Origin of the sequence: Erwinia sp. S43, from assembly GCF_016624745.1 — a bacterium.
GTDB classification, from domain to species: Bacteria; Pseudomonadota; Gammaproteobacteria; order Enterobacterales; family Enterobacteriaceae; genus Erwinia; species Erwinia coffeiphila.
In genome coordinates, this window is the sequence record NZ_JACVTX010000003.1 from 285,945 (window position 1) to 343,083 (window position 57,139).

The window sequence follows — 57,139 nt, forward strand, 5'->3', positions numbered from 1 at the left end:
AGCGCCACGATCTGATCGTTTGTTCAGATGAAATCCACTGCGATCTGCTGCTGGAACCCGGCGTGAAACACATTCCCTTTGCCAGCCTGAGTGAAGATGCCGCACAGCGATCCATCACCCTGATGTCGCCGTCAAAAACATTTAATATCGCCGGGTTGGGTGCGTCGGTGGCGATAATTCCCAATCGCGAACTGCGCGAGCGTTTTTCCCGCGAGCGTAAAGGCATGGTGCCGGATGTTGACGTGCTGGCCTACGTCGCTGCTACCGCCGCCTGGCGCGACGGACAGCCGTGGCTTGACGAACTGCTGGCTTATCTGAAGCGTAACCGCGATACGCTGGTCAACCACATTAACACTCTGCCGTCGCTGAGTATGGTATCGCCGGAAGGCAGCTATCTCGGCTGGATCGATACCGGAAAGCTGAACATCGCCAACCCGCAGCAGTTCTTTGAACGCCACGGGCTGGGATTCTCAGCAGGAAGTGATTTTGGTGACGATCGTTTTGTTCGCATCAATTTCGGCTGCCATCGTCTGCTGCTTGACGAGGCACTGCGCCGCATCACGCTGGCGGTGTCTTCGCACAGCCAGGCGGACTGGTAAAACAGAGAGGCGGGCTGATGAACCGGAAACGTCACCGCCTCAGGTTAATTAATGCTGCCCGCGATTGACTGCATCATGTACCCGGTCGGTTAACCCGATCGGTTTCAACTGATTTCACTGGCGACGATCTCTTTCAGGCTCCACGGATGGAACTTGATGGTTACCTGGCCGTCTGTCACCGCCAGCGTCGGATTCGGCAGGCGTTCACCTTCCCCTTTCGGCGCGCTGCTTTTCACTGAAATACCCTGCTGGATGAGCCCTTCATCCGCCATCAGCGCCAGCGCACGTGAACCCAGCTGAGCCTCATCACCGCGCAGCACGATCTCAACGTGCTCCCAGCCTTCGTGACGATACAGTTTCGCCCCCGGCCACGGCAGTTCAACAACGTCGATCTGCCACGGTCCTACGTTCAGCGGCGTATGCAGTTCGAACAGGGCAATCGGTCTGCCGGCAATTTCCTTTTCGGAAAACAGCGCCCCGCACTGCAAAAGTCCCTGCTTCCAACGCTCGGCGGTGGTGTTCTGATGGCAGCGAACGGCAATATGATCGGCCTCCAGCGCGGTCAGATCCAGGCCAAGGCGATCAGCCAGATGGCTAAGAGCGTTAACGAAACGCGCCAAATCCGCGCTTAAATCCTGCAGTTCGGGCTGAGTAGTGATATCGGTCATCTGAAAAATTCCTGGTTACGGCTCCGGCCACGCCGTAAAGGCATCTGGCGCGGAGTGCGCTTTCTGTCGTTGCGGCGTATGTTACCCGAAAAGACAGCAAAAACTCACCCCGTCATCGCGTTAAGGTTCCTGGAAAAACAGGCGCTAAATGCAGTATACTTCCCCCCTTGTTTTTTTAACGACGCAAGCGGCGGGTGCATTTTACCTCGCTGGCGGCGTTACGATCGCGGCGCGCACCCTTTGCGTGCGGGCATCTTCAGCATAATTAAGGTAACTCGGTGAATATTCAGGCCCTTCTCTCAGAAAAAGTCAGTCAGGCGATGATCGCAGTGGGTGCTCCAGCGGACTGCGAGCCTCAGGTGCGTCAGTCAGCCAAAGTGCAGTTTGGTGATTATCAGGCAAACGGCATGATGGCCGTGGCGAAATCACTGGGCATGCCGCCGCGACAACTGGCAGAAAAGGTTCTGGAACAGCTGGATCTGAACGGCATTGCCCGTAAGGTTGAAATTGCCGGTCCCGGCTTTATCAATATTTTCCTAGAACCCGCCTGGCTGGCACAGCAGGTGGACAGCGTGCTGGCCGCGCCGAAGCTGGGTGTGGCTGACGTTAAGCCACAGACCATCGTTATCGACTATTCCGCGCCAAACGTGGCGAAAGAGATGCACGTCGGCCACGTGCGTTCCACCATCATTGGTGATGCCGCGGTGCGTACGCTGGAGTTCCTCGGCCACAATGTGATCCGCGCTAACCACGTGGGTGACTGGGGTACGCAGTTCGGCATGCTGATCGCCTTCCTGGAAAAACAGCAGAACGAACATCATGAAGACATCGCGCTGGCCGATCTTGAAGCCTTCTACCGCGAAGCGAAACGTACCTATGACGAAGATCCGGCCTTTGCCGAGCGCGCGCGTGGCTACGTGGTAAAACTGCAGGGCGGCGACGAGTACTGCCGGACCATGTGGAAAAAACTGGTCGACATCACCATGTCGCAGAACCAGCTGATTTATGACCGCATGAACGTGACTCTGACGCGTAAAGATGTGATGGGTGAAAGCCTGTACAACGACATGCTGCCGAGCATTGTGGCCGATCTGAAGGCCAAAGGCATGGCGGTAGAGAGTGAAGGTGCCACCGTCGTATTCCTTGATGAGTATAAAAACAAGGAAGGCGAACCGATGGGCGTGATCATCCAGAAAAAGGATGGCGGCTATCTGTACACCACCACCGACATCGCCTGCGCCAAATACCGTTATGAAACCCTGCATGCCGACCGTGTGCTGTACTACATCGACTCCCGTCAGCATCAGCACCTGATGCAAGCCTGGACCATCGTGCGCAAAGCGGGCTACGTGCCGAATTCCGTACCGCTGGAACACCATATGTTCGGCATGATGCTGGGCAAAGACGGCAAGCCGTTTAAAACCCGTGCGGGCGGCACCATCAAGCTTTCCGATCTGCTGGATGAAGCAGTGGATCGCGCCACTAAACTGGTTGCGGAAAAGAACCCGGACATGCCGGCCGATGAGCTGAACAAGCTGGCGAACATCGTCGGTATCGGCGCGGTAAAATACGCGGATCTGTCGAAAAGCCGCACCACCGACTACATCTTCGACTGGGACAACATGCTGGCGTTCGAGGGTAATACTGCGCCGTACATGCAGTATGCCTACACCCGCGTGCTGTCGGTGTTCCGCAAAGCAGGGATTGATGAAAACGGCATCAGCGGCTCAACGCTAATCGCTGAAGATCGCGAAGCCGCGCTGGCCGTTCGCCTGCTACAGTTCGAAGAGACCATTACCCAGGTTGCCCGCGATGGTACGCCACATGTGATGTGCGCCTATCTGTACGATCTGGCCGGTCTGTTCTCGGGCTTCTACGAACACTGCCCGATCCTCAGCGCGGAAGATGAAGCCACTAAGCAGAGTCGTCTGCGCCTGGCGCTGCTGACGGCGAAAACGCTGAAGCAGGGTCTGGATACGCTGGGTATTGAAACCGTAGAACGTATGTAATTCGTGTACGGAGGCAGGTTCGTTACACCTGCCGCCCTGCAGTAAAAACCCCAGCCGGGTATGAATCCGGCTGGGGTTTTTTATGGCTTATCGATCAGGCGAGACGGGTGAAGCTCACCACCTTCTTTTCTTCGTTCTCCTGCTCGCTGCGCGGTTTCAACGCCTGGAGATCCTGTAGATAGCTTTTACGCCAGTGGGCAATATCATTTTGCCGCAGTACCGCCATCATGTCGTTGTAGCGCGAAATGCGTTCGGTGCGCGACATCGTTAACGCACGATCCAGCGCTGCTGCCACTTCATCACGATCGTACGGGTTAACGATCAGCGCCGACGTCAGCTCGTTGGCCGCACCGGCAAAACGCGACAGCACCAGCACACCGGGGTCGTCCGGGTCCTGTGCGGCAACATACTCTTTTGCCACCAGATTCATGCCGTCACGCAGTGGCGTTACCAGCCCGATATCGGTCAGGCGGAAAATTTTCATCAGTAAACGACGGTCGAAATGCTGATTGAGATAGTACAGCGGCGTCCAGCCGAGAGTGCCATATTTACCGTTAATCCGCCCCGCTTCGGTCTCCAACTGGTGGCGAATATCCTGATAGGCCTGCACGTCGCCGCGCGAAGTAGGCGCTATCTGCGAGTAACGGATTTTCCCACGGTGCTGCGGGAAGTTTTCCAGCAGCGCTTCATAGGCGAGGAAACGCTCCGGCAGCCCTTTGGAATAATCCAGACGTTCGCAGGCAATGATGTTCTGTGCATCGCCCAGATCCCTCTTCATCGCCACCATCTTCGGCGGCAGCGGGCCTTCAGCCATCTCTTTAATACTGTCCGGCTCGATCCCGATAGGATACACCTCGGTAGCAAAGCGATTGCCGAAGGCACGATGCTGTTTCCCCTCGGTTTGTAGCGATGTCAGCAGAGAGACACACTCCAGAAACGCAATACGGTCGCTTTCAGTCTGGAAGCCCAGCAGATCGTAGTCGCACATCATCTCCAGCAGTTCGGCATGGGGCGGCAGCGCGTTGAAAATCTCCGGTGTCGGGAAGGGAATGTGCAGGAAGAAGCCAATACGGTTAGTCACGCCCAGTTCACGGAGTTCGGCGGCAAACGGCAGCAGATGATAGTCGTGAATCCACAGTACGTCATCCGGCTTCAACAGCGGCAGCAGGCGCTGTGCCAGCAGCTTATTCACCCGGCTGTAGCCTTCCCATGCTTCACGCTGAAAATTAACCAGATCCAGACGATAGTGAAAGGCAGGCCACAGCACCGCGTTGGAAAATTGCAGATAGTAGAGATCGTAATCATTTTGATTCAGGCCAAAGGAGGCGTAGGTGATGCCGTCCTGCTCCAGCATCGACAGCTCGTCATCATCTTCACCGATCTCGTTAATATTACCGTTCCATCCGTACCACACGCCGCCGGTGGTTTTCAGTGCATCAACAATACCCACCGTTAAGCCACCGGCGCTGACCTTACTGCCATCGGGAACAGCAATTCGATTCGATACGACCACTAAACGACTCATAACGTTTCACTCCTTACCGACGCCTGCGCGCCCTGATCTAATTTTAATCTGGTGAGTTCCAGCCAGTGCCAGACCGCGTTAACATCCGGCAAATAGCCGCGTGCTTCGCTGGTGCCAGCACCCACCTTCACGGAAACGCCCTCCATTGCGTTAACAACCTTAAATCCGGCCTCATCGGTTAAATCATCCCCGACAAAAACCGGGATGCGCCCTGAGAACGGGGGCTGTTTCATAAAGTATTTAATCGCCGCGCCTTTGCTGACGCCGTCCGGTTTCAGCTCAATCACGCATTTTCCCGGCTGCTGAACCAGTTCGGGAAAGCGGGCAACCAGCTCATCCGCCAGCTGTTGAATCGCCTGCTGATGCTGCGGTGCACGCCGGTAGTGCAGTGCAAACGCCATGCCTTTGCTTTCCAACTGGGTGCCGGGCAGCGCGGCGATTGCCGGTTCCAGTTCGGCGGTCAGCGTACGCACCGTTTCAGGGGATAAGGCAATACGGTCAATATTTCCCTGTCCGTCGCGCCGTTCGGCACCGTGCACGCCCGCCAATGCCAGCGACAGAGGCTCCACCAGCTCATCAAGTTCACGCATGGGCCGCCCGGAAACCAGCGCCAGCGCCCCATCGCTGTAAGCGGCAAGGCGCGCCAGATTGTCGCGCACAGCAGGCGGGATACTGACTTCCTCGGGGCGTGACTTAATCGCCGCCAGCGTACCGTCGACATCGAAAAAAAACGCATAACGTGCCGGTTCCAGCGGGGGAACGAATTCTGTTTTGCTCACACATTCCTCCTGATTAGACATAGGCAAACTTTCCGCGCAAAAAGGGGAAAACTCAGTGAAATCGCGATCGTCGGGCAGGATAAAAAAGGGCTGAATGGGGGTAATTCTCGACTACGATGTTGCTCTCCCTGATGAAAACCAGACTCTGTGCGATGGAGTACTACCCTCATCCCCGACGCCCCTCAATGCGCATAACATCAGCATTCAGTATAGTCAGGGATCGGGGGGCTGCCAGGTTTAGTGAAAAATCAGAGGGTTCACGACATAAGTGCCCTGAGTGCGATCGGCAGGACTCATCCCGCTAATCCGACCTCGTGCGCAACGGGTATACTTGCCCTGTTCAGATATAACTTATTACCTAAACCAGAGGATTTCCCGGTGATTAAATTCAGCGTGCTTTACCCCAACCGCAGCGATGCCCACTTCGACCACGACTACTACCGCGATGTGCATCTGCCGCTGATCAAAACGCGGATGGGTGACGCCTGCCTCTCTTATGAGATTGATAAACCCTTAGGTGAAGATGCGCCGTTTATCGCCGCCTGCCACATTTACTGCGCCAGCCTTGAGGCGTTCCAGCAGGTGATGGCCCCGCACGCGGAAGAATTTACCGCCGACGTGGCGAATTTTACCAACGTGACGTCGGTTAAATTTATCTCAGATGTGGTGGTTAAGGGCTAACCGCGTTTGCGGGCAGGAGCAGGAGCAGGAGCAGGAAGCTGAACATTTATCAGACGACAATTTTCAGCCCGTAAAATAAACAGGCGGACCAGAAAGGCCCGCCTGACACGTCAACGACTGTGATAACAGCCGTTACAGCAGTTTTCTTTCCGCCAGATCCAGCGCGAAGTAGCTGAAAATAATATCCGCACCGGCACGCTTAATTGCGCCCAGGCTCTCCAGCACCACGTCGGTTTCATTGATAGCGCCAGCCTGCGCGGCAAACTTAATCATCGCGTACTCACCGCTCACCTGATAGGCGGCCAGCGGCAGACGGCTGTGCTCGCGCACGTCGCGCAGGATATCCAGATAGGCCCCCGCCGGTTTCACCATCAGCGCGTCGGCACCTTCCGCTTCATCGATCAGCGACTCGCGAATGGCTTCGCGACGGTTCATCGGGTTCATCTGATAAGTTTTACGATCGCCCTTCAGCGAGGTCCCGGCTGCTTCACGGAACGGGCCATAGAAGGATGACGCGAACTTGGTGGAGTAGGACATGATCGCCGTGTCGGTGAAACCGGCTGCATCCAGCGCAGCGCGGATCGCCGCAACCTGGCCGTCCATCGCCGCAGAAGGTGCGATAAAGTCGGCTCCGGCCTGGGCGGCAACCACCGCCTGCTTGCCGAGGTTAATCAGCGTTGCATCGTTATCCACACCGTGATCGTGCAGCACGCCGCAGTGACCGTGGCTGGTGTATTCACAGAAGCAGGTATCGGACATCACAATCATCTCCGGCACCGTGTCTTTGCAGATGCGCGACATACGCGCCACCAGGCCATTCTCGTTCCAGGTATCACTGCCGGTGGCGTCGGTATGATGTGAAATACCAAAGGTCATCACCGACCGCACGCCGGCTTTGGCAATTCGTTCGATCTCATAGGCCAGGCGCTTTTCAGGGATGCGCATCACGCCCGGCATGGCGGCGATCGGCTTATAGTCATCCAGCTCTTCTTCAACGAAGATTGGCAGCGCCAGATCGTTCAGACTCAGGCTGGATTCCTGGAACAGGGAGCGAAGAGAAGCGGACTGGCGTAAGCGTCTTGGACGCTGGATGAGAGAATTCGTAGACAAAACAACCTCGGTTTAACGACTCAGTCACCGGCAAAATCACGCGGCGGTGATGATAAAAGTGAATAGTGCGCTAACACTATACCTCCGGGCGGCAAATGACAATATTTGTGGAAATTACCTGCGCCTTAACGGCACAGAGTGCTTTGTTAGCTACAGAAAATTCACATTTTTTCCCCCTTCCCTTCACAGAGGCTGGTATTCTGCTTCGGCTCCTGCCGTTTTGACTTTCATTCTGAACATCAAAGGGAATCAACTATGTCTGACGTACGTCCGCTTAAATTCGTTACCCTGCTTGGCAGCCTGCGTAAAGCTTCGCTGAACGCCATTGTTGCTAACAGCCTGCCTGAACTGGCGCCTTCTGGCGTGGAAATCAGTCCGCTTGGCTCCGTGGCCGACTTCCCCCACTACGATGCCGATATTCAGGCGGAAGGTTTCCCGGAAGCCGTGCTGGCCATGGGTGCTGCGATTGCCGCCGCTGACGGGGTGATTGTTGTTACGCCGGAATATAACTACTCGGTTCCCGGCGCGCTGAAAAACGCCATCGACTGGCTGTCGCGCCTGCCGGACAGTCCGCTTTCGGGTAAGCCACTGGCGATTCAGACCGTCTCTCCTGGTGCTATCGGCGGCGCGCGCGCGCAGTATCATCTTCGCCAGAGTCTGGTGTTCCTTAACGCCAACGTGATTAATAAACCAGAAATCATGATCGGCCAGGCGGGCAGCCGCATCGACGCGGAAAAAGGCACGGTCAGCGATGAGAGCACCCGCCATCATCTGACGGCACAGCTGGACGCGCTGGCAGCGCTGGCTCGCCGCGCGGGTTAACCCCACACCGGCATCATCTCCTGCGGAGCGTCGTGGCGCTGGCTTAGCGCACGGGCTGGCCCCTACCGCAATAGCGGCTGCATTGCTTTATTATGGCGATCTCGCAGCCAGCACAGCGGTCCGTCGGTCAGACAGGCGTTTTTAAGCCACAAAAAAAGCCGGGAGAATCCCGGCTTTAAAAACGCAGACGATCAGAAGAAGCCGAGCGGCTGCACGCTGTAGCTGACCAGCAGGTTTTTGGTCTGCTGATAGTGATCGAGCATCATTTTGTGGGTTTCGCGGCCAATACCGGATTTTTTATAGCCACCAAACGCCGCATGTGCCGGATAGAGGTGGTAACAGTTGGTCCACACGCGTCCGGCCTTGATCGCCCGGCCAACGCGGTAGGCACGGTTGATATCACGGGTCCAGACACCTGCCCCCAGGCCATAAATCGAGTCATTGGCAATGGCAATCGCCTCGGCTTCATCTTTAAAGGTGGTAATGCCCACCACCGGCCCGAAGATCTCCTCCTGGAAGACGCGCATACTGTTGTTGCCCTTCAGCAACGTCGGCTGGATGTAATAGCCGCTGTTAAGATCGCCTTCCAGTTTTTCCACCCCGCCGCCGGTCAGCACTTCCGCACCCTCTTTCTGCGCGATGTCCAGATAGGAGAGAATTTTGTCGAACTGCTGCTGCGACGCCTGCGCACCAACCATGGTATCGGTATCCATCGGGTCGCCGCGCCGGATGGTTTTCACCCGTTTCATCACTGCTGCCATAAACGGCTCATAGATAGACTCCTGCACCAGTGCGCGGGAAGGACAGGTACACACCTCGCCCTGGTTCAGGAAGCCGAGCACCACGCCCTCCGCCGCTTTTTCAATAAACGACTCTTCGGCCTGCATGATGTCTTCGAAGAAGATATTCGGTGATTTGCCGCCCAGCTCAACGGTGGACGGGATCAGGTTTTTCGCCGCCAGTTCCAGAATATGGCCGCCGGTAGCGGTTGAACCGGTAAAGGCCACCTTGGCGATACGCGGATTAGAGGCCAGCGCTTCCCCCGCCTCCTTGCCGTAGCCGTGGATCACGTTAAGCACGCCTTTCGGCAGCAGGTCGGCAATGACCTCCACAAACAGCGTGATGGAAAGCGGCGTCTGTTCAGCCGGTTTCAGTACCACGCAGTTGCCCGCCGCCAGCGCCGGGGCCAGCTTCCAGGCCGCCATCAGCAGCGGGAAGTTCCAGGGAATAATCTGCGCCACCACGCCCAGCGGCTCGTGGAAGTGATAGGCGGCGGTGAATTCATCAATTTCAGCGGCGGTGCCCTCCTGCGCGCGCAGGCAGCCGGCAAAGTAGCGGAAGTGGTCCACCGCCAGCGGCATATCGGCGGCCAGCGTTTCACGCACCGGCTTGCCGTTATCCCAGGTTTCATTCACGGCAAGGTATTCCAGCTTCTCTTCCAGTCGATCAGCGATTTTCAGGAGGGTCAGAGAACGCGCCTGCACCGAGGTTTTACCCCAGGCATCGGCAGCGGCGTGGGCTGCATCCAGCGCTTTTTCCACATCGTCTTTATCGGAGCGCGGAAACTGGCCGATGTCCGAACCGTTGACCGGTGAGGTATTGGTAAAATACTGGCCGTTGACCGGTGGCACAAACTCACCGTTGATGAAGTTGCCATACTGCGGTTTAAGCACGATCAGGGAATCTTTACTGCCCGGATAAGCGTAGCGCATCATCGTTCTCCTGTTGAAATACACATCGTTCGGCGGCATCAATTTAACAATGAAATAACTAATTATTAACATTGTTGATAAAGATGAGAATGTCAGGTCGCACCAGCGCAAACTGTGACGAAGCCAGAAGGAAATGTGGATTTTACGGATCGGATGTGAGGTGGCTCACGAAGAGCCACCCGATGAATCGTCGCTAAACTAGGCGCGTTTTGCCGCAGGCTGTAACTGCTGCCAGAAATCCTGCAGCAGCTGGCGTGGCCATTCCGGCTCCGGCTGGTTGTGCATCAGTTTTTTAGCCTGCTCATCGCCAAGACTGTTATGCAGGCAGGCCGTCATAATTTCTGCGGTAAACTCAGGATGGAACTGCACCGACAGCGCCTGTGGGGAATAGCGGATAATCTGGCAGGGTTCCAGGGCAGAGCGGGCAAGTACCTGCGCGCCCGACGGCGGTGCCAGCACCGACTGACGATGGGATAGCCAGGCCGAAAAATGCTGCGGCAGCGAGGCCAGCAGCGGGTCCTGATGCCTTGTCGCGCTGGATTCCAGCTGCTGTAATCCGCGCTCCCAGCCGTTGGGGTTATCACCGACTTTACCCCCCAGCGCGTAAGCCATCAGTTGATGACCGTAGCAGACACCGAGCAGCGGCAGCTTTTCCGCCACCAGATGGCGCACCCACGCGGCGGTCCGCTCGCTCCAGTCGGCATGATCGGTCACCATCGCCCAGGAGCCGCTGAGAATGGCGGCGGAAATAGTTGCCGGGTCGGGCAACGTCTCGCCGAGGTCCGGGCGTACAACAATATACTCACCGGCCGACAGGCCAAGCGCCTGCACAAACCACAGCTGCTGATCGCCCACCAGCTCACTGACCGGCAGCGGCGGCGTTTCAAGTTGGATAATGGCTAACGGTAGCTTCACGCTTATCTCTCCTGGCTGAGTACAATTCCCAGTCTCTTATCCTGACACTTTGCTTGCTAACTGTCTTATAACTTTTCTGGCAAATTGTAAACAAAGCATCAGCTTAAGCCGCTGCGTTTTTCGCGCTTTTAGCGCGATGGCATGCTGAAAAAAAGTGGCACTTTAGCGCTTCATTTGTTGCATTTCATGCCATGATAATCAGGAGTGAAACGTTATTTTAAGGATTGTGCGGTGGCGCTGCGGCATTTTTTTCTGATACTTCTGGTGGTATCAATCTGGGCATTTAACAATATCGCCATTAAATGGGGGCTGTTAGATCTTCCTCCTCTGATGCTCACTACCCTGCGATTCGTGGTGGTGGCGTTGATTCTGGTGCCGTTTACCCGCGTAAATCTTCACCAGCTGCGCTATCTTGCCGTACTTGCTTTCACCTTTGGTTTTATGCATTTCTCGCTGATGTTTATCAGTCTTAACAATACCGATGCGGGAACGGCGGCGGTGATCGTCCAGCTGGGTACGCCGATCGCGATGCTGTTAGCGATGGTCATCCTGAAAGAGAAACTGCGCCTGGTACAGCTACTGGGAATTGCCATTTCGCTCAGCGGGGTGGTGGTGCTGTCCGGCAGCCCGACTATCCCAAACTGGTGGGTGCTGGTTCTGATGCTGCTGAGCGCCTTCGGCTGGGCAATCAGCAATATGATCGTGAAAAAATCACCGCCAATCAGCCCGCTGACGATGACCGGCTGGCTGTCATTTTTAGCCATCCCGATTGTCGGCTGTGCTTCATGGCTGACCGAGTCCGATCAGATAACGCTACTGGTAAACGCCTCGTGGCGCGGCTGGTTTGCCATTCTGTTTAGCGCAATAGGCTCCTCGATTGTCGCTTACTCGCTGTGGTACAGCCTGCTTAAGCACTACAACGTCAATCTGATCATGCCCTACTCTCTGCTGACACCGGTGCTGGCGGTGATTATGGGCGTCCTGGTGCTCGGCGACAGTATGAACGGCTTTAAAGTCGCGGGATCGCTGCTGGTCATCCTCGGAACGGCAATAGCGGTGATCAACCTGCGCAATCTGCGTATGCATGCAAAACTGGCGCGGTTCCGCTATGCGGGGCGCAGTAAAGGGCATTAAACATTTCTGGAGGGCGTGATGAACGATCGGATAACCACTGAACTCTGGCAGCAGCTTTGGCAGGGGTTACGCAATGCATTATCGCCCCCGCCTCCGCTTATCCTCTCCGGTCGCCAGGCCCTGGTGTCCGCTTATCCGGTCAGTGAACTGGCCACCAGCAGCGTTGCGCTGGCCGCACAGGCCGTAGCCAGCCTGATAGACAGTTCCCAACCGCTGCACGTTGACTGTGCCCTTGCTTCCCGCTGGTTCCAGCACGCTATTCGTCCGATTAATCGTCAGCCAGCCGCTCTGTGGGACCCGTTTGCCGGGGATTACGCCTGCGCTGACGGCTGGCTCCGCCTGCATACCAATGCGCCGCATCACCGTGAAGCGATGGAGCGCGTGCTGGGCAGGCACGATAACCGTCAGGCGCTGGCCGCCACGGTGACGGGATGGGACCGTTTCACGCTCGAACAGGCCGTGGTGGATGCCGGTGGCTGCGCGGCCGCGCTACGCAGCCGCGAGGAGTGGCAGCAGCATCCGCAGGGGCAAAGCGTCAGTCGTGAAGCGCTGATTGAGCAAAGCCTGCAACCCTGCGGACCACCTCCTGAATGGTCGCTCCCCCCTGCTCGCCCGCTGCACGGCGTACGGGTACTGGACCTGACGCGAATTATTGCCGGGCCGGTCGCCACACGCTTCCTGGCCGGGCTGGGCGCAGAGGTGCTGCGCATCGATCCGCCAGGCTGGCAGGAACCGTCTTTAGAAGAAGAGATTACTCTGGGAAAACGCTGCGCGCGGCTGGACCTGAAATCAGCCGAAGGGCGGCGTCAGTTCGAAATCCTGCTGAGTCAGAGCGATGTGCTGGTCCACGGCTACCGAGCCGATGCGCTGATTAATCTCGGCTACGACCAGGAGATGCTGCAAAAGCTGAAGCCCGGCCTGATCGACGTCAGCCTGAACGCATGGGGATGGACAGGGCCGTGGCGAAACCGGCGCGGTTTTGACAGCCTGGTGCAAATGGCCTGCGGCATTGCCGATCGCGGGCGTCAATGGCAGGGAGGCGATGCGCCGGTGCCGCTGCCGGTCCAGGCGCTGGATCACGCAACCGGCTATCTGATGGCGGCGGCGGTGCTGGAAGGAATGCGCCAGCGGCGACTGCACAGTACCGGGTTTGCCGCCCGCCTGTCGCTGGCACGTACCGCCAGCCTGCTGTCAGACTCCCCTTACTCTGCCGATGAACAGCCTGCCGGACTGGGGGCCAGACAGCCACAGGATGAAGAACAGGAAACGGTGATTTCCCACTGGGGGATTGCGGCCCAGCTTCGCGCGCCGTTCCGGCTGCCGGGAACACCGCTGCTGTGGTCACGATCGCCATCGCCTCTGGGTTCAGCCACAGCAGAATGGCTGGCGGTGAGTGAACAGCGTTAACCCGTAAGCGATTAGAAAATCACGGCAGGATCGTGCCTGAAACAAACACACAACCAGCCACAACACGACAGCAACTGAAGAAAAACACGCCGCAGCCACAGTAAGACAGCAACTGAAGACTCACGCGCAGCCAGCAACAGGGAAGATGACGCCCAGGCAGGCTGCGCTGCAACATGGTGCTTACTCGGCTTCGCCGCCCTGCTGCTCTTCCAGCTCGGCCAGCTCATCGCGCATCGTCTGCACGGCTTCACGGCTGATTGCCGCCAGCGTGCGGTAAAACGCCGTTGAGGCGTGAGCCTCTACCTTGCCGAGAAACGCGCCGCACCACGGCATCAGGAACTCATCAAACAGAGTGACCTGTGCCAGAAACTCATCAGCCTCGGACTGATCTTCCAGCCAGGAAGAAGCCAACAGCAGTGCGCCAAAATGATCCGCCGGTCCTTCGCCCAGCGGCATACCGCGACTGGTCAGAAAAGCGCGAACCTCCACTTCCTGCGGCCCCTGCGGCCACTGCGAACCGTACGGCGGCACCTTACACTCGCTGCCAACAAACAGCGCGTTATAGTCAGCTGCCAGCAGCTGCGGATCGCTGTTTTCCTGCAGGCGGGTCAGCAGCTCATCCTGCTCCAGCGGCCAGTGCTGCTGCAGCTTACCTGACTGAAGCAGCGTAAACAGCGGCACCAGCAGCGGGTCCTGCGGCTGGCGGTTATACAGCGAGCCAAGGATGCGGCAGATGATAGAAAACTCATTCATTAGTTCGATTCCAAAAGTATGTCAGGGCTGAATCATACTATAGATCCGGCGGCGACTGGGTGGAAGCATCGCTGAGGCTAACCCTGAGCGACCTTTTCATTCATCAACGAAATCCTGTTAGCTAAATCCGAAATGAACAACGGAATAGTAACCAAATATGCGCGTAGTAAAGACAGATCGGGAAATTGACGTATATCAGACAAATTACTGATACACCAGCAATGGCAGACATATAACCACACTAACACTCAGTAAACTCTTCAAGCGTTTTTTCCGGCACAAAGCATGAGGAAGTTGCCAATCAATCCTTAGTAATACTCTCAGCATCAACATTATAAGACCACTTAATATCCCCACTTTTTTGGTCCATGCCAAATATATGCATCCCACTACGCTTATCTGAATAAAACTTTATTGCCACACCGGTATTTTTGCATCTTCCCGAAGCCGTCCCATCACAATCTTCATCTATGAATGTTTGAAGCATGAACGGCCGCCCTTGATTATCTATTTGATCATCGTGCGTGCTGTAAGGCTTGAGTCTCAATGGTTTTTCCTCAACACCCACTATCACAGCCTTTTTGAAATCATCGCTTATCGTCATACGTTTATTCGTATCAATGTTGATATAATAAGCTGCGTCAGCAGTAAAACACACCATGAGGCAGCAAAAGGCCACACTGCAAAGTCTCATCTAACCACCTGAATAAAATAAAACTTATGTCTTACGCCGTGTAAAAAAACGTCCATACGTAGTAAATTACAACGCATATTTATTTATAAGTAACATCACTCTTTTTAAATTCAATTGTTGAATGTGCCGCTTTCTTTAATAAATCATAATAGATAACATACCCGCCGCCCTTAGCATCAGTGAACAGACCTAGCATCAGCAATGGATAAGAACATTGTTTGTTTTTCTTGCACCGCTCATCCATATACACGTCAATGGTGTATTCTCTGCCCGACATCGTGTCTATATTGTTATATGTACTTGTGATGTATTCATAGTTCATCGGCTCTGATGCATTTAACGTGATCTTCTTTCCTTCGTTAAGAAGAAGAATATCGGCTCCACCATTCAAATGAATCCTGGGTTCTGCATAGGCAGTACTGGCCAGTAGCATTAACCCCAGTAGGGTCTTTCTCATCATCGTTATCCGTTCAGAAAGTTCGCCTGTAAAAAATATCACGGGCCACCCCAGGCGGCGATACTTTTGTAAGTTTTAGATAAATAAAAGTGCAATCAGGTTAATGACCAGTACACTCAATTTCTGCATAAAATATGATCTATGATCACCAATTAGACACAGAAAGAGGATATTCAACGATCGGCAGGCATTCAGAACAGCAGGTGTAGAGCCGCTCTCTATACCTGCTAAGCGCCTGCGATTGCTGAAGCACCAGCAATCGCAGCCATACGCCCCAAAACCAAACTAAAACTCAGCAAACTCTTCTATCGTTTTGCCGGTGCGCAGCGACAGGAAGTCGAGCAGGCGGCGCGGCGTAACGTTCAGCACGCGATCTTCCGGGAAATCCACCTCACGCATGATGCGCAGGCAGTGCTCGAAATTACCAAGGGTAAAAGCGGTATGGGAATCTGAGCCCAGCGCCAGCCAGCCGCCTGCCTCTTTTACCGCTGCGGCAACGGCGCGGCAGTTCGGTTCACTGCCCTTACGGGAGGTGGTAAAGGAAGAGTTGTTCAGCTCCAGCGCCACGTTATATTTCGCCGCCGCTTCGGCTACCGCCTGAATGTCGATGGGATACTTCGGGTTGCCGGGATGGCTGATGATATGCACCAGCCCGTTGGCCATAGTGGCAATCATCGCTTTGGTATTATGTTCTTTATCCTGCGGTTGCAGCACCGGCTCGTGGAAGCCTGCAACAATAATGTCGATCGCTTCCAGCATCGGTCCGCTGCAATCAATCTCACCCTCGTTGTTTTTTATGTTCGCTTCAATGCCGCGCAAAATACCCACGCCGTCAATCACCCGCGGCCAGACTCTCATATTCACGAAGTGCCAGTAGTGCGGCGCATCGGCCATATCCGGTCCGTGGTCGGTGATCGCCAACAGCTTAACGCCGCAGGTTTGTGCCTGAAGTACGTAGTCACGCAGCGTACTGTAGGCATGAGTGCTGGCAACGGTGTGCATATGAAGGTCAACGGGATACATGATTTACTCCTTAATGTTCAGGGCCGCACCGCTCACTGGGCGGCCCTTATCGTTTAGTAACCGCGTTCTAAATCAACGCGGCCTTCCGGCATCTGATTATTTTCACACTGGACAATCGCCCCTGCGATATAGTCCATAGCTTCCTCGGGTAAGGTTACAGCCGCATTATGCGGTGTGATGGCGATATCAGGATGTGACCAGAAAGGATGATCGGCAGGCAGAGGCTCAACATTGAAGACGTCCAGCGCGGCAGCTTTAACTTCCCCCGCCGCCAGCGCGGCCAGCAGATCGTCGTCAACCACATGCGGCCCACGAGCCAGGTTAATCAGGAATGCGCCGGGCTTGAGCTGGCTCAGCAGCTGGCGATTAATAATGCCGACGGTCTGCGGCGTATTAGGCAGCAGATTAATCAGCACCCGAGTGCCGGAAAGAAACTCACCCAGCTGCTCCTGACCGTGGAAACTGGTAACACCCTCGATCTGCTTCGGCGATCGGCTCCAGCAGCGCACCGGGAAGCCCCAGTCCAGCAGACTTTTTGCCACGCTGCCACCCAGCACGCCCGCGCCTAACAGCCCGATAGAGAACGCTTCCCGCTGGTTGTTTTCCAGATGCTTCCAGCTAGCTTCACGCTTCAGCTGTTGATATTCGTTAAAACGGCGGAACCAGCCGAGTACGTGATAGACAGCGTACTCCTGCATCTGGCGGCTCATGCCGGTATCTTCCAGGCGGAACAACGGCACCCCGGGTGCCAGCATCTCAGGATGCCGCTTTAACTGGCCGAGAATATCATCCACCCCGGCCCCCAGCGCGAACACCCCTTTCAGCTGGCGTCCCTGCAGCATAGCGACGGGCGGTTCACGCACCAACGCATAATCGGCAGGAAGATCGTCGCCCGGCTGCCACAGTCGGACCCGCGCACCCGGCAGGCGGCGCTGAACCCCGTCAATCCAGACCTGAGCGTTAAAAGAGGGATGGTAATAGATGATGTCCACGTTTTTTCTCCTGTTTTTCTTTAAGGCTCGGGTAAAACGCCACAGCTGGCAAGAAAAAAATGGTCGCGAATTCGTATTTTTAGGCTGGTTTGGCCTCTCTCCTGCCGTTTTTATCGGCAAAGTGATTTAAAACTGATTAAACGCACGCAAAAGCGTTGAAAGTCAGTTGACCGCAGCGAGGCTTTTCCCTACATTAGCGCCCGTCGACAACGCAGTTGCGATAACAATATGGTGAGGTGTCCGAGTGGCTGAAGGAGCACGCCTGGAAAGTGTGTATACGGCAACGTATCGAGGGTTCGAATCCCTCCCTCACCACCATATTTAAAGAGAGAGCCTGAACGAAAGTTCAGGCTTTTTTTTGCATATTTCGCGGCCAGGGAGGGTGAGAACCCTCGACTGGGTTCGACAAAACGGCAGGAATGACGTTTTGCACAGCCGCAGGCTGCCGGACGTTGCTCATTTTTGCACGCACATCAACGCAGGCGAATACACGCCCTGCAAAACAAATGCATTACCCAATTCATTTATCTTGATATAGCGACCGTGATTGAGATCGGGGCTGATCAACACCTTGCTCATCACTTCATCGACGGCGTTATCCGCACTGCGCTTCGACATCGTGATATCGGTAAGATGATAAATCCCATTTCTTTGCCGCTGGTAGCTAAAGCCATAAGAGCGTTCAACCTGGTAGGTAACCGCATTCGACTTCACCGTACCCGACATATTGAAGTAGCCTTTGTTGTCATTGCCCATCAGCAGATAGGAGTTGAGCCCGGCAGAGAAGTTGAAAGCATCAGAATCCACGATCAGGTAGCCGGTGCAGTCGAAACCGTTCTTGTTAGCCGGAGAGTATACCCTGTACCCTAAAATTAATATGGCCACGACCACCGCAGTGGAAAGCATGTAAATTAATTTCCCCTGGAGTTTAGCGCGTAATTTCATAATCAGCTCTGTAATAATTTTCACACGATGAGAATTTCTTGCGTTTGTCGTCAACATAGTTGCAGCGGGAGATAAAAACCCGACCTTTTTTATCGGTCAATACGGGGTCAGAGACGCGAACGAAGAAAATACTGTTACCGGAACACAACATGCCCTTCGTTGCGATAACATTTTGCAGAACCGCAAGAGACTTTTCTGATTCGTGTGGATTAAAGCTTCTTACCGGGCAATTATCTATATTACCTAAAGACCAGGTCATTTCTTCCTGCCTGCCGCTATCCCCCATGATATACAAAGCAAGAATAAGCGCGACTAATACAGTCAAAGTGACAGAAAGCAGCGCGACCTTTAATTTCATGAAAGAAGGTTTAACCAGAACAGACTCTTCTGCACGGACTTTCTCTTCTACGGTATTTTCGCGATGTTTATTTTCGTGGTATTGAGATTCAGTTGAATTACTTTTGAAAACGTCAGATTCTGCAGCAGCATCTTCAGCACGATTGTTGCCTTCATACTGCGCCAAATCAGGCTCTGATGTTGCGCGGGTATTGAGCTCAACCGGCAGCTCAATGTCGGGTTCAATTACTGTTCCCCCCGAGCGTTCGTCGCCATCAACCCACTCCACGCGAACGGCTTTAGAAATCATAAAACCCAATTTGGGTACGGTTACGATGATTTCATCCGTACAGCCAAGCTTTTTAAACACCGCTCTTAAATCTGAGATGTACTTGTAAAGGCTATTGCTTGACGTTGATAAACCATAAGCATCCCATACATTTTCAAGCAGTTCATCTTTCGATATCACATTACCTTTGTGCTGCAAAAGATACGCCAGCAATCTGCCCGTCGTAGCAGTCAAAATTACGTGGATATCGTCATCTGTCCACACTCGCCCGTCATCATTCCTGAAAAAAATCGACTCCTGAATCCTGTAAATCATGCCTCAGCCTTTGATTTATTTAAGTGCCAGATCTCAAAAGTAAAAATACACCATAACGCAGCAGTTATTTTGACTAAAAAAACTTATAATTTAACAAACTGTCAGCATAAAAATCCAAATAAGTGAAAATTACAAATACAAATAACCACTTTGGATTCACGGTGATAATCTTTACCCCATCGAAACGAGATGCACGCAGCAGCCTTAAAGCAACACTGATTAAAGCGCTTGCCTGCAGACGTGAATCCTTAAACAGCGTGAATTGATGAGGAACAAAAAACAGCAGAAATTGGCCACCACACAGTTAAGAAGTCTGAACGCCGATTTCAACAACTGGTATACGAAAAACAGCCAGATAAAGAAAAACATACGGAAGCAGGGATTAAATACCTTAGTGTTAGAAAGTTCTTACTCAACATTGACTGTAAAGTTGTTCTGTAGCGCAGGTGATTAACATGGAGACATGATGACATCAAGGCGCGAAACGTTAAAAAAAAGTGTTGTGTAGAGGAATACTACCTAAGAAAATTCCAATACAAAGAGTGTGCCTATTATTTTTGAGTTAAACGATAATCACAACCTATCAATCTGGCAGTGAATTATCCTTAAATAAGAAGGTTAATCGAACTTAAAAATCGACACATAAACATATTACGGAGATTACATCCAGTTAATGACTGATAAGTAGATAAATTAACTGCTTTTGACCTTGTGACATAGCTGAAGATTTTTAAGGTGGTAAATTATTGCGGAGTTATTGATATGTCGGGCGCACAGGGAATAAGAGTCGATATCATGGAATTGAAATCAGTCACTAAACAGTCAAGGAATGTTTTATCGCACGACCAATATTTTATTCTTGGCCTACTGGAACTGCTCGGCACAGATTTTATTGAAGCATTTTACCAGGTTGTTGACCTGGATTTTAATGACATAAATGAATGTAAGGACCTGTCTGCATCCAGAAAGAAAACGGTGGCATTCGCATCCAGCGACCTGGCCTATTACAACTCTGAACTTTATGAGGAAGTAGCCGTTTTAGATAAAGGAAGCAGCCTGAAAGAAATCGTGTCTTTCTTTGCGAGTGAGAACACACCAGGGAATTACCACATTAAATTTAACTTAACGCATCGTGAAAAACAGATGCTCAACATGTTAAGAAAGGGAGAAAGCAATAAGGAAATAGCTTTAAAACTTGGCGTAAAGCTAAAAACAATTTACTCACACCGGCGGAATTTAATGATGAAGCTGGGATGTGAAAACAGAATTATGTTCCATAAATTATTTTTAAAAAACCGGCTTATTACATCTGAGTAATAGCCTCACCAATATGATAAAGGAAATATATCATGAAAAAATTAGCGATTGTTGTTCTGTCTGCCCTGTCTCTGACCTCTACTGCTGCTCTGGCTGCAACCACGACGGTGAATGGCGGTACGGTTCACTTTAAAGGTGAAGTGGTCAACGCAGCCTGTGCAGTCGATGCTGGCTCAATGGACCAGACCGTAACGTTAGGCCAGGTTCGTTCAGCTAAGCTCGCCGCTTTAGGTGATACCAGCTCGGCGGTCGGTTTCAACATCCAGCTGAACGACTGTGATACCTCCGTTGCGACCAAGGCAGCCGTTGCCTTCTCCGGTACTGCCATTGACAACGCCAACCCAGACGTACTGGCGCTGCAAAGCTCCGCTGCGGGCAGCGCAACCAACGTTGGTGTACAGATCCTCGACAGAACCGGTACCCCACTGAAGCTGGATGGCGCTGACTTCAGCACCGCAACTGCTCTGAACGACGGTACCAACGTGATTCCATTCCAGGCTCGCTACTTCGCTACCGATGCTGCCACAGCAGGTACCGCGAACGCTGACGCCACCTTTAAAGTTCAGTACGAGTAAGACACCCATCACGCAGGGAAGCAAGTCGGGCCAGGATGGCCCGCTATCCGCAACGGGACTGGGATGAACAAAATGCAAAGGATGAAATCGGGTCTGTTGATGTTGCTGTTACCCCCGCTGGCACTGGCGGGAAATCAGTGGAACGTCACTTTACCCGGCGGAAGTATGCGTTTCCAGGGGATCGTTATCGCCGAATCCTGTCGCGTTGAAGCCGGTGACCGGCAAATGACTGTCAGGATGGGGCAAATCAGTAGTCATCGTTTTCATGCCGTAGGGGAAGATGCCAATCCCGTTCCCTTCGACATCCAGCTGCAGGAATGCAGCACGGCAGTTAGCCAGCGTGTAGGTGTGACCTTTCACGGCGTGGCTGATGGTAAAAACCCGGATGTTCTCTCCGTCGGAGAAGGACCTGGGATCGCAACCGGAATTGGGGTTGCACTGTTCGACAAAGATGACCAGTTAATCAGTCCAAATTCACCACCCGCTTCATGGACGCGAATTTATACCGGGCTGAACACATTACATTTCGTCGCAAAATATCGGGCAACGGGCAATCAGGTTACCGGCGGCATCGCCAATGCACAGGCCTGGTTCTCCCTGACCTACCAGTAATTAACAGCATAGATACCGCCAACAGAACATACGGTGAATGCTAAAGGAGACAACATGAAAAAAACACTCAACTTCACTCGGGGCCTGTTGGCTGGCTTATTTATGGTTGCCACTGCGGGCCTGGTTCCGCAGGCAGAAGCCGGCGTTGCACTGGGCGCAACCCGGGTCATTTATCCCGCCGGGCAAAAACAGGTTCAGCTGGCCGTGACAAATAACGACGACAGCAGCACCTATCTTATCCAGTCATGGGTTGAGAATAAGGATGGAGTGAAGGACGGCCGTTTCGTTATCACCCCTCCGCTGTTTGCCATGCAGGGTAAAAAAGAGAATACCCTGCGCATCGTGGATGCCACTAACAATCAGCTGCCGCAGGATCGCGAAAGCCTGTTCTGGATGAACGTTAAAGCGATCCCGTCAATGGAGAAATCAAAGCTCAGCGAAAATACGCTACAGCTGGCCATTATCAGCCGCATCAAGCTCTACTATCGCCCGGCTAATCTCGCCATGCCGCCAGAGCAGGCCGCAGAAAAAATTAAGTTTCGCCGCAGCGCGGGTACCCTCACGCTGATTAATCCAACGCCTTATTACCAGACCGTCACCGAGATCAACGCCGGTACCCGAATTCTGGAAAATGCACTCGTGCCGCCAATGGGTGAAGTCAGCATCAAACTCCCTGCAGATGCAGGCAGTGATATCTCCTACCGGACCATTAATGATTACGGTGCTTTAACCCCGCGCATGAAAGGCGCGATGCAGTAAATCGATGGGGAGAGACACTCTCCCCTTCCCCCTATTAACGAAAAGAAATGACTGCCGGGCGACTTCGGACCGGAGGGACTATGTCACATTTGAAATATGGACTCGACCGTTTGGCTTTCCGACGCGCACTGAGCAATGAAACACGATCTTCCGGCAAATTCGTCCGCATTCCACTCGCGATTTTACTGGCCTCCCAGACCTTTTCTACACAGGCTGAAATTTACTTTAACCCGCGTTTTCTGGCAGACGATCCCGCCGCAGTCGCGGACCTTTCTAATTTTGAAAAAGGACAGGAAGTTCCGGCGGGTACTTACCGCGTTGATATTTATCTCAACGACGGTTACATGACGACTCATGACGTCAGCTTTAATCCGGGAGAAGACGGTCATGGCTTGATTCCCTGCCTGACACGCGGCCAGCTGAGCGATATGGGTGTGAACACCGCATCAATCGCCGGAATGGACCTGCTGGGAAATGATGCCTGCGTTGCGCTCGCTCAGATGATTCCCGATGCCACCAGCCGCTTTGATGTGGGTCAGCAGCGTTTACACCTGACCATTCCTCAGGCTTTTATGGGCGGACATGCTCGCGGCTATATCCCGCCTGAAATGTGGGATAACGGTATTAATGCCGGTTTGCTGAACTACAACTTCACCGGTAACAGCGTTCACAACACGAACGGCGGCAACAGCAATTATGCTTACCTGAACCTGCAAAGCGGGCTGAATATCGGTGCCTGGCGCCTGCGCGATAACACCACCTGGAGTTACAGCAGCGGCGGCAGCTCCAACAGCAATGAAAATAAATGGCAGCACGTGAACACCTGGCTGGAGCGCGACATCACTTCATGGCGTTCACGCCTGACGCTGGGCGACAGCTACAGCAACAGCGATATCTTCGACGGCATCAACTTCCGCGGCCTCCAGCTGGCTTCAGATGACAATATGCTGCCGGACAGCCAGCGAGGCTTCGCACCGTCCGTTCACGGTATTGCGCGCGGTACGGCACAGGTTTCGATCAAACAAAACGGCTACGAGATCTATCACAGTACCGTGCCACCGGGCCCGTTCACCATCAACGATCTGTATGCAGCAGGAAGCGGCGGCGACCTGCAGGTCACCATTAAAGAAGCGGACGGCAGCAGCCAGGTTTTCACCGTGCCCTACTCTTCTGTACCGATCCTGCAGCGTGAAGGCCGTACCCGCTACTCATTTACCGCCGGGGAATACCGCAGCGGTAACGATCAGCAGGAAAACCCCCATTTTGTCCAGGGCACCCTGCTACACGGGCTGGCTTCGGGTTTTACGATCTACGGCGGCGCACAGCTGGCAGATCGCTATCGTGCATTTAATTTCGGCGTAGGTAAAAACATGGGCGAGTTCGGCGCGCTGTCACTTGATGTGACGCAGGCCAACGCCACCCTGCCCGATGACAGCGATCATCAGGGGCAGTCGATACGTTTTCTGTATAACAAATCGCTCAGTGAAGTGGGCACCAATTTCCAGCTGGTAGGTTATCGCTATTCTACCCGCGGCTTTTTCAGCTTTGCCGACACCACCTACAACCGCATGAGCGGTTACAACGTGGAAACACAGGACGGCATCGTTGAGATGAAACCGGTCTTTACTGACTACTACAACCTCGCCTACAGCAAGCGGGGCAAAGTGCAGGCCAGCATCACACAGCAGTTAGGACGCACTGCGACGGCCTATTTGAGCGGCAGTCATCAGACATACTGGGGAACCGATGGCGCCGATGAGCAGCTGCAGCTGGGTTTGAACACCGCCGTTGATGACATTAACTGGACGCTGAGCTACAGCCTGACCAAAAACGCCTGGCAGCAGGGCCGCGACCAGATGCTGGCGCTGAACGTGTCGATTCCGTTCAGCCACTGGATGCGTTCCGACAGCCAATCCGCATGGCGTAATGCCAGCGCAAGCTACAGCATGTCGAACGATCTTAATGGACGGACAACCAGCCTGGCCGGGCTTTACGGTACTGTGCTGGAAGACAACAACCTGAGCTATAGCATGCAGACCGGCTATGCAGGCGGTGGTAACGGCAGCAGCGGCAGTAACGGGTATGCGGCACTGAACTATCGCGGTGGTCGCGCTAACGCTAACGTCGGCTACAGCCGCAGTGAAAATATCGATCAGGTCTATTACGGCGTGAGCGGTGGTGTACTGGCGCATGCCAACGGCGTGACGCTAAGTCAGCCAATGAACGATACGGTCGTGCTGATTAAGGCACCTGGTGCAGGAAATGTAAAAGTTGAAAACCAGACCGGCGTTCGTACCGACAGCCGCGGCTACGCCGTACTGCCTTATGCCACGGATTATCGCGAAAACCGTATCGCACTGAATACCAACAGTCTGGCGGACAACATTGAACTGAACGACGCCGTTGCCACCGTGGTGCCGACACACGGCGCGATTGTTCGTGCCGAGTTTAAGGCGCAGGTCGGTATGAAACTGCTGATGGCCCTGACTTACAAAGGCAAACCCGTACCGTTTGGTGCCATGGCTTCTTCTGCTGACGGCCAGAATAGCAGCATCGTCGCCGACGGTGGCCAGGTGTATCTCAGCGGCATGCCAGCGACAGGTAAGGTGCTGGTGAAATGGGGAGACGGTGCAGACGCCAGTTGCCAGGCCGATTACCGCGTGGCGAAAGAAGACCAGGATCAGGCATTAAGCCAGCTGTCAGCGGTGTGCCGCTAAGGAAGCCATGATGAAAAAAACACTTTATCTGCTGGGCACATGCCTTCTACTGGCCTCTAACGGAGCCGCTGCGGCAGACAGCACGATTACCATCAGCGGCTACGTGCGGGATAACGCATGCACCGTAGCAGGTGAATCAAAAGACTTCACCGTCGATCTGATGAACAACGCGAGCCGGCAATTTCACGCGGTGGGCAGTACCACACCTCCGGTTCCGTTCCGTATCCTGCTTTCGCCCTGCGGCAGTTCGGTAACGGCGGTAAAAGTTGGCTTCACCGGCGTGGCGGATAACGATAATACCGCACTGCTGAAGCTCAATACCGGTGCAGCATCGGCGGCTGGAATGGGGATCCAAATCCTTAACGCACAGCAGGCAATGCTGCCGCTGAACGCCACCTCCGCCAGTATTCCCTGGACCACGCTGACGCCGGGTCAGGCTAATACGCTGAACTTTTATGCTCAGTTGATGACCACCCGCATCCCGGTCACCGCCGGGCACGTGAACGCCACCGCAACGTTCACTCTTGAATTTCTGTAACGGGAGACTGAAATGAAATTGACCCGGAACGGATGGCTGTTGGCACTTATGCTGTCAGTTGCCTCCCCGACTATGCAGGCCGCCGACGTGACGATTACCGTCAATGGCAAAGTAGTGGCGCAACCCTGCGTAGTTTCTACCAAAAACGCCGCGGTTGAACTTGGCGATCTCTACACCTTCAGCCTTGTCACAGCGGGGTCTTCGTCAGCCTGGCAGGATGCCACGCTGAGTCTGAGCAACTGCCCGGGCGGTACCTCACGGGTAACGGCCAGCTTTAGCGGCACGGCGGATGCCACGGGCTACTACAAAAACCAAGGTACGGCGGGCAACATCCAGCTTGAGCTACAGGATGACGCAGGCACCATTTTGAATACCGGCACTAAAAAGTCCGTGCAGGTCGATGGTACCAGCAAATCCGCTACGTTCCCGTTAAAAGTCAGAGCGCTGACGGTCAATGGTGGTGCCACTCAGGGCACTATCCAGGCGGTGATTAGCGTCACCTACACCTACGCCTGAATCGGAGATATTGTTAATGAAAAAGATAATCACCCTGCTGACCGCCCTGCTGCTGATGAGCTGGTCTGCCAACGTTCTGGCGTTTGCCTGCAGAACCGCCAACGGCGCAACGATTCCAATTGGCGGCGGCACGGCCAACGTCTATGTCAATCTTACCCCGGCGGTCAGCGTCGGGCAGAACCTGGTGGTCGATTTGTCGACGCAGATTTACTGCCATAACGACTATCCGGAAACCATGATCGACTACGTTACGCTGCAGCGCGGATCGGCCTACGGCGGCGCGCTGGCCAACTTTACCGGTACCGTAAGATACAACAGCGTCAGCTATCCGTTTCCGACCACCACAGAAACTTCACCGGTGACCTATACCTCAAAAGCCGACAAGGGATGGCCAACCGTGCTGTATCTGACACCAATCAGCACCGCAGGTGGGGTAACGATCAAAGCCGGATCGCTGGTCGCCGTGCTGATCCTGCACCAAACCAACAATAAAGATAACGACTCCTTCCAGTTCGTGTGGAATATTTATGCCAACAACGATGTGGTGGTGCCCACCGGCGGCTGCGACGTCTCCTCACGTAATGTAACGGTGACGCTGCCGGACTATCCCGCCTCTGCCGCCGTGCCGCTAAACATCAGATGTGCGCAGAACCAGCAGATCAGCTATTACCTCTCTGGCACCACGGAAGATGCAGGCAAATCGATCTTCACCAACAGCGCCTCGGCGTCGGCGGCTCAGGGGATCGGCGTGCAAATGACCCGCAGCGGCACCATCGTCCAGGCTAACGATCCGGTTTCCCTGGGAACCGTTGGTCCAACAGCACGCGATCTCGGACTGACCGCCAACTATGCGCGCACCAGCGGGGAGCTGACGGCGGGCAACGTGCAGTCGATAATCGGCGTCACCTTTACCTATGAGTGACGCCTCGGAAATCGCGCCGACCTAAACAACATTACGGCGGCGCGAGAGGCTCTCCCACCCCGCCACGATGACCATCACGACCGTCGTCAGTCCGTTAACCATCAGGCGATCGGTCGTAAATGCTGCAGGAATGAGCAGTGCCAGCGCCGCCAGCCCGCCGATATGCGACAGAGGGAAACGGCGGTACACCAGAAACTTATAGATGGCGTTGGCCAACAGGTAGGCCGCCGGTCCGAGCAGCAGTACCGCCGCATCCGCGACGGTGATGTGCCCATCCGGGTGGACGATCACCAGCTCGTTGGCCACCGCACAAACAATAATCGCCCCAACCAGCACCACGTGGACATAATGAAAACGCGCCCCCATCTGTCCGGGGTTATCCGCCTTCTGGATCGCATGGCTGCCCGCCTTGCTGCTGGTATCAAAGTACACCCACCACATCGCCAGACTGCCGACAAACGCCACCAGCGACGCAATGACGATTGGCATACTCCAGACTTCCAGCTCGCTCAGCGTGGCACCGGTAATCAGAATGGTTTCACCCAACGCCACAATCACAAACAGCTGGCAACGCTCCGCCAGATGATGGCCGTCAATGGTCCATTCACGGCTGCTGTCCGAGCGCCCCAGTCCGGGCAGCGGGAAGCCAAGCATGGGGGAAAAATAGATGCAGCAAACGCCAATCGCCCATAGCACCATCCTCTCCGCACCGTCAAAGAAACAGCCGAGTATCCAGAATACGGCGGAGATGCACATCCAGCCGAGAATGCGCTGGAAATTACGCAGCAGCAGATGCCCTTTCGGCAACAGCCATAGCGTCACCGCGCTGCGGCCCACCTGGAGCGCCACATAGCACAGGGCAAACATCCAGCCGCGTTCGCCAAACGCCTGCGGCATCGCCGAGGAAGCAAACAGGCCGAGCAGCATCAGTACAAACAGCAGCAGACGGATCTGGCGGGTTTCCGGATCGAACCAGTTGGTGACCCAGGTGGTGTACTGCCAGCCCAGCCAGACGGCGAACCACAGCAGCAGGGTTTCCAGCGCGCCGACCAGCGTCAGATGATGCAGAAGATAGTGTGAGAGTTGCGTAACGGCAAAAACGTAGATCAGATCAAACAGCAGTTCGGAAAAGGTGACCGTAGCACCGTGGCCATCACGGGTGCGCAGCAGGCTTTGCGGCATAGGAAGATTCCTGAAAGGGAGCGTCGCTTAAATAGTAGCGAAGCTCCCCAGACAGGTGAATATTTACTTAATATCCAGCGCTGATTTCATGGTGTAGAACAGATCGGTCTGGTCGGTCAGACCCACCACGTTCGCCGCATGTGGCCCGAAGGCAGCAATACGCAACTGAGTACCGGTGTGCCCCTGCGAATCTTCCTCTGAGTTACCGTAGCTGATGGTCATCAGCCCGCCCTCACGGGTATTCAGCGTCTGCGTCAGGCCCGGTGCCTTGCTGTCATTGGCAATAATCTGGCTGGAGTGGGCATGGTCGGCGGTAACAATCACCAGCGTGTTGCCGTCTTTGGCCGCGAACTCCAGCGCTTTTTGCACGGCTTCATCCAGATCCACGGTTTCGCCGATCTGGCCGCACGGATTCGCCGCATGATCCTGCTTATCGATCGATGCACCTTCCACCTGCAGGAAGAAGCCCTGCGGCTTATCCTCTAACAGCTGGATCGCCTTCTCGGTCATCTGCGCCAGCGTTGGCGTTGAGGCCGGGCGTTCAGCATTCACTTCACAGGTCACCGGCTTACCATCAAGGTTACCGTGATAGGTTGCTTTTGGCCCCTTCCAGCGCACCGGCATATTGCCGTCGGCGAACAGGCCCAGCACCGGTTTGCTGTCATCGGCCACGGTCAGAGCATTCAAGCCGTCCAGATCGTTAACCAGCTGATAGCCGCGCAGTTTAGCCTGCTCCAGCAGAGTTTTACCCTGCCACTCACCGGCTTTCGCCGCTTCACCGAAGGTTTTACCGCCGCCGCCCAGCGTGACGTCGGCACGCGCGTTCAGCAGCTGCTCGGCAATTGAGCCTTTACCGCCTTTCTCCAGCGCGTTGCTCTGGCACAGCTCGCTGGTTTTCTCCGGGCCGTAACACTTACGTGAGGTGACGTGCGCGATCTGTGCCGCCGGAGTCGCATCTTCCAGTTCGGCGGTAGAGACGTTACCGGTGGCCTTACCGGCGGCTTTTGCCAGTTCCAGCAGAGATGGATGATCCTTGCCGTTCACATCAACGCCAATCGCACCGTTATAGGATTTTACGCCGGTGGCCCAGGCGGTAGCGGAGGCGGCGGAGTCGGTCACGTAGTCCGGCTTGTGGCTCTTTTTATCCAGTGCATAGTGGGTGTACTGGCCGGTCAGCGGCAGCGCATCAATTCCCTTAAAGAAACCGCCTGCTCCTTCCGCATAGTTACGCGCGGCGGTAATTTCAGAATCGCCCATGCCATCCCCGATCAGCAAAATCACGTTTTTCGCGGTCTTATTGCTCAGCGAGGCTTTAATCGCTTCGGTCTGATCCCCGGTCAGTCGGCGCGCACCGCCCGGTTCGGTAATATCACCCTGTGCGGCGCGGTTCCATGTGGCAAGGTCCGCCGTGGCGGTAGAGCACACCAGCGCGGTCAGCAGCGAGAGGGCAAAGGCTTTCTGTTTCATTGTTACGATCTCCATGAATAAATTTTTCTAAAGATTTCAGGGAGCCAGTCTGCGACACAACAATGTCAGTTTTGTGTCTGCCAGGTGACGATAAAATGACAACGGCAGCGCCAAAGGTGATGAAGTAAACCAGCTGCTCACGAGTTAACCGAACGGAAGCACAGGGAAAAATACTGCTTGACCGGTAACAGCTGACTGCCTATAGTAGCGCCCCGTTGCCCCCTGCGGGTGATGAGATTGACAATATGGTGAGGTGTCCGAGTGGCTGAAGGAGCACGCCTGGAAAGTGTGTATACGGCAACGTATCGAGGGTTCGAATCCCTCCCTCACCACCATATTTAAAGAGAGAGCCTGAACGAAAGTTCAGGCTTTTTTTTGCATGTTCCGTGACCAGGGAGGGTGAGAACCCTCGACAGGGTTCGGCAAACGGCAGGAATGACGTTTTATAACGTATTTAAGAAAGCGCCTCACGTTAAGGCGCTTTTTTGTTTTCTCCACCCGAGCCACGCTCGCTTCTGCACCCGGCCCTGCGCACTGAAGCGACGATTTGCCGCATTGGCCAGGATATCCAGCGACAGGCAGAAGATAAAATAGATCAGCGCCACAAACAGGAACACCTCCATCGGGTAAACCATGCTGCGGTTGTTCACCTGCGTCGCCAGAAAGGTCAGCTCCCCCACTCCAACAATATAGGCCAGCGAGGTGTCTTTGATCAGCGAGATCCACTGGTTAATAAAGGAAGGCACCATCATCCGCAGCGCCTGCGGCAGAACAATCATTCGCAGCGTCTGCCAGCGGGTCAGCCCCAGTGAAAGGCCTGCCTGCCACTGCCCGGCAGGAATCGCCGCAATACCGGCCTTAACCGCATGAGCCAGATAGGCCGAGGCGATCAGCGCCAGTGCGCACACCACCGTGGTGATTTCCGGGATCTCAACGCCAAACACCATAGGCAGCAGGAAGTAGGTCCAGAAGATCAGCATAATCACCGGGATCGCGCGGAAGAAACCCAGTACCGCCGCCAGCAGCCCGGCGGCCACGCCGCGCGACATCGCCAGCGCCACGCCGAGCACCGTGCCAAGTACCGCCGAGGCCACTCCGGCCATCAGGCTGATTGCCAGGGTCAGCGCTGCCCCGCCCAGCGGCCCGTCTGGCCAGGTGCCCCACAGCATATAGCCCAGATTATCGAGAATAATACTGAAATCCATTTTAGTGCCCTCCCAGCGGCTTACGCTGCTGCCGCCACATGCCCCAGCCTTCCAGCAGCGCAATAACGGCGATGTACAATACCGTGGCCACGCCGAATGCCTGGAAAGTTCGCAGAGTTTCGGTTTCCACCTGGCGGGAAGCATAAGACAGTTCGGCCACGCCAATCGCCATGGTCAACGACGAGTTTTTAATTACATTCATGTACTGGCCCAGCAGCGGTGGCAGTGCAATTTTCAGCGCCTGCGGCAGTACCACGTAGCGCATCGCCTGCCAGCCGGTCAGCCCCATCGCCAGTGCAGCAGCCTTCTGCCCGGTCGCGACGCCGCGAATCCCGGAGCGGATCTCTTCAGCAATAAAGGCGGAGGAATAAACGGTCAGGCCGAAAAATCCGGCAAGAAATTCGAACGATGGCCACGTAAAAGGGCCGGCCTGATGTGAACTGTTGAGCCAGTCCATCGCCGCGCCCGGCAGGACCTGCCCGGCGGCAAAGTACCAGAAGAACAGCTGCACCAGCAGCGGAGTATTACGAAAAAGGGAACTGTAGCCCATCGCCAGCCAGCGCAGCGGTTCCAGGCTGCTGTCACGCATCGCGGCCAGTACAAATCCCAACAGCGTGGCGGCCAGTCCCGCACAGGCCGAGAGCCACAGAGTGAGCAAAAAACCGTGCCACAACCAGTCAAGGTACTGCGGTGCCAGCAGCCAGTCCAGGTTCATGTTCTGTCCTTGTTTTATAAAATGCATCAGGGGCGCAGCAAGCTGCGCCCCTCTTATCCGTTACCTGCAAACCGTGCGTCAGGCTTTCGGCTGTTGATCCAGCGGCCCGATTTTGAAGTCGCCGCGCGGCTGTGCAGCGTTGGTTTGCGGCCCGAACCAGCGGTCGTAAATTTTAACCGCCTCACCGTCTTTTTCCAGCTTGATCAGCGTGTCGTTCACCGCATCGGTCAGGCGATCCTCACCTTTTGGAACACCGACGCCCTGATACTCTTTGGTCAGGCTGAACGGAGAAATTTCAAATTCCGCCTTCTGCGCCGCTGGCAGATTGCCGAGCAGGCCGACCAGTTTTGCGTCGTCCTGAGTAATCGCCTGCACGTTGCGGTTACGCAGCGCCACAAAAGCCAGCGGGGTGTCGTCGTAGGAGATCACTTTGGCGGTCGGATAGCGTTCACGCAGGGTTATCTCCTGTACCGTGCCTTTGTCCGCGCCGATGCGCAGGGTTTTAATGTCATCCGGGGTTTTCAGCACGCCTTTGCGGGCGATAAATTTCTGACCGGTGGCGAAGTACGGTACGCTGAAATTCACCTCTTTGGCCCGCTCGTCGGTAATGGTGAAGTTAGCGGCGATCAGGTCCACCTTCTTCGATACCAGCAGCGGAATGCGGTTAGCAGGATTGGTGGCGCGAAGTTCCACTTTCACGCCTAACGCCTTACCAATGGCATCGGCGAAGTCCACATCGTACCCCACCAGCTTTTTGCTTTGTGGATCGATATAGCCGAACGGCGGATTGCTGTCGAACACGGCAATACGCACCACACCGGCCTGCTTGATATCATCAAGTTTGTCGGCTTGAGCGGCACCGGCGGCGAGGCCGGTCAGACTGGCTAGCAACGTTAAGGCCAAAGCACGATGTTTCATTGAAAGCTCCTGAATGGTTGAATTCCTGCACGCAGATAAGCTAGCAAGGGCCACTCGGCTCAGGAAATAATATAAAGGACTATGTTTATGTTTTTTATCTATTTGTCATATCTGGACATATCATGGCGGGCAGGATGCTGGTTGTAGTACTTCATCCATCGGTGATGAGTGTAAAAATGTGATCCCAGGCACAAAGTGGCAAACCGTGCTGTTCTGCGTCAGTTATCTTCGCGTTTTTATTAATTACCCAGGTTGATTATTGATGAATAGCACAACACAGATTTTAAAAAGCCACCGCAGCGATCGTAGCTATCTGGCTAAACCTATCGATGACCGCATTCTTGATGACATTATCGAATGCGCATGGCTGGCCCCAACCTCGGTCAACTCCCAGCAGGTGTCGGTGATCGTCACGCGCGATGCCGCCACACGCGCGCGTATTGCCGAACTGGCCGGTGGACAGCCATGGATCGCCCAGGCCCCGGTGTTTATCACCTTTGTGCTGGATATGCATAAAAGCCAGCTGGCGATTGCCGCCGAAGGCAAAGAGCAGATCGCCCATCAGAGCCTGGAAAGTATTGTTTCAGGCACAACCGACGTCGGTATCGCGCTGGAAGCGGTGATGACCGCCGCCCGTTCACACGGCCTGGGCGTAGTGCCGATTGGTGGCATTCGCCGCGATCCAACGGCGCTGATTGAGCTATTGCAGCTGCCGGAATTGACCTTCCCTGTCGCGGGCGTAGTGCTGGGCTATGTCGATCAGCAGGCTCCGCAAAAACCGCGTATGCCGATGGCGGGTTTCCGCCATGAAGAGCATTATCGCCAGGACGTTCTGCCTGAAACCATCCGCAGTTATAACCAGACAATAGTGGAACACTGGCAGCAGACCGGCCGTACCGACGGCGATAACTGGGGTAACAACACCGCCAGCTACTACCAGCATATCTATTTCCCTGCCGTGCAGCCGGCGATCCTGCGCCAGGGCTTTGGCATCGACAAATAGGCAAAAAAAAGCCCGGCATAAGCCGGGCTTTATAGCGGATTTTAACGTTAACCGTAGGCGAGCAGCGTACGCTGGCACAGCTGAGAACGTACACAGTCTTCTGCGGTAAACCGCACCACCCCAATCATTTCATCTTCCTCAAAGCGGGCCATGGCGTCGCTGAGGCCGGACTTCACGTGGGCAGGCAGGTCGCACTGGGTGATATCGCCGTTAACGATAACGGTGACGTTTTCCCCCAGGCGCGTTAAGAACATTTTCATCTGCGCGGCGGTGACGTTTTGCGCCTCATCGAGGATCACTACCGCATTTTCAAAGGTACGGCCACGCATATAGGCAAAGGGAGCGATCTCAACTTTACCGATTTCGGGACGCAGACAGTACTGCATAAAGGAAGAGCCGAGACGTTTAACCAGAACGTCGTAGACCGGGCGGAAATACGGGGCGAATTTTTCTGAGATATCCCCGGGAAGGAATCCCAGATCCTCATCCGCCTGTAGCACCGGTCGGGTCACTATGATCCTTTCCACATCCTTATGAATCAGAGCCTCCGCCGCTTTCGCGGCACTAATCCAGGTTTTACCACACCCGGCTTCACCAGTAGCAAAGATCAGTTGTTTGGTTTCTATGGCGTTGAGATAGTGCGCCTGAGCTTCATTTCTGGCGGCAATCGGGGAATGGTCGCGGGTATCACGCGCCATACCAATTGCATCCAGTCCACCCATTTGCACCAGCGAGGTGACCGATTCTTCTTCACGCTGACGGTGACTGCGCGAATCGCTACGAAGCACACGTTTTGCTTCACGACGAGCTTTGATCACTGCTTTCTGTCTTCCCATAGTGGCACCTTACAGTTGGTTTCATTTCCCGCATCAGGTTGGCGATGCGATTACGTGAACGCTTTAGAGGTTTTGGCTTCCTTTTAAGCCGTGTCTGGCCGTTGCAACAGATGCAAAGCCGCGCCGGGGCGCAGAGTGCACCGGAAAGCAATTAACAGGGTTGATGGAACGATAAATTTTTAAAGAAGAGAATGCTGTAGAGGAAATGAACTCCTCGCGTTTTACGGCGATGGTTAACTTTCTGTTTACGGGTCCGTTAAAGGACTTGGGCATTCGCTATCTCCATTGTGGGATACTTAATGCGAAAAGATACTACAATTTCATTCCAGCATATCGGTGCGAAATTGCAACATATTTTTTACTGTTATTATTTGTCAAAAAATAAAATCAATAAATACAATATATTAAATTAATTGCTTATTTAACATTACTGTCATAATTAAATTGTATGGCGCATTTTTTAAACAATGAGGGAGAGGGAAATTGAAACAAAAAACGGCGGGCGGCATATCATAGAATAGCGAGCGCGCAGCACCCGCTATTATTAATCAGGCCTCAAGCAGACCCTGCGCGAGATAGTGCTGAGCATCCACTACGCCCGGCAGAACAAAGAAATATCCTCCGCCGATCGGCTTGATATACTCCTCCAGCGCTTCGCCGTCTAAACGCTTTTGCACGGTCAGGAAACCTTTTTCTAAATCGTGCTGATAGCAGACAAACAGCAGCCCCATTTCCAGCTGTCCCGATTTTGACACGCCGAGGGAATAACTGTAGCCACGGCGTAACATCAGGTTGCTTTGCGTTTCCGCCGTACGCGGATTCGCCAGGCGAATATGCGCATCCAGCGGGATCACCTTCCCTTCCGGGTCGCTGACGTAGTCCGGTACATCGTGCTCGTTTTCCATCCCCAGCGGGGCACCGCTGTGTTTCACCCGGCCAAAGATCGTCTGCTGCTCGCCGAGCGGCGTACGGTCCCAGAACTCCACGTGAAACTGGATGATCCTCGCGGCCTGATAGCTGCCGTTCAGCGCCCAGGCGGGTTCGCCCTGCTCTTTGCTCACCCACAGGATATTATCCATCAGTGAAGCATCAGCAGTATCCGGGTTGGCCGTGCCGTCCTTGAAGCCCAGCAGGTTGATCGGCGTTTCTTTGCCTTTACTGCGCGCGGCGTGATCGGAAATAAACCCTTCGCGGCGCCAGCGCACGCTCAGCAGATCCGGCGAGTGCTTGATAATATCGCGCAGCGCGTGGATTGCCGTATCGTTGGTATTGGCGCAGATTTGCAGCAGCAGATCGCCATGGCACAGGCTGGCATCGAGCGCATCATTAGGGAAACGGGTCATGCGCTGCAGCTTCAGCGGTTTATGCGCCTGCAGGCCGAATCGTTCATCAAACAGCGATGCGCCGACGGAGACGGTGATGGTCAGATTGTCGGGATAAATATCATCGCCGAGAATACCGGAGTCCATAGGCGGCAGCTGCGGATTGGTGACCAGCGGCGCTTTACCGCCGGTGGTCAGAAACGCAATCCGGTCGGTCAGCAGCTTAAACAGACGCACCAGATCGTTTTTATCCGCGGCCAGCACGTCAAACGAGACCAGCATCATTGCCGCCTGCTGCGGCGTGACGATACCGGACTGACGCAGCCCAAAGAACGGCTGGCTTTCACTGCGTGCGGAAGGAGAAACGGTGCCCGGCGACGAGACTTTCCCGTCACCGGCTGCATGGACCGGACAGCCGCCGGTCACGGCGAGGGCACCGCCAAGGATGCCCACACCTTTCAACAAACGACGACGTGAACTTGACGTCACGTCATCAACGGGTTTTGCCATATCTGATTAATCCAGGCCCAGCGTTCCACGCAGCAGGGAAAGGTCTTCGGCCAGCGCCGTAATCGGGCCTTTCAGAGCGTTGCGGTCAGCATCGGTCAATTTATCGTAAGATTCATAGCCGTCTTTGGTACGGTACTTCGCCAGAATGGTATCCACTTTTTTGAAGTTGCCGTCCACTTTCGCCAGCAATTCCGGATTGTCTTTTTTCAGCAGCGGACGCAGCAGGTTCACAATCTTCTGCGCGCCGTCAACGTTCGCCTGGAAGTCCCACAGGTCGGTACGGCTGTAGCGATCTTCCTCACCGGAAATCTTGCTGGAAGCGACTTCCTCAATCAGACCTGCGGCCCCGCCAACCACCTTGCTCGGAGGGAAAGCCAGTTCGCTGATACGGGTTTGCAGATCCAGCACATCTTTGTACAGCTGGTCGGCAAATTTATCCATATCTTTCGTAGTGTTATCAGCAAATAAGACTTTCTCCAGGCGGTGGAAACCGGTGAAGTGCGGATCTTCTGCTTTCTTCTCGAAGTCATCTTCGCGGGCATCGATGGCACCGTCGAGATCGGAGAACAGCTCGGCGATCGGTTCAATGCGCTCGTAGTGCTGGCGAGTTGGAGCATACAGTGCTTTCGCTTTCGCCAGATCGCCCGCTTTCACCGCATCGGTAAAGGCTTTCGTTCCGGCAACCAGCTGCTCGACTTCTTTCATCACGTAGACTTTATAGTCGGCAATCGGCCCGACCAGCTGCAGCACGTCCGGCTTGCCGTCGTTCACTTTGCTGCCGTTGGCTTTCACAATCAGCTTGCCTTTCGGGTTGCTCAGCAGGCCACAGGTAATATCGTATTCGCCCGCTTCCAGATTGGCGGTCAGCTTCTGGGTAAAGGATGGGGCGATATTTTCACGCTCTTCCACCACCATCACCCCTTTCAGGATCTCCCACTCCAGCGCTTTCTGGCTGTCGTTCTTGATGATGAACTGGGTTTTACCGGCATCCACCGTCAGAGTCATCGGTTCGCACTGCTTGTCGTTGACGCTAACCTTGACCTGCGGAATATCAGCAGCCAGCGCCGCCCCCGAGGAGGTCAGAACGGCCAGCAGAGCGGCATTCAGTGCGTGGCGGCGAAAGTGTGTAGTCATAGTGTAATCCCTGTCAAAGAGTTGAACCGGCAGGCGGCTGCCTGCCCGGTCAGATTCAGCGCGTGCTGCGCGCCGCAGAGGTGGATGCGCGTGCCGGCAGCATAAACAGCAGCAGCGCAGGAATCAGATAAATCAGCCAGACCGCCACTTCGCTCACGGTCGGGGCTTCCTGATAGCCAAGCATGCCTTCCATCAGCGTACCGAATACGCTGTGGGTGGAGAGCACGTTACTGAAATCGAACGCGACGTCCTGGAAATGGTTCCAGAGCCCCGCTTCATGGAAGGCACGGATCGCCCCCGCCGCCAGGCCTGCGGCAACAAAAATGATAAACAGGCTGGTCCACTTAAAGAAGCTTGCCAGGTTGAGACGCACGCCGCCCCAGTAGATCAACATTCCCAGTACAACCGCAGTGCCCAGGCCGAGCATCGCGCCCAGCGGCGGCCCATAGCCCACGTCCTGCTGGAAAGCGGCCAGCAGGAAGAACACCGACTCCAGCCCTTCACGGGCGACGGCAAGAAACACCATCAGCACCAGCGCCCAACCACTGCTGTTGCCCTTCTTCAGCGCGTTATCCACCGCATCTTCCAGCTGGGCCTTCACGTTGCGCGACACTTTGCGCATCCAGAACACCATCCAGGTGAGGATCACCACGGCGATAACCGCCACCAGTCCCTCAAACAGCTCTTGCTGCTTCTGCGGGAATTCGCCGGTGGTTTCATTGATGAACCAGCCAAGCGCAAGGCAAAGCGCAGCGGCAACCACCACACCGACCCACATTGCTCCAAACCACTGGCTGCGCTGGGTGCGCTTCAGATAGCTGGCAATCAGGCTGACAATCAGCGCTGCCTCCAGCCCTTCACGCAACATAATCAGAAAAGGAACAAACATGCCAACACCCTCGGAAGTGTTAAATACGGTCAAGTGCGGTAAAGAAAAGTAAAATACAAACGATATCGATTATCATTATCGGACAAGGAATTACAAGCATTTCAGGCGAAATATTGCTGTTTTGCGAGCGAGAATTATTTAAGGAAATGTAACGGTGGGAAACTTGTTTCGTTCAACCTGAAAAGGGGCTTGCTGAAAGATGAAAGGGGGGAATCTGGCGACTGTTAACCTTCATTAACGCAACGGTCAGGCATTCAGGGTCAGGCCGCGATTAGCGGACTTTGGGGCTGCGTTTACCGTAAAGAATTTTGCGGCAAACGGGGTTCCCCATTTCGAGAAACCCCATCAGTAAGAGGAGAGCCATCCCGCTACACGGCAGAATGGCTCAGCCGTTTATCAGCTGCGATATTCCGCTTCCGCTGCGTCAAAGCGCTGCTGCGCTGCGGTGGAAGGTGCTTTACCGATCAGGCTGAAGATCACAATGGCAATACTGCCGAACAGGAAGCCAGGGATGATTTCGTACAGCTCCGCATAGCCGTAGTTTTTCCACAGCAGAACGGTAGCCGCACCAACGATCATCCCGGCCAGCGCGCCGTTGCGGGTCATACGGCGCCAGATCAGCGAGAACAGCACCACCGGACCAAACGCGGCACCGAAGCCCGCCCAGGCGTAGCTGACCAGGCCAAGTACGCGGTTGTTCGGGTTTGCGGCCAGCGCAATTGCCACCACGGCCACCAGCAGCACCATCAGGCGACCTACCCATACCAGCTCACGCTGGCTGGCTTTTTTACGCAGGAAGTTTTTATACAGATCTTCCGTCAGCGCGCTGGAGCACACCAGCAGCTGGCAGCTCAGCGTTGACATTACCGCAGCCAGAATCGCCGACAGCAGCACGCCGGCAATCCACGGGTTAAACAGAATACGCGTCAGCTCAATAAAGATGCGCTCGCCGTTTTCATTAACCCCGGCAGCCAGCTCCGGATGGTTCTGGAAGAAGGCAATTCCGAAGAAGCCAACTGCGACCGCACCGGCCAGGCACAGGATCATCCAGGTCATGCCGATACGGCGCGCCGTACGGATAGAACGATGAGAATCCGCCGCCATAAAGCGGGCCAGAATATGCGGCTGGCCGAAGTAGCCCAGGCCCCAGCCCAGTAACGAAATCACCGCCACGAAGTTCAGGTTCTTCAGCATATCGAGGTTAGCCATGCTTTTGGCCTCAATCACCTGCAGCGAGTCACCCAGTCCACCAACGGCAATAATGACGATCACCGGCGTGAGGATCAGCGCAAAAATCATCAGGCTGGCCTGCACGGTATCGGTCCAGCTCACCGCCAGGAACCCACCGACGAAGGTGTAAACGATGGTGGCGGCCGCACCGGCCCACAGCGCCGTTTCATAGCTCATGCCGAAGGTGCTTTCAAACAGACGAGCACCCGCTACAACGCCGGAGGCGCAGTAAATAGTGAAGAACACCAGGATAACCAGCGCTGAGATCACCCGCAGCAGTTTGCTGCTATCCTCAAAGCGACTGGAGAAGAAGTCTGGCAGGGTCAGCGCGTTGTCATGATGCTCGGTCTGCACGCGCAGACGTCCGGCAACGATTTTCCAGTTCAGCCAGGCACCCAGCGTCAGCCCGATGGCGATCCAGCTCTCTGAGATACCGGAGATAAAAATCGCGCCCGGCAGGCCCATCAGCAGCCAGCCGCTCATATCAGACGCACCGGCGGAAAGCGCGGTCACCACGCTGCCGAGGCTGCGCCCGCCCAGAATGTAATCGTCAAAGTTTTTTGTTGAGCGGTAGGCGATAAAGCCAATCAACACCATGCCAAGAATATAAACACAAAAGGTCACCACCATTGGTGTACTTACAGTCATTCAGGTTCTCCACTTATTATTCGTTTCCGTAGCGGTCAGGCTGCAAGGCGTTTACTGCCCAAAGGTGCAATAACAGCAGCATCGCAAGAGGGTGGCTTCCTGCCGGGGGCGGTATCCTGCCGTAAACGGCTACGGCGCACAATCGATTTAACACACTTCACACAGCCATTTCACCCGGTAGCAACCGCCAAATGTCAACAGGTTGCACTGAGTCACATTTAAGCGGGTTGCACCCGCACAGCAACCTCATTAAAACCAGGGTTTACGCGGCATTCATACCTGGCGGGATTCTTGCAGCAATAACCATGCCGCTTTTTTTTACGTTAACAAAAGGCCGATTTTAAAGAGTGAGGAAAAGGTCACATTTAACGAGGTTGCACAAAGTTGCAACATCAGTGATATTGCTCGCTATTGTTTATTCTCTCTGATTCAGGAGCTTTCAGGCATGGGCACAACCACCATGGGCGTAAAACTGGATGACGCCACACGCGACCGCATTAAACAGGCCGCCCAGCGTATTGACCGCACGCCACACTGGCTAATTAAGCAGGCCATTTTTAACTATCTTGAGCAGGTTGAGCAGGGCCAGTCCCTGCCCGAGCTGGTCGCCGGTCAGGTTCCCGCTGAGGAAGAAGAACGTCCGCAGGAAGAGACGCACCAGCCATTCCTCGACTTTGCCGAAAGCGTTTTGCCTCAGTCCGTTGCTCGCGCGGCTATCACCTCGGCCTGGCGTCGCCCGGAAACCGAAGCGGTGCCGATGCTGCTGGATCAGGCGCGCCTTCCTGCCGCCCTGGCAAAATCGACCTATGAGCTGGCGCATCAGCTGGCAAATAAACTTCGGCACCAAAAAAGTGCAGGCGGGCGCGCCGGAATGGTGCAAAACCTGCTGCAGGAGTTCTCCCTCTCCTCTCAGGAAGGCGTGGCGCTGATGTGCCTGGCGGAAGCGCTGCTGCGTATTCCCGATAAGCCCACGCGCGATGCACTGATCCGCGACAAAATCAGCAATGGCAACTGGCATTCACATCTGGGCCGCAGCCCGTCAATGTTCGTTAATGCCGCCACCTGGGGCCTGCTGTTTACAGGCCGCCTGGTGTCGACCCACAATGAAGCCAACCTCTCCCGCTCGCTGAACCGTATTATCGGTAAAAGCGGTGAGCCGCTGATCCGTAAAGGCGTGGATATGGCAATGCGGCTGATGGGCGAACAGTTCGTCACCGGTGAAACCATCGCCGAAGCGCTGGCTAACGCCCGCAAGCTGGAAGAGAAAGGCTTCCGCTACTCCTACGATATGCTCGGAGAAGCGGCCCTGACCGCCCGTGATGCCAAAGCCTACCTGCTCTCCTACCAGCAGGCGATCCACGCCATCGGTAAAGCCTCGAACGGTCGTGGCATTTATGAAGGCCCGGGTATCTCAATCAAGCTGTCTGCGCTGCATCCGCGCTACAGCCGCGCGCAGTACGAGCGGGTGATGGACGAACTGTACCCGGTGCTAAAATCCCTCACCCTGCTGGCGCGTTCCTACGACATCGGCATTAATATCGATGCTGAAGAGGCCGACCGGCTGGAGCTGTCGCTCGATCTGCTGGAAAAACTGTGCTTTGAGCCGGAACTGGAAGGCTGGAACGGTATCGGCTTTGTCATTCAGGCCTATCAGAAACGCTGCCCGATGGTGATCGATGCACTGACCGATCTGGCGCAGCGCAGCCGTCGCCGTCTGATGATCCGCCTGGTCAAAGGCGCTTACTGGGACAGCGAAATCAAACGTGCTCAGGTCGACGGACTGGAAGGCTACCCGGTTTACACCCGTAAGGTGTACACCGACATCGCCTATATCGCCTGCGCCCGCAAGCTGCTGGCGGTGCCCAATCTGATTTATCCGCAGTTTGCTACCCATAACGCCCACACGCTGGCGGCCATCTATCAACTGGCGGGCAACAACTACTATCCGGGCCAGTACGAGTTCCAGTGCCTGCACGGTATGGGCGAACCGCTGTACGAGCAGGTGGTGGGAAAAGTGGCGGACGGCAAGCTGAATCGCCCCTGCCGTATCTATGCCCCGGTCGGCACCCATGAAACCCTGCTGGCCTATCTGGTGCGTCGCCTGCTGGAAAACGGCGCGAACACCTCCTTCGTTAACCGCATTGCCGACACCAGCCTGCCGCTGGATGAGCTGGTTGCCGATCCGGTTGAGGCGGTGGAAAAACTGGCGCAGGCCGAAGGTGCCGTTGGCCTGCCGCATCCAAAAATCCCGCTGCCGCGCGAGCTGTACGGTACGCAGCGGCAGAACTCCGCCGGGCTGGATCTGGCCAACGAACACCGTCTGGCCTCGCTTTCCAGCGCCCTGCTGAACAGCGCCAGCGAGAGCTGGCAGGCCGCGCCGCTGATCGACGCGCCGCTGGAAACCGGCGACAGCCTGCCGGTAATTAACCCCGCAGAGCCGCTGGATATCGTCGGCCACGTGCGCCACGCCACGCCGGGAGAAGTCTCTGCCGCACTGGATGCGGTGGTCAACGTCGGCCCGATCTGGTTCGCCACCCCACCGCAGGAGCGCGCGGCGATCCTCGAACGCGCGGCGATCCTGATGGAAGGCCAGATGCAGACGCTGATCGGCATTCTGGTGCGTGAAGCCGGGAAAACCTTCAGCAACGCCATCGCCGAAGTGCGCGAGGCGGTGGATTTCCTGCACTACTACGCCGGACAGGTACGCGACGACTTTGACAATGAAACCCACCGTCCGCTGGGACCGGTGGTCTGCATCAGCCCGTGGAACTTCCCGCTGGCCATCTTCAGCGGGCAAATCGCCGCCGCGCTGGCCGCGGGTAACAGCGTGCTGGCCAAACCGGCCGAGCAAACCCCGCTCATCGCCGCACGCGCAGTGGCGATCCTGCATGAAGCGGGCGTGCCGCAGGGCGCGCTCCAGCTGCTGCCGGGCACCGGTGAAACCGTCGGCGCGCAGCTGACCCAGGATAACCGAGTGCGCGGCGTGATGTTTACCGGCTCGACCGCCGTTGCCACCCTGCTACAGCGCGGGCTGGCGGGACGCCTCGATCCGCAGGGCCGCCCGACGCCGCTGATTGCCGAAACCGGCGGTATGAATGCGATGATCGTGGATTCCTCGGCGCTAACCGAGCAGGTGGTCACCGATATCGTTGCTTCCGCCTTTGACAGCGCCGGTCAACGCTGTTCGGCGCTGCGTCTGCTCTGCGTGCAGGAAGATGTTGCCGATCACACCCTGACCATGCTGCGCGGCGCGATGGCCGAATGCCGTATGGGCAACCCTGAACGATTCTCCACCGACATCGGCCCGGTGATCGATGCCGAGGCGAAGGCCAACATCGACCAGCATATTCAGTCGATGCGCAGCAAAGGCTTTACCGTATTCCAGTCCGCGCAGCAGCAGGTGCAGGACAGCCGCGAATGGCGGACCGGGACCTTTGTACAGCCGACGCTGATCGAGCTGGGCAGCGTAACTGACCTGACGCGCGAGATCTTCGGCCCGGTGCTGCACGTGGTGCGCTTTGCCCGCAACGCCCTGCCGCAGGTGATTGAGCAGATTAATGCCTCCGGCTATGGCCTGACGCTGGGCGTGCATACCCGCATCGATGAAACCATCGGTCAGGTGACGCAGAAGGCTCACGTCGGCAACCTCTACGTTAACCGCAATATGGTCGGCGCAGTGGTCGGCGTACAGCCGTTCGGCGGTGAAGGTCTGTCCGGCACCGGACCGAAAGCCGGTGGGCCGCTGTATCTGTATCGCCTGCTGTCGTACCGCCCGGACGATGCGCTGCAAACCACGCTTAACCGCCAGGACCGCCTCAGCCCACCGGATACGCAGCTGCGCCCGGAACTATTGACCGCGCATCAGGCGCTAAGCGAGTGGGCAACCGACCGCAAGGATCTGGCAGCGCTGTGCGCGCGCTACGCTGAACTGGGCCAGGGCGGCACCGTACGCCTGCTGCCGGGGCCAACCGGCGAGCGCAATACCTTTACCCTGCTGCCGCGCGAACGGGTGCTGTGTATTGCCGATAACGAGGAGGATACGCTGGTTCAGTTGGCAGCGGTCACCGCCGTCGGTAGCCAGGCGCTGTGGCAGGATGATGAGCTGCATCGCGCGCTGTGGCAGCAGCTTCCTTCGGCGGTGCAGCAGCGAATTACGCTGGCTGACCGACCGCTGGAACAGGGGGAGTATGATGCGGCGATCTATCACGGCGATGCCGATCAGCTGCGTACGCTCTGCGAGGCCATTGCCGCGCGGGACGGCGCGATTGTGTCGGTTCAGGGCTTTGCACGTGGAGAAACCAATCTGCTGCTGGAACGACTGCTGCACGAGCGCTCGCTGAGTGTGAATACAGCCGCCGCCGGCGGTAACGCCAGCCTGATGACCATCGGTTAATCACTGCCGATTAAAAAAACCGGCACGGCCTTTAAGGACCGTGCCGGTTTTCAACAACAGGTTTAACGTCAGGTGAAAGACGATACAGGTTTAAAACGGATGATAGGCAAACAGCGCCGGGGCACCGCCGGTATGCACAAAAACAATCGGCCCTTCACGACGGAAACGATTCTGAGCAATACCGTCAATCAGCCCCGCCATCGCCTTACCGGTGTAAACCGGATCGAGGAAAATCCCCTCCAGCCGCGCCAGCAGTTTTACCGCTTCCAGGCCTTCTTCATTCGGTACGCCATACTTAGGTGCAAAATAGTCATCCCACAGGGTAATTTCCGCACTGCTATTCAGTTCCAGCGACTGCGCCACCTGCTGACGAAGTAATTCCACTTTCGGCAGCTGAGCAGCCACCTTGCGGGAAACCGTAACGCCAACCAGTTCGGTATCCGGCAGCAACTGCTCCAGGCCGACCGCCAGTCCGGCATGGGTCCCGGCACTGCCGGATGCCACCACTACCGCCGCAAAATCCACTACGCCTTCGCTCTGGTGGGCAATTTCCTGCGCACATTCAACGTAGCCCAGCGCCCCCAGGGCACTTGAGCCGCCCACCGGAATACTGTACGGACGGAATCCCTGTGCTTCCAGCAGCGTGGCCTGTTCTTCCAGCTGCGCGTCGGGGTTGTGCAGCGCATCCACCATCACCACTTCCGTATTCATCAATTCCAGCAGCAGGCGGTTACCGTTGCTGAGGTAGTTTTCTGCACGGGTATCGATGGGATTTTCCAGCAGCGCCACGCATTTCAAACCCAGTTTTGCCGCCACTGCCGCCGTCTGGCGAACGTGGTTAGACTGGATAGCGCCGGCGGTAACCAGCACGTCAGCACCATTGCGCAGCGCATCGGCGGCGAGAAACTCCAGCTTTCTGAGCTTGTTGCCCCCCAGCGCCACTGGCGTAACGTCATCACGTTTGATGAAAATATTGCGCCCCAGATAGTCTGAAAGACGGGGTAAATGCTCCAGCGGCGTTGGAGCACCCAGCAGCTCAACACGGGGAAAATTAACAAGATTATGTAAGGACAACGCGGCCTCCGCGAGATGTACGTTCGAATTATTCCTTAGTGTTGCAGAAGATAGCGATCGGGTCATCTTTCATTTGGTGATAACTCAATGCCAGGCTGAATAACGGTGAAAAAAAATTACAGCTCAGATCACACTTTTCACAGCGGCTGCTCCATAATTCAGATCCCGAACTGATGAAAAATGGAACAAGGATATGCGCAATCCCACGCTGTTGCAGTTTTTTCACTGGTACTATCCCGATGGCGGCAAGCTGTGGCCTGAAGTGGTTGATAAGGCCCCCAGTCTGGCTGAAATGGGCGTAACCGCTGTTTGGTTACCCCCGGCGTATAAAGGCGAGTCCGGCGGGTATTCCGTTGGTTACGATACTTACGATCTGTTCGATTTAGGCGAATTCGAGCAGAAGGGTTCAAGAGCCACTAAGTACGGTGATAAAGAGCAGCTGCTGGCTGCAACCGAAGCGCTAAAGTCCCATGGGATAGGGGTCATTCTGGATGTGGTGCTTAACCACAAAATGGGCGCGGATGAAAAGGAACGGGTGCAGATCAACCGCGTGAATCCCGACAATCGCGAAGAGATTGATGATGAGGTGATCGAAGCCGAAGCCTGGACCCGCTTCACCTTCCCGGTTCGTGAGGGAAAATATTCAAAATTTGTCTGGGATTACAAATGTTTTAGCGGCGTCGACCATATTGAAAACCCCGATGAGAACGGCGTATTCAAGATTGTGAACGACTACACCGGTGAGGGCTGGAACGAACAGGTCGACGATGAGCTGGGCAACTTTGACTATTTGATGGGTGCCAATATCGACTTTCGCAACCATGCGGTAACCGAGGAGCTGAAGTACTGGGCGCGCTGGGTGATGGAGCAAATCCCTGCCACCACCGGCTTCCGACTGGACGCGGTGAAGCATATTCCGGCCTGGTTCTATAAAGAGTGGATTGAGCACGTGCAGGAGGTCAACGACGAGCCGCTGTTCATCGTTGCCGAATACTGGTCGCATGAGCTGGACAAGCTGCAACAGTATATTGACCAGGTGGACGGCAAAACCATGCTGTTTGATGCCCCGCTGCAAATGAATTTCCATCACGCCTCGCAGCAGGGTTCCGATTACGATCTGAGCCAGATCTTTACCGACACGCTGGTCGCGGCCGATCCGTGGCATGCGGTAACCATTGTCGCCAACCATGATACCCAGCCGTTGCAGGCGCTGGAGGCCCCGGTCGATCCATGGTTCAAACCGCTGGCCTACGCGCTGATTTTGCTGCGGGAAAACGGCGTTCCCGCGCTGTTCTATCCCGATCTTTACGGTGCCAGCTATCAGGATGAGGGCGGCGACGGCGAACAGTATGAGATTGAGATGCCGGTGGTGGCGGAGCTTGAATCACTGATTCGTGCCCGCCAACTGTATGCGCACGGCGTACAGACCGAGTGGTTCGATCACGCCAACTGCGTCGCCTTTGCGCGCAGCGGCACGGAGGAACTGCCGGGATGCGTTGTGATCATGTCCAACGGGGATGAGGGGGAGAAAGTACTGGAGCTGGGTGAGAATTTTGCCGGTAAGCGCTGGTTTGATTATCTCGGCCACCGCGAGGAGCAGGTTGAAAGTGACGAGAACGGTGTCGCGACGTTCCGCTGTAATCCGGGCAGCGTGAGCGTGTGGGTACTGGAATAGTGTAGCGGCTCCTCGCGCAGCCAATAACTACACGCTTTTCTCGCTGTTGAATTGGTTGTTGGGGTTCAGCCTCTGCTGCTGCTTCAGGGCGGTCCTCGCGCCGCGTTGCGGTACCCTCGGTTACGCCATTGCGCCGACCGGATCGGCCAGGATTGAACGTCCCTGTTCAAACCTGACCTGACGCCAACATCCGTGTTGTCGTCTCCTGGCGTAATGGCTCCACCTCAGCGCTGTGGATGCCCTTACGCAGCAGCAGAGGCTGTCCCCGTTAATCATTTCATCGCTTTTAGATTTTCAGGCATCACGGAATTTTGACAGCAGGCTGGCCGTGCCCCCGAGAGGGCAATCCACAGCGCTGAACGCAGAGAGGAAGCCAGGATTTGGCCACACGGACGTGGCCGAAAGTCACAGCCGCGCAGGACGCGCGTCTGTGACGGTCCGAACGGCTGACGAACGGAGTGAAGGAACCGCAACGCGGCGCGAGGACCGCCCTCTCGGGGGCAAGGCCAGCCAGCGCTAACTCCCGACGCGGCAGACAACACAGCACTGGCACACTATCTCAGCAAGCACCAGGCTCAACCCGGATCAGTTCGCCCGGTTAAACACACCGCTGTAGTGCTTACCACTCTTCGTGGCAGTCGGTTCAGCCGCAGCCTGTGCAGCAGCCGGAGCAGCATTATCCGCCAGCGCCTTCTGGCACTCCGCGGTCGGCTGATTCACCTTGCTCAACGTCAGCTTATCGTAATGCAAAACGCTGCCTTCCAGCTCCAGCGGCATCACCCGGGACTGGTTATTGATGTTCACCCAGTCACCATCAAGCAGAGTGGTCTTGCCCGGTTTAGCAATCACCCGCTGCCACTGACGGCAGTCAAGCGTATCGCCCGCGGCGGTAATAATCAGGCTGGCACGTGCTTCGGGGCTGACCAGCCCTTTCTGCGGGCCCATCGTCTGCCAGTTACCCACCAGCGATGCCGGCGGTGGCGTTTTCACCGCGCTGCTGTAACCTTCCAGCTGCGCACAACCGCTCAACGCGGTAACGGCCAGCCCTGCAATAATCCAGTTTTTCATGTTTTTCCCTGCTTTATGAATCTCGCGCTACGTTATAATTAATTCCCGCTGTGCCGCAAGTCCGATCGCCAGTTCACGACCGATTTCTGCCCTTTTCACCCCGCCTGCACCCGCACCGCACCTTTCCTTTTCCCGCTTGCCCCGTGTACACTGGCGGCCGAAATTACCCAGGCAGGACCGCTATGAAAACCGTTGAAGAATATTACGCCATTGCTAAAGACCTGTTCCTTGAGGCACATCCGGAACTGAAATCAGGCATTGAAAACCTCACAGCAGAGCAGGCGGCAAGCGTTGGCATGAGCATCGAGCAGCTCCAGGCGCTGCAAAAAGATCGCGCCTACGCGGCCTACGTGCGCGAGAAAAAACTGGACGGTGTGCTGTTTGCCATTCAACTGGCCGAGCCGGATAAAGCCGTGATGGTGGAAGCGATTGAAACCTATCTGCGCTCGCATGCTGAAGCGCTGGGATTAAGCTGGGAAGAGTTTTGTATTCAGAACGAACTGTGATCGGTCGATCCTCCCGAACAGACGCGTCAACACGCCTGTTCGGGGGTCGTAGCGCTTAACCGGCCAGGCGGGAACCCGACGTTGCCGCCAGTTCATCCTCGCGGAATGCTTCTCGCCTTACGCTAAAACCATCGTACCAACGACATTCAACCATACCGCTGGCAACACCCGTCACAATCATCACGGGTCCACCATCCTTGTGCTGCACTTCATTACTGATTATAAACATCACAAAGCACCTCCCTTCCGGTTAAAAGACAGAATAGTTATAGCATCTTGTTGATTTCGATGCTGTTAACTGGAGGTAAACAAATTGTTAAATGCAAATAAGCAGTTAAAAACTCGATAAATAAAAAAAATGAATAAGTTTTGCAGGTTTCGTTTATGTGAACCAGCTCTCACTTACACTTAGATTTTGCAACCTTCACAGTCAGCTTCATCGCCTAAGTCGGCCGGCAATTCTGCGGCTTTTTTCTCTGCGTTGGCTTCCGCCTGCTCCAGCTGCGCATCAATATCAAATTCAAAAATATCGTCTTTCATCACATTGCTCCCACATTGGTAAAAAAAACGGACCCGCCTGGCGAGTCCGCAAGCCGCACGTTATACCGATTAGCCGCGCACTCTGGCAATCAAATTTACCAGCGACAGCACAATCGACCCCACGATAAACCCGATAACCAGATTGGCCCCGTTGGAAGCCAGCGCGGCAACCACGGCACCCAAATCAGCACTGTACCCCTCAATGGCATGATGCAGGAACGGCACTCCGTGCACGATAATGCCGCCGCCGACCAGAAACATCGCCACGGTTCCTACCACGGTCAGAATTTTCATCAGCCACGGTGCCGTCGCCAGCAGTACACCGCCCACCGATTTCGCCAGGGCCGAACTTTTTTTCTGCAGCCAGTAGCCAAGGTCGTCAATTTTCACAATCGCCGCCACAATGCCGTAAACGCCGACGGTGACCAGAATCGCGATCCCGGACAAAATCAAAACCTGATTCAGCAGCGGAGCTTCCGAGACGATCCCTAAAGTGATCGCCACAATTTCCGCAGAGAGAATAAAGTCGGTGCGGATAGCCCCCTGCACCTTTTTCTTCTCGAAGGCCGCCGGGTCCTGCTGCGCCACCTTCAGCAAACGCTGCTCTCGGGCCTCCGGGGTTTCATCACTTTTGCTTTTGTGCAGGCTGTGCAGCACCTTTTCCACCCCTTCATAACAGAGGTAGGCACCGCCAATCATCAGCAGCGGCGTAATTGCCCAGGGCGCAAAAGCGCTGATCACCAGCGCCAGCGGCACCAGGATGAGCTTATTGAGGAATGAGCCTTTGGCCACGCCCCACACCACCGGGAGCTCACGATTGGCTTTCACCCCGCTAACCTGCTGCGCATTAAGAGACAGGTCATCCCCCAGTACACCCGCGGTTTTCTTTGCCGCTACTTTTCCCATTACCGAAATATCATCAAGCAGCGTGGCAATATCATCCAGCAAGCTCAGTAAGCTACTTCCCGCCAAAGTGTGATTCCTTATTCATGTTCATCATGTTGACAGCAGGGGCACCGCTCAATCTCCAGCACCGCCATATCGGCAATACCTTCGCAGTCCCACTCAACGCGCACTAGCTGACCCTGTCGCTCGGTGTGGTGCAGATACTTGCTTACCGGGCTTTCGGTCATCCCGGTTATTTCCTCCGTGGCAATCAGCCGATCGCCGACGAAAATACGCGCCGTCGCCCGGGTGTTGACCATCCGTTCACCGCTTAGTTGATATAAACGCTTTACCGTCAGTTTGACACTGGCCATATTTCGCCCTGCGCTTCGCCGTAGAAAGTGGGGGTGATCTAAACAATTATGCGTAACAAGTGCAAATTTTGTAAAAAAAATCCCTGTCCTGAAGAAAAACATTTCCCTATTCCGCGTTAAAAAACGAGAATTTAGCGCTGCAATTACTCAACCGGACTGAGCTATTAACATGAAGTTGCGTCGTATTCCTGCCTGGCTGCCGCTGCTGGCGGCATTGTTCTCTCTCTATTTTATCTGGGGTTCAACCTATCTGGTTATCCGTATCGGTGTGGAAAGCTGGCCGCCAATGATGATGGCCGGGCTGCGATTCCTGCTGGCGGGCGTTGTGCTGATGGCGATTCTGCTGCTGCGCGGGGAAAAACTACCGTCTCTTAAAGCCACAAAAAATGCGGCGATTATCGGCGTTTTACTGCTGGCGATGGGTAACGGCGCGGTCACCGTGGCCGAACATCAGCACGTCCCTTCCGGACTGGCAGCGGTGATGGTGGCGACCGTGCCGCTGTTCGCCATGTGCTTTAGCCGCATGTTTGGCATTCAGACCCGCTGGATTGAATGGGTGGGGATCGGCGTGGGGCTGGTGGGGATACTGCTGCTCAACAGCGGTGGACACATGGCCGGTAATCCGTGGGGAGCCCTGATGATTCTTGCGGGTTCAATGACCTGGGCGTTCGGTTCCGTTTGGGGCTCACGCATTGAACTGCCGCAGGGAATGATGGCAGGAGCCGTTGAGATGCTGTCGGCGGGAATTGTGCTGCTGCTTGCCAGCACGCTGAGCGGTGAGCATCTGACCGGAACGCCCACACTGCCGGGCATTCTGGCGCTGGGCTATCTCAGCCTGTTTGGTTCGATTATCGCCATCAACGCCTATATGTTCCTGATCCGCAATGTCACCCCGGCAGTGGCGACCAGCTATGCCTATGTTAATCCGGTGGTGGCGGTGCTGTTGGGTATTGGCTTTGCCGGGGAAACGCTCTCTTCGCGTGAATGGCTGGCGCTGGCGATCATCGTATTTGCGGTGGTACTGGTCACGTTGGGAAAATACCTGTTCCCGGCAAAACCCGTGATCAAACCCATCAGCCGGGATTAACCGTTAAAGTTGATGAATACCTTTTTCATCGATCTCGCCGTTGCCTTCAGCGGCGCAGATCCACTCTTCAAGTCGGGCGCTCAGCGCCTGTTCTTCCAGCCGCGTTTTACCGCGCAGCGAACACTCCCAGACCAGCAGCACCTTCCAGCCGCCGTCGGTCAGTTCAGCAATATAGCGTTTATCGCGCGCCACGTTACTGTCTATTTTCCCCATCCAGAACGCCGTGCGCGTGGCGGGCATCTTGAATAAGTGGCAATGATGATGGTGCCAGAAGCAGCCGTGAACAAAAATGATTGCCCGGTAGTCCGGCAAAACAAAATCGGGCCTGCCGGGCAGCGACTTATCCTGCGCCCGAAAAGTGATGTCCAGCTCGCCCAGCAGCTCCGCCACACGCTGTTCAATCGCGGTGTCGCGGGTTCGAATCGCTCGCATATTTTTACTACGCACGTCGGGTTTATGTACGTCAGCCATCCTGATCTTCCTTTGGCAACAACGTTTGAGTATAGCGCTTTATTGTCGCGCAGGATGCCTCTACACTTAGCCAAAATTCCAGTTAATATGGACCTGATTTAATGAGCACCGTTGAACGAGATAAACTCACCCTGCCGAAAGGCGCGAATAAACTGCTGCTGCACTCCTGCTGCGCCCCCTGTTCTGGTGAAGTGATGGAAGCCCTGCAGGTATCAGGCATTGATTACACCATCTTCTTCTACAACCCGAATATTCATCCTCAGAAAGAGTACCTGCTGCGCAAAGAGGAAAATATCCGCTTTGCCGAGCAGCACGGTATTCCGTTTGTCGATGCCGACTACGACACCGACAATTGGTTTGCGCGGGCAAAAGGCATGGAGTGGGAACCGGAGCGCGGTGTGCGCTGCACCATGTGTTTTGATATGCGTTTTGAGCGCACCGCGCTTTACGCCTATGAGAACGGTTTTCCGGTCATCTCCAGTTCGCTGGGTATTTCACGCTGGAAGAACATGCAGCAGATTAACGACTGCGGCGATCGGGCGGCCGCGCCTTATGAGGGCATCAGCTACTGGGATTACAACTGGCGCAAAAAAGGCGGCGCGGCGCGCATGATCGAAATCAGCAAGCGCGAGCGGTTTTACCAGCAGGAATACTGCGGCTGCGTCTATTCGCTGCGCGACAGCAATCTGCATCGCAAAAGCCAGGGCCGACCGTTAATTAAACTGGGCGTGCTGTATTACGGTGATGAAGACGCAGAGGGTAAATCGTAAATTATCGCCTGATGACGATAATCACTGCGGGAGTGAGACAGGCGCAGCGGTAAGAGCGTTGTCAGAGACAGCAGTGAGACAATCACCCAGTGAATGGCACAGGCACAGTGACAAACCGTCGGTGCATGAATTGTTCAAAACACTGAAATAGAGATAAACATAACGCCCCTCACAACGAGGGGCGTTAATCGCAGCGGATACGCGAAACTTCCTCAGCGTTTACTTTTTCTTTTTACTCTTTTTCAGCAGCGCACGAACCTGCTTCAGTTCTGCTGCGCTCAGCTGTTCTGACAGTTCTTCAGCAGTATCCTGATTGTCCACTTCCGGTTCTTTTGCCCCTTCAAGCGTGATCAGCAGACGGCGGGTCACTTCCTGACTGACCGAAGTCTGGTTTTCCAGCGCAATGGCTTTCAGTGTTTCTTTTAATACAGGATCGATCTTTAACGTCAGGCTTACTGTCTCAGTCATTGTTGAATCTCCTGATAAATTTACACATCAAATTAGCCTGTTAAGCTAAATTTAACCATACTGTCATAAAAATTTAATATATTAGTGGCTAACCGCAAATTCAGCCAATACCTGCCGATCCGTGCCGCAGAAATCGCCCTGCAGTTCCGCACAGAGTTTTGCCATATAGGCCACTAAGAAATCAGCATTGATTTCTGCCAGACGTTTGCCTTCGGCGGTCTGCATAGTTTGCGGCAGCTTAAGCAGCTTTTTCTGGAAGTGATCCAGCGCCCATTCGGCATCATCCAGCGGCCTTTCACGGGCCAGGGGATCATGACTGTCAAACAACGAACGCCCCAGCGCACCGGAGACATAAAACACCCGCGCCAGGCCAATAGCCCCCAGAGATTCCAGCCGATCCGCATCCTGTACGATTTTTGCTTCCAGCGTTTCTGGCGTCACGGCGGCGCTAAAGCTATGGGCGTGAACCGCGTGCATTACGGCGGCAATTTTTTCTGAAGGAAAGTCCGGAAACTCCGTCAGCAGAACCCGCCGGGCTTCTTCCGCCGCCTGGGCAGAGGCCAGATGCCGCTCCGGATGATTTTTCGGTAAGTTAACAATGTCGTGAAAATAGCAGCTGGTCAAAACCACCAGCGGGTCGGCCTCGCTTCCCTGCATAATGCGCTGTGCGGTTTGCCATACGCGCGCCAGATGAGCCACATCATGCGCTTTGTCTTCTTTCTGCCAGCTCTGATGCAGCCACTGTTCGAAGCGCGATTGCCAGGTGTTCAGCATAATAGACTCTCCTTCATTCTTTGGACTTGTTGAGATCTCAGCGGCAATAAGCCACTGCAACGTGCTGCGTCAACGCGATAAAAATGCGACCCTCATCACTATATAGTGCATGTATTCATTATGTTACAGCCTGAATGCAGGCTGATGTATTCAGCTGCTAATTCATGCTGATTAAAAATCACCCAAATCATTAAGCAGTCATAATACAGGCCAAAGGTAACGAAACGTTTCACCTGCCATCGTGTGCAGAGGATTATCGTTTGCGTTGTGCTGGTCTCTCCAGGTATGCTCCACACTTTTCTGAATATTTTAAAAATGCCGCTACGCTTTAAGACATTGTAATTAAGCAACATGTAAAATATGTTACGCTGCAAAAATGACGTCGGGTCGCTACCCGAATACGGCAATTCAACTGCCAGCATAGCGTCATCAGTGGCGTTTTATCTTTCCGTTTTTTTTATTAAATTTTACTGATGTTTTACCAAAAAAATGCCCCTGATTGGTGTTAAAGGTTTAAGTTAGGAGTTCTCCGCATTGTGTTTTCATTTTAACTATGTAGCTGGTTTGGTTGAGAAAGATATAGAGGTTATCCCATGAAAGAACGCCCGATTCTGTTCAGCGATCAACGGGTGCGCGCCCTGCTATCTGGCCGTCAAAGCCAGACCCGGCGCATCATGAAATCCCAACCTTTCGGACCGGTTCAGGATAATCATGAAGGCTGTTACGGCATTGATGTAAAGCGTAACCACCTGCAAGGAAACCTGGTAATGAGCATGGAGAACATCAGCCACCACAGCCCGCACGGCCAGCCGGGCGATCGGTTATGGGTGCGAGAAACCTGGCGCGGGCCGGTTATTGCCCCCGAAGACGTTGCACGCTATCAACAGGACCCGGCGGCGTTCAGGGACCGTAAGTATTGCCGCTACCGGGCCGATACCAGTACCTGGGGAAGTGAAGATGGCATCGGTCATCCCGGCTGGCAGGCTGGTATTCATATGCCGCGCTGGGCCAGCCGTATTGACCTGCTGATCACCCGCCTGCGCGTGGAAAAAATCCAGGACATCAGTGATGATGACATCGTCGCTGAAGGTGTGCAGTTCGACAGCCATTTTTTAAATAACTTCTTTACCATGCAAAGCGAAACCGACTCCCCAAAAGAAGCCTACCGCAAGGCATGGACCGCGCAGTATGGCGGTACAAGTTGGGAAGTGAACCCCTGGGTCTGGGTCATCGATTTTGAGCGAGTCTGAGCGTTGTGAATGATGCGCGACGCTGAAGTTTTTCAGCGTCGTTTGCGCTTCATCACAGACAATTCCTAATATAACTGGTTGAATATCCCCCTCAATTTGCCATCATTTTTGGCAACTTTCATCAGCATCGCACCCGTCAGCCGCTCAAATTTCATGCAATGTGTATTAACCCGTTGCAGCATTTGTGCGGCTGCGGCATGGTGTAAGAGGAATTCATTACCGCATGGGGGCAATATCAGCATGATCAAATGGCCGTGGAAAAGCGATGATGACGCAGCGACCAGTGGATTACCCTGGCAACAGGCGCTTGAGATCCCCCTGCTGGCTCCGCTCAATGAAGATGAACGCCAGACACTGATCGCGCTCGCCGCACGCTTTTTGCGCCAGAAACGTCTTGTTGGCTTACAGAATCTTGAACTGGACGAGTTGAAACGCTGTCGTCTGGCACTGTTGTTTTGCCTTCCCGTGCTCAACCTCGGCTACGACTGGCTGGATGGATTTCTGGAAGTGCTGGTTTACCCTACCCCTTTTATGGTTGATGACGAATGGCAGGATGAGTTTGGCCTGGTTCACCGCGAACGCATGGTGCAGTCCGGTCAGAGCTGGGAACAGGGCCCGATCGTCCTTAACTGGCTGGATATTCAGGATTCTTTTGACCGCTCCGGTTATAACCTGGTGATCCACGAGGTGGCACACAAGCTGGACGCACACGGCAGCGGCGAGTCAACCGGTATTCCGGCCATGGCACTCCGTGACGTTGCCGGTTGGGAGCGCGATATGCTGGCGGCGATGAACGCGATTCAGGAAGAGGTTGACCTTGTTGGAGAAAACGCCGCGACCATTGATGCCTATGCGGCCAGCGATCCCGCGGAATGCTTCGCCGTGCTGTCGGAGTATTTCTTCAGTGCCCCGGAACTGCTGCTGGTAAGATTCCCGCAGGTTTACGAGCGGCTGCGCCAGTTTTATCGCCAGGACCCCTATCAGCGTTTGGAACTCACGTTAGAACAGCAAAACCCGGATGGAATTGTGCATTAAAACAACGGACTGCTGCAAACTACGCCATTCAGATAGCACCGCTACTTTTGCTGTTGACAGGCAACAGGCAGATCGCTAATATGCGCCTCGTTCAAACGATTCCTCTGTAGTTCAGTCGGTAGAACGGCGGACTGTTAATCCGTATGTCACTGGTTCGAGTCCAGTCAGAGGAGCCATATTTAGAGAAGCCCGCTTAAGGAAACTTAAGCGGGCTTTTTGCTATGCGCGAAACAACCGCCTGGATGCTGTTCGCGGCTGTGATACCGGCACACAAACTCAACGTGAAACCCCTCCTGGCGTTAAGCATCAGTGAACTATACGCGGCCTGCGCGTAGCGTTTTTTCTAAAGCCAGCGCCGCAACCCACCCCGTTTTGCCCATTAACGCCACTTTTTCTTAAAATGAGATCAAGATCGCTTACCCCTCCCCCTGCCGGCGATATAATCGCCGTAAATCCAATTAAGAACTCTTGCGGAGAGCCGTCATGCACCAGACACATGATATTTTAGAAAGCCTGAAATTTATTCAAGAACACACCGACCTCAAGCCCACCGTCGGTATTATTTTGGGGTCCGGTCTGGGTCCATTTG

55 protein-coding genes and 3 tRNA genes (2 of these 58 only partly in view) are annotated in these 57,139 nt (G+C 55.0%); 26 read left to right on the forward strand and 32 right to left on the reverse strand.

The features are described 5' to 3' along the window. Positions 1–599: the 3' portion of a MalY/PatB family protein gene (locus tag IBT47_RS05575; RefSeq protein ID WP_200559711.1), read on the forward strand. 559 nt of this gene lie to the left of the window's left edge; only the last 599 of its 1,158 coding nucleotides appear in the window; its start codon lies off the left edge, out of view; the stop codon is at positions 597–599. A gap of 104 nt (positions 600–703) precedes the next feature. On the opposite strand, the gene IBT47_RS05580 is transcribed toward IBT47_RS05575, so the two are convergent. Continuing rightward, the gene (locus IBT47_RS05580; protein WP_200559712.1) at positions 704–1,267 is read right to left on the reverse strand and encodes a VOC family protein; all 564 of its coding nucleotides are present in this window, start codon (positions 1,265–1,267) and stop codon (positions 704–706) included. 278 nt (positions 1,268–1,545) lie between these two features. On the opposite strand from IBT47_RS05580, the gene argS reads away from it, so the two are divergent. After that, positions 1,546–3,276 carry an arginine--tRNA ligase gene (gene argS, locus IBT47_RS05585; protein ID WP_200559713.1) on the forward strand — a complete coding sequence of 577 codons (1,731 nt, stop codon included), beginning with the start codon at positions 1,546–1,548 and terminating at the stop codon, positions 3,274–3,276. A 94-nt stretch (positions 3,277–3,370) separates the two neighbouring features. Here argS and otsA read toward each other — a convergent pair whose 3' ends face one another. Together otsA and otsB are read right to left on the reverse strand one after the other, a co-directional pair. Continuing rightward, the gene (gene otsA, locus IBT47_RS05590) at positions 3,371–4,801 is read right to left on the reverse strand and encodes an alpha,alpha-trehalose-phosphate synthase (protein WP_200559714.1); all 1,431 of its coding nucleotides are present in this window, start codon (positions 4,799–4,801) and stop codon (positions 3,371–3,373) included. Continuing rightward, entirely contained in the window at positions 4,798–5,601 is an 804-nt protein-coding gene (gene otsB / locus IBT47_RS05595) for a trehalose-phosphatase (RefSeq protein ID WP_200559715.1), read from the reverse strand. The genes otsA and otsB overlap by 4 nt, the downstream gene beginning before the upstream one ends. 357 nt (positions 5,602–5,958) lie before the next feature. On the opposite strand from otsB, the gene IBT47_RS05600 reads away from it, so the two are divergent. Continuing rightward, on the forward strand, positions 5,959–6,261 hold the full coding sequence (locus IBT47_RS05600; protein WP_105595069.1) for an EthD family reductase: 303 nt from the start codon (positions 5,959–5,961) through the stop codon (positions 6,259–6,261). A gap of 132 nt (positions 6,262–6,393) precedes the next feature. On the opposite strand, the gene hemB is transcribed toward IBT47_RS05600, so the two are convergent. Beyond that, positions 6,394–7,371, reverse strand: a complete 978-nt coding sequence (gene hemB / locus IBT47_RS05605; RefSeq protein WP_200559716.1) for a porphobilinogen synthase — start codon at positions 7,369–7,371, stop codon at positions 6,394–6,396. Between the two features lie 255 nt (positions 7,372–7,626). Between hemB and IBT47_RS05610 the strand changes: the two genes are divergently transcribed. Further along, positions 7,627–8,193: an NADPH-dependent FMN reductase gene (locus IBT47_RS05610; protein WP_200559717.1), complete on the forward strand. Its 567-nt coding sequence runs from the start codon at positions 7,627–7,629 to the stop codon at positions 8,191–8,193. A 191-nt stretch (positions 8,194–8,384) separates the two neighbouring features. Here the strand turns inward: IBT47_RS05610 and IBT47_RS05615 are convergent, their stop codons facing one another. Together IBT47_RS05615 and IBT47_RS05620 are read right to left on the reverse strand one after the other, a co-directional pair. Then, positions 8,385–9,905, reverse strand: a complete 1,521-nt coding sequence (locus IBT47_RS05615) for an aldehyde dehydrogenase family protein (protein ID WP_200559808.1) — start codon at positions 9,903–9,905, stop codon at positions 8,385–8,387. Positions 9,906–10,103: 198 nt separating this feature from the next. Further along, positions 10,104–10,826 carry a glutamine amidotransferase gene (locus tag IBT47_RS05620; protein WP_200544364.1) on the reverse strand — a complete coding sequence of 241 codons (723 nt, stop codon included), beginning with the start codon at positions 10,824–10,826 and terminating at the stop codon, positions 10,104–10,106. A 225-nt stretch (positions 10,827–11,051) separates the two neighbouring features. Here IBT47_RS05620 and IBT47_RS05625 point away from each other — a divergent pair, with 225 nt between their 5' ends. Beyond that, complete coding sequence (locus IBT47_RS05625) at positions 11,052–11,954, forward strand: EamA family transporter (protein WP_200559809.1); 903 nt, start codon at positions 11,052–11,054, stop codon at positions 11,952–11,954. A gap of 18 nt (positions 11,955–11,972) precedes the next feature. Next, a complete protein-coding gene (locus IBT47_RS05630) occupies positions 11,973–13,361 on the forward strand; it encodes a CoA transferase (RefSeq protein WP_200559718.1) in 1,389 nt (462 codons plus the stop codon). Between the two features lie 180 nt (positions 13,362–13,541). On the opposite strand, the gene IBT47_RS05635 is transcribed toward IBT47_RS05630, so the two are convergent. The 5 genes from IBT47_RS05635 to ghrA all read right to left on the reverse strand — a co-directional run bounded on the left by IBT47_RS05635 (position 13,542) and on the right by ghrA (position 17,280). Beyond that, a complete protein-coding gene (locus IBT47_RS05635) occupies positions 13,542–14,114 on the reverse strand; it encodes a molecular chaperone (RefSeq protein WP_200559719.1) in 573 nt (190 codons plus the stop codon). Positions 14,115–14,415: 301 nt separating this feature from the next. After that, complete coding sequence (locus tag IBT47_RS05640; RefSeq protein WP_200559720.1) at positions 14,416–14,808, reverse strand: hypothetical protein; 393 nt, start codon at positions 14,806–14,808, stop codon at positions 14,416–14,418. Between the two features lie 79 nt (positions 14,809–14,887). Next, positions 14,888–15,268: a hypothetical protein gene (locus tag IBT47_RS05645; protein ID WP_200559721.1), complete on the reverse strand. Its 381-nt coding sequence runs from the start codon at positions 15,266–15,268 to the stop codon at positions 14,888–14,890. Positions 15,269–15,550: 282 nt separating this feature from the next. Beyond that, on the reverse strand, positions 15,551–16,288 hold the full coding sequence (locus IBT47_RS05650; protein ID WP_200559722.1) for a phosphatase: 738 nt from the start codon (positions 16,286–16,288) through the stop codon (positions 15,551–15,553). Positions 16,289–16,341: 53 nt separating this feature from the next. Next, positions 16,342–17,280: a glyoxylate/hydroxypyruvate reductase GhrA gene (gene ghrA / locus IBT47_RS05655; RefSeq protein WP_200559723.1), complete on the reverse strand. Its 939-nt coding sequence runs from the start codon at positions 17,278–17,280 to the stop codon at positions 16,342–16,344. 230 nt (positions 17,281–17,510) lie between these two features. Between ghrA and IBT47_RS05660 the strand changes: the two genes are divergently transcribed. After that, positions 17,511–17,598, forward strand: a tRNA-Ser gene (locus IBT47_RS05660). 138 nt (positions 17,599–17,736) lie between these two features. On the opposite strand, the gene IBT47_RS05665 is transcribed toward IBT47_RS05660, so the two are convergent. Together IBT47_RS05665 and IBT47_RS05670 are read right to left on the reverse strand one after the other, a co-directional pair. Then, positions 17,737–18,225 carry a hypothetical protein gene (locus IBT47_RS05665; protein WP_200559724.1) on the reverse strand — a complete coding sequence of 163 codons (489 nt, stop codon included), beginning with the start codon at positions 18,223–18,225 and terminating at the stop codon, positions 17,737–17,739. Continuing rightward, complete coding sequence (locus tag IBT47_RS05670) at positions 18,209–19,165, reverse strand: winged helix-turn-helix domain-containing protein (RefSeq protein WP_200559725.1); 957 nt, start codon at positions 19,163–19,165, stop codon at positions 18,209–18,211. The genes IBT47_RS05665 and IBT47_RS05670 overlap by 17 nt, the downstream gene beginning before the upstream one ends. Positions 19,166–19,927: 762 nt before the next feature. On the opposite strand from IBT47_RS05670, the gene IBT47_RS05675 reads away from it, so the two are divergent. The 8 genes from IBT47_RS05675 to IBT47_RS05710 all read left to right on the forward strand — a co-directional run bounded on the left by IBT47_RS05675 (position 19,928) and on the right by IBT47_RS05710 (position 27,121). Then, on the forward strand, positions 19,928–20,482 hold the full coding sequence (locus IBT47_RS05675) for a LuxR family transcriptional regulator (RefSeq protein ID WP_234471715.1): 555 nt from the start codon (positions 19,928–19,930) through the stop codon (positions 20,480–20,482). 32 nt (positions 20,483–20,514) lie between these two features. Continuing rightward, positions 20,515–21,057, forward strand: coding sequence for a type 1 fimbrial major subunit FimA (gene fimA / locus IBT47_RS05680; protein WP_200559726.1), 543 nt, complete (start codon positions 20,515–20,517; stop codon positions 21,055–21,057). A 72-nt stretch (positions 21,058–21,129) separates the two neighbouring features. Next, positions 21,130–21,669: a fimbrial protein gene (locus IBT47_RS05685; protein ID WP_146114197.1), complete on the forward strand. Its 540-nt coding sequence runs from the start codon at positions 21,130–21,132 to the stop codon at positions 21,667–21,669. Positions 21,670–21,723: 54 nt separating this feature from the next. Next, complete coding sequence (locus IBT47_RS05690) at positions 21,724–22,428, forward strand: fimbria/pilus periplasmic chaperone (protein WP_234471716.1); 705 nt, start codon at positions 21,724–21,726, stop codon at positions 22,426–22,428. Between the two features lie 80 nt (positions 22,429–22,508). Beyond that, a complete protein-coding gene (locus IBT47_RS05695) occupies positions 22,509–25,145 on the forward strand; it encodes a fimbrial biogenesis usher protein (RefSeq protein ID WP_200559727.1) in 2,637 nt (878 codons plus the stop codon). Between the two features lie 7 nt (positions 25,146–25,152). Continuing rightward, on the forward strand, positions 25,153–25,683 hold the full coding sequence (locus IBT47_RS05700; protein WP_200559728.1) for a fimbrial protein: 531 nt from the start codon (positions 25,153–25,155) through the stop codon (positions 25,681–25,683). A 12-nt stretch (positions 25,684–25,695) separates the two neighbouring features. Then, positions 25,696–26,199: a fimbrial protein gene (locus IBT47_RS05705; protein ID WP_200559729.1), complete on the forward strand. Its 504-nt coding sequence runs from the start codon at positions 25,696–25,698 to the stop codon at positions 26,197–26,199. A gap of 16 nt (positions 26,200–26,215) precedes the next feature. Next, positions 26,216–27,121 (forward strand): fimbrial protein, encoded by a 906-nt coding sequence (locus tag IBT47_RS05710; protein ID WP_200559730.1) that lies wholly within the window; start codon positions 26,216–26,218, stop codon positions 27,119–27,121. Positions 27,122–27,142: 21 nt separating this feature from the next. Here IBT47_RS05710 and IBT47_RS05715 read toward each other — a convergent pair whose 3' ends face one another. Both IBT47_RS05715 and phoA read right to left on the reverse strand, forming a co-directional pair. Then, a complete protein-coding gene (locus IBT47_RS05715; protein ID WP_200559731.1) occupies positions 27,143–28,303 on the reverse strand; it encodes a low temperature requirement protein A in 1,161 nt (386 codons plus the stop codon). Between the two features lie 63 nt (positions 28,304–28,366). Then, entirely contained in the window at positions 28,367–29,770 is a 1,404-nt protein-coding gene (gene phoA / locus IBT47_RS05720) for an alkaline phosphatase (RefSeq protein ID WP_200559732.1), read from the reverse strand. Positions 29,771–30,017: 247 nt separating this feature from the next. Here phoA and IBT47_RS05725 point away from each other — a divergent pair. Further along, positions 30,018–30,105, forward strand: a tRNA-Ser gene (locus IBT47_RS05725). Positions 30,106–30,237: 132 nt separating this feature from the next. On the opposite strand, the gene IBT47_RS05730 is transcribed toward IBT47_RS05725, so the two are convergent. From IBT47_RS05730 to IBT47_RS05740, 3 genes are all read right to left on the reverse strand, one after another. Next, on the reverse strand, positions 30,238–30,975 hold the full coding sequence (locus IBT47_RS05730) for an amino acid ABC transporter permease (RefSeq protein ID WP_200559733.1): 738 nt from the start codon (positions 30,973–30,975) through the stop codon (positions 30,238–30,240). 1 nt (position 30,976) lies between these two features. After that, positions 30,977–31,690, reverse strand: coding sequence for an amino acid ABC transporter permease (locus IBT47_RS05735; RefSeq protein ID WP_105595090.1), 714 nt, complete (start codon positions 31,688–31,690; stop codon positions 30,977–30,979). Positions 31,691–31,768: 78 nt separating this feature from the next. After that, positions 31,769–32,608: an ABC transporter substrate-binding protein gene (locus IBT47_RS05740; protein WP_200559734.1), complete on the reverse strand. Its 840-nt coding sequence runs from the start codon at positions 32,606–32,608 to the stop codon at positions 31,769–31,771. Positions 32,609–32,870: 262 nt separating this feature from the next. Here IBT47_RS05740 and IBT47_RS05745 point away from each other — a divergent pair, with 262 nt between their 5' ends. Beyond that, a complete protein-coding gene (locus IBT47_RS05745) occupies positions 32,871–33,611 on the forward strand; it encodes a nitroreductase family protein (protein WP_200559735.1) in 741 nt (246 codons plus the stop codon). A gap of 47 nt (positions 33,612–33,658) precedes the next feature. Here IBT47_RS05745 and phoH read toward each other — a convergent pair whose 3' ends face one another. The 5 genes from phoH to putP form a co-directional block, all read right to left on the reverse strand. Further along, the gene (gene phoH, locus IBT47_RS05750) at positions 33,659–34,447 is read right to left on the reverse strand and encodes a phosphate starvation-inducible protein PhoH (protein ID WP_123329080.1); all 789 of its coding nucleotides are present in this window, start codon (positions 34,445–34,447) and stop codon (positions 33,659–33,661) included. Between the two features lie 548 nt (positions 34,448–34,995). Beyond that, the gene (gene efeB, locus IBT47_RS05755; RefSeq protein ID WP_105595094.1) at positions 34,996–36,279 is read right to left on the reverse strand and encodes an iron uptake transporter deferrochelatase/peroxidase subunit; all 1,284 of its coding nucleotides are present in this window, start codon (positions 36,277–36,279) and stop codon (positions 34,996–34,998) included. 6 nt (positions 36,280–36,285) lie between these two features. Further along, on the reverse strand, positions 36,286–37,413 hold the full coding sequence (gene efeO / locus IBT47_RS05760; protein ID WP_200559736.1) for an iron uptake system protein EfeO: 1,128 nt from the start codon (positions 37,411–37,413) through the stop codon (positions 36,286–36,288). A 55-nt stretch (positions 37,414–37,468) separates the two neighbouring features. Next, the gene (gene efeU / locus IBT47_RS05765; RefSeq protein WP_200559737.1) at positions 37,469–38,302 is read right to left on the reverse strand and encodes an iron uptake transporter permease EfeU; all 834 of its coding nucleotides are present in this window, start codon (positions 38,300–38,302) and stop codon (positions 37,469–37,471) included. A 396-nt stretch (positions 38,303–38,698) separates the two neighbouring features. Next, complete coding sequence (gene putP / locus IBT47_RS05770) at positions 38,699–40,180, reverse strand: sodium/proline symporter PutP (protein WP_200559738.1); 1,482 nt, start codon at positions 40,178–40,180, stop codon at positions 38,699–38,701. A gap of 445 nt (positions 40,181–40,625) precedes the next feature. Between putP and putA the strand changes: the two genes are divergently transcribed. Further along, positions 40,626–44,573, forward strand: coding sequence for a trifunctional transcriptional regulator/proline dehydrogenase/L-glutamate gamma-semialdehyde dehydrogenase (putA, locus tag IBT47_RS05775; protein WP_200559739.1), 3,948 nt, complete (start codon positions 40,626–40,628; stop codon positions 44,571–44,573). 90 nt (positions 44,574–44,663) lie between these two features. On the opposite strand, the gene IBT47_RS05780 is transcribed toward putA, so the two are convergent. Next, entirely contained in the window at positions 44,664–45,647 is a 984-nt protein-coding gene (locus IBT47_RS05780; protein ID WP_200559740.1) for a D-cysteine desulfhydrase, read from the reverse strand. 193 nt (positions 45,648–45,840) lie between these two features. On the opposite strand from IBT47_RS05780, the gene amyA reads away from it, so the two are divergent. Next, complete coding sequence (gene amyA / locus IBT47_RS05785; RefSeq protein WP_200559741.1) at positions 45,841–47,322, forward strand: alpha-amylase; 1,482 nt, start codon at positions 45,841–45,843, stop codon at positions 47,320–47,322. A gap of 585 nt (positions 47,323–47,907) precedes the next feature. On the opposite strand, the gene yedD is transcribed toward amyA, so the two are convergent. Further along, positions 47,908–48,390, reverse strand: coding sequence for a lipoprotein YedD (gene yedD / locus IBT47_RS05790; RefSeq protein WP_200559742.1), 483 nt, complete (start codon positions 48,388–48,390; stop codon positions 47,908–47,910). Between the two features lie 182 nt (positions 48,391–48,572). Between yedD and IBT47_RS05795 the strand changes: the two genes are divergently transcribed. Continuing rightward, a complete protein-coding gene (locus tag IBT47_RS05795) occupies positions 48,573–48,896 on the forward strand; it encodes a DUF6388 family protein (RefSeq protein WP_105591609.1) in 324 nt (107 codons plus the stop codon). Between the two features lie 55 nt (positions 48,897–48,951). Here the strand turns inward: IBT47_RS05795 and IBT47_RS05800 are convergent, their stop codons facing one another. From IBT47_RS05800 to IBT47_RS05810, 4 genes are all read right to left on the reverse strand, one after another. Further along, positions 48,952–49,125, reverse strand: coding sequence for a YodC family protein (locus IBT47_RS05800; RefSeq protein WP_234471717.1), 174 nt, complete (start codon positions 49,123–49,125; stop codon positions 48,952–48,954). Between the two features lie 179 nt (positions 49,126–49,304). Further along, positions 49,305–49,436, reverse strand: a complete 132-nt coding sequence (locus tag IBT47_RS27220) for a hypothetical protein (RefSeq protein WP_255416823.1) — start codon at positions 49,434–49,436, stop codon at positions 49,305–49,307. Positions 49,437–49,505: 69 nt separating this feature from the next. Beyond that, positions 49,506–50,408 carry a DUF808 domain-containing protein gene (locus tag IBT47_RS05805; RefSeq protein WP_200559743.1) on the reverse strand — a complete coding sequence of 301 codons (903 nt, stop codon included), beginning with the start codon at positions 50,406–50,408 and terminating at the stop codon, positions 49,506–49,508. Positions 50,409–50,419: 11 nt separating this feature from the next. Then, complete coding sequence (locus tag IBT47_RS05810) at positions 50,420–50,695, reverse strand: hypothetical protein (protein ID WP_200559744.1); 276 nt, start codon at positions 50,693–50,695, stop codon at positions 50,420–50,422. Positions 50,696–50,864: 169 nt separating this feature from the next. Here IBT47_RS05810 and yedA point away from each other — a divergent pair, with 169 nt between their 5' ends. Beyond that, on the forward strand, positions 50,865–51,782 hold the full coding sequence (gene yedA, locus IBT47_RS05815) for a drug/metabolite exporter YedA (protein ID WP_105591605.1): 918 nt from the start codon (positions 50,865–50,867) through the stop codon (positions 51,780–51,782). Between the two features lie 3 nt (positions 51,783–51,785). On the opposite strand, the gene IBT47_RS05820 is transcribed toward yedA, so the two are convergent. Then, a complete protein-coding gene (locus IBT47_RS05820; protein ID WP_105591604.1) occupies positions 51,786–52,253 on the reverse strand; it encodes a very short patch repair endonuclease in 468 nt (155 codons plus the stop codon). A gap of 101 nt (positions 52,254–52,354) precedes the next feature. Between IBT47_RS05820 and IBT47_RS05825 the strand changes: the two genes are divergently transcribed. Beyond that, positions 52,355–53,023, forward strand: a complete 669-nt coding sequence (locus IBT47_RS05825) for an epoxyqueuosine reductase QueH (RefSeq protein WP_200559745.1) — start codon at positions 52,355–52,357, stop codon at positions 53,021–53,023. 219 nt (positions 53,024–53,242) lie between these two features. Here the strand turns inward: IBT47_RS05825 and IBT47_RS05830 are convergent, their stop codons facing one another. Both IBT47_RS05830 and IBT47_RS05835 read right to left on the reverse strand, forming a co-directional pair. Further along, on the reverse strand, positions 53,243–53,491 hold the full coding sequence (locus IBT47_RS05830; protein ID WP_105591602.1) for a hypothetical protein: 249 nt from the start codon (positions 53,489–53,491) through the stop codon (positions 53,243–53,245). 81 nt (positions 53,492–53,572) lie between these two features. Continuing rightward, a complete protein-coding gene (locus IBT47_RS05835) occupies positions 53,573–54,268 on the reverse strand; it encodes a phosphohydrolase (RefSeq protein ID WP_105591639.1) in 696 nt (231 codons plus the stop codon). A 590-nt stretch (positions 54,269–54,858) separates the two neighbouring features. Between IBT47_RS05835 and IBT47_RS05840 the strand changes: the two genes are divergently transcribed. The 4 genes from IBT47_RS05840 to IBT47_RS05855 form a co-directional block, all read left to right on the forward strand. Beyond that, the gene (locus tag IBT47_RS05840) at positions 54,859–55,515 is read left to right on the forward strand and encodes a hypothetical protein (protein WP_200559746.1); all 657 of its coding nucleotides are present in this window, start codon (positions 54,859–54,861) and stop codon (positions 55,513–55,515) included. 240 nt (positions 55,516–55,755) lie between these two features. Next, positions 55,756–56,550 carry a DgsA anti-repressor MtfA gene (mtfA, locus tag IBT47_RS05845; RefSeq protein WP_105591599.1) on the forward strand — a complete coding sequence of 265 codons (795 nt, stop codon included), beginning with the start codon at positions 55,756–55,758 and terminating at the stop codon, positions 56,548–56,550. 100 nt (positions 56,551–56,650) lie between these two features. Then, positions 56,651–56,726: transfer RNA gene (locus IBT47_RS05850), tRNA-Asn, on the forward strand. Positions 56,727–57,033: 307 nt separating this feature from the next. Beyond that, positions 57,034–57,139: the beginning of a purine-nucleoside phosphorylase gene (locus IBT47_RS05855; protein ID WP_200559747.1), read on the forward strand. 713 nt of this gene lie beyond the right edge of the window; the window shows 106 of its 819 coding nt (coding positions 1–106); it begins with the start codon at positions 57,034–57,036; the stop codon falls past the right edge of the window.

Excerpts from the sequence above, each read along its gene's own strand:
- IBT47_RS05615 (WP_200559808.1), bottom strand. The coding sequence starts at position 9,905 with ATGCGCTACGCTTATCCGGGCAGTAAAGATTCCCTGATCGTGCTTAAA.
- yedD (WP_200559742.1), bottom strand. The coding sequence starts at position 48,390 with ATGAAAAACTGGATTATTGCAGGGCTGGCCGTTACCGCGTTGAGCGGT.
- IBT47_RS05670 (WP_200559725.1), bottom strand. The coding sequence starts at position 19,165 with ATGATTTACAGGATTCAGGAGTCGATTTTTTTCAGGAATGATGACGGG.
- IBT47_RS05810 (WP_200559744.1), bottom strand. The coding sequence starts at position 50,695 with ATGGCCAGTGTCAAACTGACGGTAAAGCGTTTATATCAACTAAGCGGT.
- IBT47_RS05700 (WP_200559728.1), top strand. The coding sequence starts at position 25,153 with ATGATGAAAAAAACACTTTATCTGCTGGGCACATGCCTTCTACTGGCC.
- IBT47_RS05820 (WP_105591604.1), bottom strand. The coding sequence starts at position 52,253 with ATGGCTGACGTACATAAACCCGACGTGCGTAGTAAAAATATGCGAGCG.
- IBT47_RS05695 (WP_200559727.1), top strand. The coding sequence starts at position 22,509 with ATGTCACATTTGAAATATGGACTCGACCGTTTGGCTTTCCGACGCGCA.
- IBT47_RS05650 (WP_200559722.1), bottom strand. The coding sequence starts at position 16,288 with ATGTATCCCGTTGACCTTCATATGCACACCGTTGCCAGCACTCATGCC.
- IBT47_RS05640 (WP_200559720.1), bottom strand. The coding sequence starts at position 14,808 with ATGAGACTTTGCAGTGTGGCCTTTTGCTGCCTCATGGTGTGTTTTACT.
- IBT47_RS05715 (WP_200559731.1), bottom strand. The coding sequence starts at position 28,303 with ATGCCGCAAAGCCTGCTGCGCACCCGTGATGGCCACGGTGCTACGGTC.
- IBT47_RS05710 (WP_200559730.1), top strand. The coding sequence starts at position 26,216 with ATGAAAAAGATAATCACCCTGCTGACCGCCCTGCTGCTGATGAGCTGG.
- phoH (WP_123329080.1), bottom strand. The coding sequence starts at position 34,447 with ATGGGAAGACAGAAAGCAGTGATCAAAGCTCGTCGTGAAGCAAAACGT.
- IBT47_RS05705 (WP_200559729.1), top strand. The coding sequence starts at position 25,696 with ATGAAATTGACCCGGAACGGATGGCTGTTGGCACTTATGCTGTCAGTT.
- IBT47_RS27220 (WP_255416823.1), bottom strand. The coding sequence starts at position 49,436 with ATGAAAGACGATATTTTTGAATTTGATATTGATGCGCAGCTGGAGCAG.
- IBT47_RS05730 (WP_200559733.1), bottom strand. The coding sequence starts at position 30,975 with ATGGATTTCAGTATTATTCTCGATAATCTGGGCTATATGCTGTGGGGC.
- otsA (WP_200559714.1), bottom strand. The coding sequence starts at position 4,801 with ATGAGTCGTTTAGTGGTCGTATCGAATCGAATTGCTGTTCCCGATGGC.
- IBT47_RS05635 (WP_200559719.1), bottom strand. The coding sequence starts at position 14,114 with ATGAATGAGTTTTCTATCATCTGCCGCATCCTTGGCTCGCTGTATAAC.
- fimA (WP_200559726.1), top strand. The coding sequence starts at position 20,515 with ATGAAAAAATTAGCGATTGTTGTTCTGTCTGCCCTGTCTCTGACCTCT.
- IBT47_RS05745 (WP_200559735.1), top strand. The coding sequence starts at position 32,871 with ATGAATAGCACAACACAGATTTTAAAAAGCCACCGCAGCGATCGTAGC.
- putA (WP_200559739.1), top strand. The coding sequence starts at position 40,626 with ATGGGCACAACCACCATGGGCGTAAAACTGGATGACGCCACACGCGAC.
- yedA (WP_105591605.1), top strand. The coding sequence starts at position 50,865 with ATGAAGTTGCGTCGTATTCCTGCCTGGCTGCCGCTGCTGGCGGCATTG.
- IBT47_RS05685 (WP_146114197.1), top strand. The coding sequence starts at position 21,130 with ATGCAAAGGATGAAATCGGGTCTGTTGATGTTGCTGTTACCCCCGCTG.
- IBT47_RS05645 (WP_200559721.1), bottom strand. The coding sequence starts at position 15,268 with ATGATGAGAAAGACCCTACTGGGGTTAATGCTACTGGCCAGTACTGCC.
- IBT47_RS05740 (WP_200559734.1), bottom strand. The coding sequence starts at position 32,608 with ATGAAACATCGTGCTTTGGCCTTAACGTTGCTAGCCAGTCTGACCGGC.
- IBT47_RS05690 (WP_234471716.1), top strand. The coding sequence starts at position 21,724 with ATGAAAAAAACACTCAACTTCACTCGGGGCCTGTTGGCTGGCTTATTT.
- efeB (WP_105595094.1), bottom strand. The coding sequence starts at position 36,279 with ATGGCAAAACCCGTTGATGACGTGACGTCAAGTTCACGTCGTCGTTTG.
- IBT47_RS05735 (WP_105595090.1), bottom strand. The coding sequence starts at position 31,690 with ATGAACCTGGACTGGCTGCTGGCACCGCAGTACCTTGACTGGTTGTGG.
- phoA (WP_200559732.1), bottom strand. The coding sequence starts at position 29,770 with ATGAAACAGAAAGCCTTTGCCCTCTCGCTGCTGACCGCGCTGGTGTGC.
- IBT47_RS05795 (WP_105591609.1), top strand. The coding sequence starts at position 48,573 with ATGAAAACCGTTGAAGAATATTACGCCATTGCTAAAGACCTGTTCCTT.
- otsB (WP_200559715.1), bottom strand. The coding sequence starts at position 5,601 with ATGTCTAATCAGGAGGAATGTGTGAGCAAAACAGAATTCGTTCCCCCG.
- putP (WP_200559738.1), bottom strand. The coding sequence starts at position 40,180 with ATGACTGTAAGTACACCAATGGTGGTGACCTTTTGTGTTTATATTCTT.
- IBT47_RS05840 (WP_200559746.1), top strand. The coding sequence starts at position 54,859 with ATGAAAGAACGCCCGATTCTGTTCAGCGATCAACGGGTGCGCGCCCTG.
- IBT47_RS05800 (WP_234471717.1), bottom strand. The coding sequence starts at position 49,125 with ATGTTTATAATCAGTAATGAAGTGCAGCACAAGGATGGTGGACCCGTG.
- amyA (WP_200559741.1), top strand. The coding sequence starts at position 45,841 with ATGCGCAATCCCACGCTGTTGCAGTTTTTTCACTGGTACTATCCCGAT.
- IBT47_RS05830 (WP_105591602.1), bottom strand. The coding sequence starts at position 53,491 with ATGACTGAGACAGTAAGCCTGACGTTAAAGATCGATCCTGTATTAAAA.
- IBT47_RS05825 (WP_200559745.1), top strand. The coding sequence starts at position 52,355 with ATGAGCACCGTTGAACGAGATAAACTCACCCTGCCGAAAGGCGCGAAT.
- mtfA (WP_105591599.1), top strand. The coding sequence starts at position 55,756 with ATGATCAAATGGCCGTGGAAAAGCGATGATGACGCAGCGACCAGTGGA.
- IBT47_RS05610 (WP_200559717.1), top strand. The coding sequence starts at position 7,627 with ATGTCTGACGTACGTCCGCTTAAATTCGTTACCCTGCTTGGCAGCCTG.
- efeO (WP_200559736.1), bottom strand. The coding sequence starts at position 37,413 with ATGACTACACACTTTCGCCGCCACGCACTGAATGCCGCTCTGCTGGCC.
- efeU (WP_200559737.1), bottom strand. The coding sequence starts at position 38,302 with ATGTTTGTTCCTTTTCTGATTATGTTGCGTGAAGGGCTGGAGGCAGCG.
- IBT47_RS05665 (WP_200559724.1), bottom strand. The coding sequence starts at position 18,225 with ATGAAATTACGCGCTAAACTCCAGGGGAAATTAATTTACATGCTTTCC.
- IBT47_RS05630 (WP_200559718.1), top strand. The coding sequence starts at position 11,973 with ATGAACGATCGGATAACCACTGAACTCTGGCAGCAGCTTTGGCAGGGG.
- IBT47_RS05675 (WP_234471715.1), top strand. The coding sequence starts at position 19,928 with ATGTCGGGCGCACAGGGAATAAGAGTCGATATCATGGAATTGAAATCA.
- IBT47_RS05580 (WP_200559712.1), bottom strand. The coding sequence starts at position 1,267 with ATGACCGATATCACTACTCAGCCCGAACTGCAGGATTTAAGCGCGGAT.